The organism is Micromonospora sp. DT178, assembly GCF_049841695.1.
GTDB lineage: Bacteria > Actinomycetota > Actinomycetes > Mycobacteriales > Micromonosporaceae > Micromonospora.
Genome location: NZ_JBNCKV010000004.1, coordinates 1 through 55953 on the forward strand (window position 1 = coordinate 1; position 55953 = coordinate 55953).

The following is a 55953-nucleotide window of genomic DNA, read 5'->3' on the forward strand; positions in this document are numbered from 1 at the left end:
ACGCAGGCTGCGGTCCGCGCCCGAATCAGGCACCTGCTTGACGAGTACGACGATGTTCATCGCGCTTCGACGACCCTTCTCCTAGTTGAAGATCGTTTGAAAGGTGGCATGCACCGTGGTGACCTGCCCGGGGCAGCGTCGCTACCAGAGGGCGGTACCGCAGGATCACCCTTCGCCTCTCGCGGCGTCACGCATGCTCCGGGCGTCCTGGCCGCCGAGGGGATCATTGCCCACCTCGGCGTTGTGCGCGTGGGCCGCGTGGTGCAGCCCGAACACCGAATCCATCCCGTCCCGCAGGCCCATGAGGTCCTCGGCCTGGTTGACCGCCCTCTTGGTCAGCGCGAGACCCAGGCGCGGCATCTGTGCGATCCGTGCGGCGAGCCCCATGACCTCCGCCTCGAGATCGTCCCTGGCGACAACCCGGTTGACCATGCCCAGCTCGGCCGCGCGGGCCGCCGGCATCCGGTCGCCGGTGAAGAGGAACTCCTTGGCGAACCGCGGACCCAGCACCCACGGGTGGGCGAAGTACTCGACCCCGGGGATCCCCATGCGCACGACCGGGTCGGCGAAGAACGCGTCGTCCGAGGCAACGATCAGGTCGCACGCCCAGGCGAGCATGAGGCCACCGGCGACACACGCTCCCTGCACCATGGCGATCATCGGCTTGGGCAGCTCACGCCAGCGGCGGCACATCCCGAGGTACACCTCGGACTCGCGGGCGAACCGGCTGTCCACCCCGGCCTTTCCGACGTGGTCCCACCACAGGCCGGCGCGCCGGTCGAACGACGAGTCGATGTCGCGACCCGGCGTGCCGATGTCGTGGCCGGCCGAGAAGTGCTTGCCCGCACCCGCCAGGACGATGACCTTCACCTCGTCGTCGGCGGCCGCCCGGTAGAACGCGTCGTCGAGGGCGTAGGTCATCGCCGAGTTCTGCGCGTTGCGGTACTCCGGCCGGTTCATCGTCACGACGGCCACCGGCCCCCGCGTCTCGTACCGGACGACCTCCACCGCCGCGCCGCTGGTCTCGCTCATCTGCGTCTCCTTCTCGCCCTGGGTCGGGTGCACGTCGTGCGGGTCATGGGCCGGCCGGCGGGGCACCGTCGAGTGCCTGCGGGGCCAGCGGTCAGGACGCGGGTCGCGCGCCGGTCAGGCCGACACCGAGGTCCTCCAGCAGGGCCGCCCGATGCCAGGCGGAGCTGCCCCACGACGACTCCAGCGCCCACGACCGCTTGAGGAACAGTTGCAGGTCGTACTCGGTCGTGTACCCGATCGCGCCGTGGCACTGCAGAGCGGCCCGCCCCACGACGTGGGCCGCCTCGGACGCCAACGCCTTGGCCGTCGCCAGTGAGCGCAGCCGGCCCGGGACGCCCGCGGCCAGCTCGAACCCGGCCGTCGCCACCACCGGCGCGGCGAACTCCAGTTGCAGCAGCGCCGTGGCGAGGTGGTGCTTGACCGCCTGGAAGCTTCCGATCGGCACCCCGAACTGCTCTCTGGTGCGCACGTGCTCGACCGTGAGGTCGAGCATCCGTCGGGACAGCCCGATGAGCTCGGCCGAGGCCGCCAGCACTCCCCGCTCCCATGCCAGCCTCACCACCTGCGGGTCGTCCACGGTCGCCACGAGCCGCGCGCCCGCGTACCCGGTCAGGTCCAGCGCGAAGTCCACCGACGGCGACGCCGAGGCCGTCGCCTCGGACACGTCGAGAACCTCGATGCGCCCGGTCCCGCCGAAGCCGCCGCTCAGCACCAGGTCGACACCCGAACCGAACGCGACCCGCCCGGTCACCGCAGGGTCGGCACCGACCGTGAGAGACCCCTCGACAAGGCGCGCCAGCAGGTCCGGGGCGCCCGCGACAAGCACCGCCGGAGCGACCGCGAGGGTCGCCGCGAGCGGCAGCGGGGCGGCGGCGTACCCGATCTGCGCGAAGACCGACACGAGATGGCTCTCGTCCAGGCCCAGCCCTCCGTCGTCCTCGGCCACGAGCAGCCCCGCCACGCCGAGGCCGGCCAGGCTCTCGGCCAGCGAGGCCACCCGCGCCGACCCGGCTCCGGCGCGCACCGTCTCCGGCGGGCACCGTTCGGTGAGCACCTGACGGACGACCGCCTCGAGCTCACGCTGCTCGTCACTCGGAGCGAAACGCACGCCTGGTCACCTCCTCGGCAGACCGAGCAGGCGCTCGGCGATGATGTTGCGCTGGATCTCGTTGGTGCCCGCGTAGATCGGGCCCGACAGCGAGAACTGGTAGCCGCGGGTCCAGGGGCCGTCGACGAGCGCGTCCGGACCGAGCAGTTCCAGCGCCGTCTCGTGCAACGCGATGTCCAGCTCGGACCAGAAGACCTTGTTGAGGCTCGACCGGGCACCGGCCGGGCGCCCCTCGACGATGTCGGTGACCTGCGCGAGCGTGAACTGCTGGTAGGCGTGCGCCCGCATCCACGAGCGCGCCACCCGGTCGCGGAGCAGATCGGTCGCCGCCTCGGCCCGCTCGCCCGCGAGCGCCACGAGCGCGTCGGCCGCCTTGAGGAACCGACCCGGTGAGCGCAGCGTCAGTCCCCGCTCCGACCCGGTCGTCGACATCGCGACCGACCAGCCCTGGTGGACGCCGCCGAGAAGCGCCGAGTCCGGTACGAACGCGTCCTCGAAGAACACGTCGGCGAAGCCCTCGTCACCGTCGAGCCGGTCGAAGCCGCGCACCGTCACGCCGGGAATGTCCAGCGGCACGAGGAAGTACGTCAGTCCCCGGTGCCGCGCGGCCTGCGGGTCGGTGCGGAACAACCCGAACAGGTGGGTGCAGAACGCGCCCCGGGTCGACCACGTCTTCTGCCCGCTCAGGCGCCACCCGCCGGCCTGCTCGTCCCGCACCGCCTGGGACCGGATCCCCGCCAGGTCGCTGCCCGCGCCCGGCTCCGACCAGCCCTGGGCCCACAGGTCCTGCGCCGCCGCCATCCGCGGCAACAGCTCGTCCTGCTGCTCCTTCGTGCCGAACTCGAAGATCGTCGGGGCCAGCAGGAAGATGCCGTTCTGCGTCACCCGCTGCGGCGCACCGGCCCGGTAGTACTCCTCCTCGAAGATGAGCCACTGCCATATCGAGGCCTCGCGGCCGCCGTACTCCCTGGGCCACGACACGACCGACCACCGGTCCGCGTGCAGCGTCCGCTCCCACTCCAGGTGCGCGGCGAAGCCCTCCGCGGTGTCCCCGGAGGGCAGCGGCTGCCGTGGCACGTTCGCGGCGAGCCACTCGCGGGCCTCCGCACGGAACTGCTCGTCCTGCGCCGACCAGGTCAGGTCCATCTCAGCCCCGTTCCGTCTCGGCGGCGCCCGTCGGCGCCGTTTCCCGGTAGCGGCGTAGTTGCGTGCGCGCCACCGTGCGCAGGTGCACCTCGTCCGGGCCGTCGGCGATGCCGAGGATCCGGGCGCTGGCCCACATCCGGGCGATCGGGAAGTCGTCGGTGACCCCACCGCCGCCGTGTGCCTGGATCGAACGGTCCAGCACGTTGCGGGCGACCCGCGGCGCGACGATCTTGATCGCGGCGATCTCGGTCGCGGCGCCCCGGGCCCCGACCCGGTCGATGAGCCACGCCGCCTTGAGCACGAGCAGGCGGGCCTGCTCGATCTCCATGCGGGACTCGGCGATCCAGTTGCGCACCACGCCCTGATCGGAGATCGGACCGCCGAACGCCTCGCGGGCCATCGTCCGGCGCACCATGAGCTCGAGGCCCCGCTCGGCCATGCCGAGGCAGCGCATCGCGTGGTGGACGCGGCCCGGGCCGAGGCGGGCCTGGGCGATCGCGAAACCGTCGCCCTCGGCGCCGAGCAGGTTCGTCACCGGCACCCGTACGTCGTCGAACCGGATCTCGCAGTGGCCGTGCTGGTCGTGGTAGCCGAAGATCGGCAGCGAGCGCACGACCGTCACCCCGGGGGTGTCGACCGGCACGAGAACCATGGACTGCTGACGGTGGACGGCCGCCTCCGGGTCCGTCTTGCCCATCAGCACGAGGATGTCGCAGCGCGGGTCCGCCGCGCCGGTCGTCCACCACTTGCGTCCGTTGATGACGTACCCGTCGCCGTCGCGCACGATCGAGGTGGAGATGTTGCGCGCGTCGGAGGAGGCCACGTCCGGCTCGGTCATCGCGAAGCCGGAACGCATCGTGCCCGCGAGCAGCGGGGTGAGCCACCGCTGCTTCTGCTCGGGCGTGCCGAACATGTGCAGCAGCTCCATGTTGCCCGTGTCCGGCGCGGCACAGTTGAGCGCCTCGGGGGCGAGGTAGGGCGAGCGTCCGGTCTCCTCGGCCAGGTAGGCGTACTCGACGTTGGTGAGGCCCGACAGGTCAGGCAGGAAGAGGTTCCACAGGCCCAGCTTGCGCGCCGTGTCCTTCAGCTCTTCGACGACCGGCGGCAGGACGTGCGACACTCCCCCGTTCTCGCGGGCCGCGGCGCCGAGCTCGGCGGCGTACACCTTCTCGGCGGGGTAGACGTGCTCGGCCATGAACGTGCGCAACGTCGCGAGCAGCTCGATCGAGCGCGGGCCGGGGCCGAGGTCCATCTGGGTCAGCTCGGTCGCGTCAGCCACCTTCATTCCTCGCCTGCTTTCATCCGGAGGGCGATCTTGCCGCGGGCGCCACGGTTCAGCACGGTGCCGAGCGCGCGGGCGGCCTCCTCCAGCGGGAGGACCTCGCTGACGTGTGGCCTCAGCCGGCCGGCGGCGATCCACTCGAGCAGCGTCGTCATGTTCGCGGCGTTCGCCTGCGGGTTGCGCCTGGCCCAGGCGCCCCAGAGGACGCCCAGCACCGCGCCCTCGGTGAGCAGCAGACGGTTGAGCTTGACCTGCGGGATGTCGCCGGCCGCGTAGCCGACGGTGAGGAACCGCCCGGCCCACGAGAGGGTGCGCAGCGCGGCGGTGGCGGCGTCGCCGCCGACGGGGTCGTGGACGACGTCGGCACCGGCGCCGCCGGTCAGCTCGCGTACCGTCGCCGTCAGGTCGTCGTAGCTGATGGCGTGGTCGGCCCCGTGCGCCAGGCACAGCTCACGCTTGTCCTCGCTCGAGGCGGCCGCGATCACGGTCGCGCCGAGGGCCTTGCCGATCTGCACGGCGGTGAGGCCGACGCCGCCGGAGGCGCCGAGCACGAGCAGCGTCTCGCCGGCGGCGAGGCCGGCCCGGTCGACGAGCCCGTGGTAGGACGTGCCGTAGACGACGGGAATCGTGCTGGCCTCGACGAGGTCGATGCCCTCGGGCAACGGGTGGACCATGTGGGCGTCGACGAGCACCTGCGTGGCGTAGCCGCCGACGCCGCAGAAGCCGATGACGCGGGTGCCGACGGGCGGGCCGGCCACCCCGTCGCCGAGCGCCGCGACCGTGCCGGCGACCTCGCAGCCGGGCACGAACGGCAGCTCCGGCCTGGTCTGGTAGGTGCCGGCGACGATGAGGCCGTCGGGAAAGTTCACCCCGGCGCCGACGACGTCGACGAGCACCTGCCCAGGGCCGGGCCGCGGCTGCGGTCCGTCCGTGAGCGTGAGCACCTCGGGACCCCCGAGCTCACGGACGACCATCGCACGCACGGCTCAGCCCTCGCTGCCCGGGCGCGCCGCCTTGTCGGTGCCGGCGAACTCGTCGCGGATCCGGTCGGCGACCCCGGTGAGGTTGAGCTCGAAGGTGAAGCCCTGCTCGAAGCGGTAGCTGCGGTTGACGTCCCACAGGTCGATGCCGTTGAGCGAGGCCTTCGCGGCCCGGATGACGGTGGGGTCCTTCCCGGCGATCTGGGTCGCGACGGCGAACGCCGCCTCGCGCAGCTGCTCGCGGGGTACGACGCTGTGGACCGAGCCGTACGCGTGCAGCTCCTGGGCGGTGGCCGTGGCCGAGGTGTAGACCATGGCGCGCATCCGGTGCTGGGGCACCATCCGGGACAGGTGGGTGGCGGCGCCGAGGGCGCCGCGGTCGACCTCGGGCAGGCCGAAGGTGGCGTCGTCGGAGGCGACGATGATGTCGGAGTTGCCGACCAGGCCGATGCCGCCCCCGAGGCAGAAGCCGTTGACGGCGGTGACGACCGGGACGGGGCACTCGTAGACGGCCTTGAACGCGGCGTAGCAGCCGCGGTTGGCGCCGAGCAGCGCGGTGAAGCCGTCGGTGTGCTGCATCTCCTTGATGTCGACGCCGGCGTTGAAGCCGCGGCCCTCGGCGCGCAGCACGACGACCCGCACCGACTCGTCGGCGCCGGCGGCGTCGAGGGCGGAGGCGAGTGCGAACCAGCCGGCCACGGGCAGCGCGTTGACCGGTGGGTTGTCCACGACGACCTCGGCGATCCCGTCGGGGTGCACGGTCGTCGTCACGGACGCGTGGGTCGTGGGGCTCATCCCTGCTCCTCGGTGGTCTCGGGCTGCTCGCTGGCCCCCGGTGTCGGGCCCCCGACGGCGGCGTCGAGGGCGGCCTCGGGCAGCACGAACGTCGCCCACGCGGTGACGGCCGTGTCGCCGGTCTGCCGCCGGCAGGTCAGCTCGACGTCGACGCGGCCCTCAGGACCGTCCGCACCCTCGATCACGTAGGTGCGCAGCGGTGCACCCCCGAGAGTGAGGGTGTCGCCCGGCCACACCTGGGCCAGGAACCGGATGCGGAAGTCACGCACGTTCCGGCCGCCGAGCCAGTCGGTGGCGTAGGTGCCGAGCAGGCTGGCCTGCCACATGCCCACCGAGAAGGGGCTCGGGAACCCGGCGGCCCTGGCGAAGACCTCGTCGTGGTGGATCGGGTTCATGTCACCCGAGGCGCCCTGGTAGCGGACGAAGTCGGTGCGGGTCACCGGGCCGTGGGTACGCGCCGGCGGGGTCGCCGGGACGGGCAGGCTGACCTCGGTCGTGCCGGGCACGGTGGTGGCGGTCGTGTCGCTCATGCGGAAGCTCCGTCCTGCGTCGCGGCCCCGGTGTCCGGCGGGCGGGCCGTCTCGACACCGGTGAGCTTGGCCTGGGCGACGAGACGCCCGGTCTCGTCGCGGAAGTCGGTGTACATCACGGCGAAGGTCATCTCACCGCCGCGGCGCCCCACCTTGGTGTAGATCTCGCCGATGCGCGACTGGCAGGTGAGCCTGGTCCCGGCGCGCGGCGGCTCGCCGAAGAAGGTGTACTGCTGCTCGGCGTGCAGGCCGCGCTGCGGGTCGAGCTCGACCGCGGACCACGGGTTGGCGTCCTCGCCCTGCCAGAAGAAGGTCGTCGTGAGGAACGTCGGCTGTACGACCGGGTCCTCCTCCCGCAGGTAGGCCGCGTCGGCCGCTCCGGTGGCCAGCGCGAACTCGCGGATCTTGCCGCGCTCGACGTCGAGGCGGAAGGGGACGCCGGTGACGCCCTGCGCGTCGGGGTTGGCCACGACGGGCTCCTTTCGTTCATCGGTACGCGCCAGCGCGGGTCGCCGGCACGCCCGGACGGTCACGGGTGCTGGCTCGAGACGGACACGACCTCGCCGGTCATGTACGAGGAGTAGTCGCTGGCGAGGAAGACGATGACGTTGGCGATCTCCCACGGCGTCGCGGCCCGGCCGAAGGCCTCCTGGGCCGAGAGCTGGGCGAGCATCTCGTCACTGGTCACCTTGGCGAGGTGGGCGTGCATCGCGATGCTCGGGGACACCGCGTTGACCCGGATGCCGTGCTCGGCGACGTCGAGGGCCGCGCACCGGGTCAGCGCCATGACGCCGGCCTTGGCCGCGGCGTAGTGCGCCTGCCCCTTCTGCGCGCGCCAGCCGATGACGGAGGCGTTGTTGACGATGACCCCCCTGCCGGCCGGGATCATGTGCCGCAGCACCGACCGGGTCGCCTTGAAGGTCGAGGTCAGCGTCACCGACAGGACGGAGTCCCACTGGTCGTCGGTCATGTCCTGCACCGCCGCGGTGCCGCCGAGGCCGGCGTTGTTGACGAGCACGTCGATGCCGCCGAGCTTGGCGGCGACGGTGTCCATGAGGCGGTCGAGCTGGACCTGGTCGGTGACGTCGCAGGGCACCCCGAGCGGCCGGGTCCCGGTGAGGCGCTCGATCTCGTCGACCGACTCGGCGAGGCGGCGCTCGTGTCGGTCGCTGACGGCGACACGCGCGCCTTCCTCGGCGGCGCGGCGCGCCGTCGCGAAGCCGATGCCGGTGCCGGCCGCGGCGGTGACGAGCACCGCGCGCCCGGAGAGCAGCCCGTGGGCGGGGCCGGCCCAGTCGGCGGCGTTGGTGTGACCGGTGTCAGACACGGGCGGCCATCTCCTTCGCGATCTCCTCGACGCTCCAGCGGGCACCCTTGTCGATGGTCCAGTCGTAGCTCCACGGTGCGAAGCGACGGATCTCGCCACCCTTGGCGTAGTACACCTCGCCCGTCACCGCCGCGTCGGCGGTGAGCAGCCAGGCGACGAGCGGGGAGACGTTGCCCGGGTGGTAGACGTCGAACGCGGCGGGGTCGGCCGGGGCGGCGACCAGCTCGCCGATGCCGGGCAGGTCCTGGGTCATCCGGGTGCGCGCGACCGGGACGATCGCGTTGACGCGTACGCCGTAGCGGCCGATCTCCTCGGCGAGGATGACGGTGAGGGCGGCGATGCCGGCCTTGCCCGCGCCGTAGTTCGTCTGCCCGACGGCGCCGATGAGCCCCGAGGTCGAGGAGACGTTGACGATCGAGGCGACCGGCTGGTTGCCGGCCTTGGACTCGGTGCGCCAGTGGTCGGCGAACACCCGGCTCGGCGCGAACGTCGAGCGCAGCTGGCCGCGGATCACCGCGTCCCAGTCGTCCTCGCTCATGTTCACGAACATCCGGTCCCGCAGGATGCCGGCGTTGTTGACGAGGCCGTCGACGCGCCCGTACGAGTCGCGGGCGAGCGCGAGCAGCTCGCGGGCGCCCTCGGTGGTGGCGACGTCCGCGGTGCTGGCCACGGCCCGCCCGCCGGCGGTCGTGATCTCGGCGGCGACGGCCTCGATGACCGAGGGGTCGCTGCCGGTGCCGTCGGCGCCGGCGCCGGTGTCGGCGACGACGACAGAGGCACCTTCGGCGGCGGCGAGCAGCGCGTGCTCACGGCCGAGGCCGCGGCCGGCGCCGGTGACGACGACGACCCGTCCCTGCAGTGCTCCCATGACTAGTCCTCCTCGTGCAGGGCCGGGGCCGACGCGACCGGCGCGGGCACGCCGAGGCGGTCGAGGGTCCGGGTGGCCTCGTCGATGATGCGGTCGATGAGCTCGGCGACGCTCGGGACGTCGTCGATGAGTCCGACGACCTGGCCGGTGGCCATGACGCCGACGTCGGTCCTGCCCTCGATCAGGGCCGACCGGTAGAGCATCGGAGCGTTGGCCGCCATGACGACCTGGCTCCACGTCAGGGCGTGAGCCTTGCGCATGGCCAGGCCCTCTCGGACCATGTCGCCCCACGGCGTGCGGGACAGCTTCTGGAAGGCGACGGCGTTGCGCACGGCCCGCAGCAGTCGGCCGGGGACGGAGGTGCGCTCCAGCTCCGCTATCGTGCCGGCGCGCAGCACGCGCTGCGGCACGCCGTCGACCTGCAGGGTCAGGACGGTGTCGTTGACCGTCTTGGACAGGTAGACGTCCTTGACCGACGGCTGGACCGGCGAGTCGCTGGTGAGCAGGAAGCGGGTGCCCATGGCGACGCCCTCGGCGCCGTAGGCGAGCGCGGCGACGAGGCCTCGGCCGTCGAAGAAGCCACCGGCGCCGATGACCGGGATGTCGACGGCGTCGACGACCTGGGGCAGCAGCAGGCTGGTGGGCACCCCGCCGGTATGGCCGCCACCCTCACCGCCCTGCACGATGACGGCGTCGGCGCCCCACGCGGCGACCTTCTCGGCGTGGCGGCGCGCGCCGATCGACGGGACGACGACGAGGCCGGCGTCCTTGCACCTGGCGATGAGCTCCTGCTTGGGCGCCAGGGCGAAGGAGGCGACCTTGACGCCGGCCGAGACGAGCAGGTCGATGCGCTTGACGACGTCGGGCTGGTCGGCGCGGATGTTGACGCCGAACGGCGCGTCCGTGCCGGCCTGGATCTGTTCGACGGCCACGACGAGCTCGTCGTAGGACAGCAGGCCGGCCGCGAGGATGCCCAGCCCACCGGCGTTGGCCGTCGCGGTGGTCAGGCGCACGTCGGAGACGTAGCCCATGCCGGTCTGGACGATCGGGTACCGCACCCCGAACAGGTCGGTCGCCCGGGTGCGCAGCCTCGGGTGCGGCCCGGGGGCCCGGCTCATGCGGGGATCTCGCGGTCGCGCAGCGAGCGGGGGTCGATGACCTCGCGGATGAGGCGCAGCTCCTCGGCACTCGGCTCGCGGGTGGCCGGGACCTCGCCCTCGATGTGCAGGTCACAGCCGGTGGCCGCACGGACCTCCTCGAGCGTGACGCCGGGGTGCAGGCTGAGCAGGCGCATCGCGCCGTCGGGACCGCCGAAGTCGAGGACCGCGAGGTTGGAGACGACCCGGCGCAGGTCGTGGTACGCGCTCGCGGCCGGGCCGGCGGCGCGGGCGCTGTCGGTGCCGACGCCGGAGACCATGTCGACGGTCCGGACGAAGCTGCGCGTGGAGTGGTGGGGCACCCAGTAGCTGGTCGGGTGGTAGACGCTGTTGCCGGGGGCGCCGCGCACGCCGAGCAGCTGGACCTTGGGCTTGGCGTAGTCGCCGATGGCCGAGATGTTGGTGTTGCCGTGCCCGTCGATCTGGACCGGGATCATCATGACGTGCCGCTTTCCGTGCCAGACGAGGTCGAAGATCGTGCGGAACGGGCTCCAGCCCTCGACGACGACGCCCTCGGTGGCGTGCGGGTCCGCGCCGATCTGCCAGGTGCCGGAGACGAAGTGGGCCTCACCGTCGGTGAGCAGCAGGTCGGGGGCGACGGTGAGCCGGGCGAGGCGGACGCCGATGGCCGGGATCGTGCCGAAGGCGCTGGCAATGGACTCGCCGTCGCCGGCGAACGCGTCCGCCACGGCGACCGCGCAGTACTCGGCGCGGGTCACCGGCGCGTCGGCAGTGGTGGCGCTACCCGTGGGCTGGTCCGCGGGCTCGGTGACGGTGCTGCTCATGCGACCTCCTCGGCTCGGGCGACGACGGCCGCCTGGTAGTCATCTTCCGTACCGGACAGGTACCGCTTCTCGAACTTGGCCCAGGCCTGTGGGTCGCCGGCGGCCTTGACGTACTCGCGCTGGAAGGCCTCGTCGCGCTCGTAGTCGGGGACGCAGGAGGTGAAGTGCGCCCCGTTCGGGGTCTCGACGACGCCGGCGACGAGCTGACGGTTGATCTTGATGGTCGCCGAGTGCCCGGCGGCGCTGAGCTCGGCCGTGGGCACGATCCGCTCGCAGGACATGAAGGCCTGGTCGGCGGCGAGGCAGTAGAGGTCGTCGAAGTACGGGTCGGGCCCGAGGAACTGGCCGTTGCCCTGGGCGTCGGCGCGGTTCATGTGCACGAGGGCCGCGTCGAGGCGCAGCGGCGGCATGGCCACGAGCTGCTCGGTGCCGTACGGGTCCTGGACGAGCTTGAGGTCGGGATTGTGCTTGAGGACGTCCGACCCGAGCCCGGCGCGGGTCGGCAGGAAGGGCAGGCGGATGCCGGCGGCGTACAGCCCCCACTGGAGCATGCCCTCGTCGTACTCGGCGGTCTCGACGGCGCCCTTCTGCCGCGCGGCGCGGAAGTGCGGGTCGAGGGCGATGCTGTCGAGCGAGACGAAACCGAAGACGACCTTCCTGACCTTGCCCGCGGCGCAGAGCAGGCCGACGTCCGGCCCGCCGTAGCTGACCACGGTCAGGTCCTTGAGGTCGGAGCGCAGGATCTCACGCACGAGGGCCATGGGCTTGCGCCGTGAGCCCCATCCCCCGATGCCGATGGTCATCCCGGATCCGAGCCGCGACACGACGTCGCGGGTTGTCAGAGTCTTGTCGGCCATGTGTCCCTCATCGTTCCGTCTCGGGGCACTGCTCGAGCGCGGTGGCGAGCGGTGCGATAGGCGAGTCGCGTGCCGGCCGTCCGTGGCCGGGCCACCATGTAGCAAGCGCTTGGTTGGTAGACTAACAGCCCTCGGGAGCGGGTCAAGCCCCTGACGCGAAGGAGGTGGGCGATGGACACGGTCGTGTGCGAACGCGTCGACGCGGTGGGTGTCATCAGGATCAACCGGCCGCAGGTGCGTAACGCCCTCGACCCCGAGACCCTCCTGGCGATGACCGACGCCCTGCTCGGGTACGACGCGGACCCGGGCGTGCGCGCCGTCGTGCTGACCGGCACCGGCGAGCTGTCCTTCAGTGCCGGAATGGACCTGCGCGCCGCGGCCGAGGGGCGCCTGGTCGACGTGGCCCGCAGTCCGCTCACGCTACTGCGCGGCGGCTACCGCAAGCCGGTCATCGCCGCGGTCAACGGGCCCGCCGTCGGCGGCGGCTTCGAGCTCGCCCTCGCCTGCGACCTCGTCGTCGCGGCAGAGCACGCCTACTTCGCGCTGCCCGAGGTGGGGCGCGGCATCGCCGCCTCCGAGGGCGGCACCGAGCTGCCCCGCCGCCTGCCGGTCGCCGTCGCCCTCGAACTCGGGCTGACGGCGGCGCCGCTCACGGCGGCCCGGGCCCACGAGCTGGGCCTGGTCAACGCCGTGGTCCCCGCCGACGAGGTCCTCCCGCGCGCGCTCGGGCTCGGCGCCCGGATCGCGACCCACTCTCCGGCCGCGGTGCTGGCGACCAAGCGGCTCATGCACCTGAGCCTGGACACCCGCGAGCGCGACCTCGCCGCGGCCAACCGACTCGCGACCCTCGAGCTGCTCGCCGGGCCGGATGCCGCCGAGGGCGCGGCCGCGTTCGTCGCCAGGCGCGCGCCGCGATGGGCGGACGTGCCCTGAGCGCTCAGGGACGCGCCGCCGCGATCTGCTCGCGCAGCCACGTGATCGAGCGGGTCACCGCCGACTCGGCCCCCTCGGCCTCGATGGCCGGGCCGAGCAGTTCCACGTCGACGATGCCGGTGTAGCCGGCCCGCAGCACGCCCCCCAGCAGGCCGGCCATCGGCAGGTCGGCGTCCCCGGGCACCCAGCGGTTCGGGAACGTCGAGGTGCCGACCCGGAAGTCGGACACCTGCAGGATCTCGATCTGCGCGACCCGCTCGCGGACCAGGGCGGTCAGGCCCCGCTCCTGCCAGCAGCAGTAGAGGTCGAGGCAGACGCCGATGCCGCAGAGGTCGGCCAGGGCGAGGGCGTCCCGCGCGGTGTGCGTGAAGCTGAGGTCGCACCTGACCGGCAGGGTGTTCTCCACGCCGAGGCGCACCCCGTGCTCACGGGCGGTGGCCACGACCGGGGCGATCCGCTCGGCGAACCGCTCGGCCGCCTCCTCCCACGTCAGGTGCGCCGAGGGGCCCGACGTGAGATAGACGAGGTCGGCCCCGAGCGTACGGGCGTCGACGACGCCGGCCCGCAGCGCCGCGACCTGCCGCGTCCAGCCCGACTCGTCGTCCGGCTGGGCGGTGAAGCCGTGCACGAGGTAGCCGAGCCGTACGTCGTGCTCGGCGAGCAGGTCGCCGAGGGCCGGCACGCCGAAGGCGGCGACCTTGCCGCACTGCAGACCGACGAGGTCGGTGCCGGTACGCCGGTACATCGCGATCTCCTCGGGCAGGGCCCAGGACATCGCGGCCATGCCGCTGACGCAGAGCGGGTTGATCGTGGCGGACATCGGGCCCCCTGCCGGTTCGGGGTCGGACGGGTGTCGGACGTCGGGTCAGTCGAGGTATTCGGTGCGCACCCGGCGTACGCCGAGGGGCGCCAGGTGCGGCCGCAGCCGCGTCGTGACGGCCTCGGCGATCCGCTCCGGGGTCCACGCCGCGTGCCGCAGCACGGGGTCGGCCAGCGCCGGGTGGGTCGTCAGCATGAGCTCGGGACCGTTGGAGCGCAGCACCTGGCCGGTCAGCTCGGCGCTGAGGTCAGAGAGCAGGTAGATCAGCAGTGGCACGTTGGCCTCGGGGACGATCCCCGCGTTCTGCCCGCTCGGGGCACCGCGGAACTGCTCGAGCACCTCGGCCATCCGGGTCTGCGCGTTCGGGGAGATCGCGTTGACGCGGATCCCGGCCTCGGCGAGCTCGGCTGCCCACGCGTAGGTGAGCGTGGCGATCGCCGCCTTCGTCGCCCCGTACACGGCCGTCTCGGCACGGCCCATCTGCTCGCCCGAGGTGACGTTGACCAGGACCCCGTGGCCCTGGGTGCGCATCGCCGCGATCGCGGCGTCGCCCCAGGCGATGGCGCCGAGCACGTTGACCTCCAGCATCCGGCGCACCGTGGCCTCGGACTCGGTGCCGGCGTGCGCCATGGCGAAGACGCCAGCGTTGTTGACGAGACCGTCGATCCGGCCGTGCTCGGCGAGGCAGTCGCGCACGAGGTCGTGCGCGGTCGCCCAGTCCGCGACATCGGCGACCCTGATCGAGCCACGGCCACCCGCCGCGGCGAGCTGTCCGCCGAGCCGCTCGAGGCCCTGCTCGTCGACGTCGACGGCGACCACGTGGGCCCCGGCCGCGGCGATGCCGCGCGCGTATGCCGCCCCCAACCCGTTGGCGGCGCCGGTGACGATGACGACGCGGCCGGCGAGCAGGCCGGCCCCCTCGTCGGGCCTGGAGGCGGGTGGATGACCGGGCCCGTGGCCGGGCAGGGCGGTGTGGATCGGGTCGGGCATGCGGGCAGCCCCTTTCGGCGATCGGGGTCGGAGCGCGAACCCCCGCGCAACCGAACGAGCGCTTGGTTGGCTGTACGGTAGGCGACGCCACCTGCCCGGTCAAGGAAGATCCTCACCTATACGTACGCGGGAGGCGTCGAGTGGTATAACAAGCGCTTGACCGACAACGCCCGAGGAACCGGGAGCATCCCAGATGTCGACCACCCAGGACCGCCGCTCGGTCATCCTCGACAACGCTGCGCACCTGTTCGCCGCCAAGGGAATCGGCGCCACGACCGTCCGCGAGATCGCCGACTCGGTCGGCATCCTCTCGGGCAGCCTCTACCACCACTTCAAGTCCAAGGACGAGATGGTCGACGCGATCATCTCGGACTACCTGACCGACCTGACCGACCGCTACGCCAAGGTGCTGGCGTCCGGGGAGAACCCGGCCACCCAGCTACGCGAGCTGGTGACGAGCTCGCTGGCCAACATCGAGGCCCACCCGCACGCGACTGAGATATACCAGAACTCGAGCACCTACCTGCCCACAATCGAGGGCTACGAGCACATCCGCGAGTCGGCCACCTCGATCCAGCGGGCCTGGATCCAGGTGCTCGAGGCCGGCATCGCCAGCGGCGACTTCCGCGACGACATCCCGGTGCGCGTGCTGCACGGCATGCTGCGCGACTCGCTGTGGCTCTCGGTCCGCTGGTTCAAGCCGACCCGGTCGTACTCGATGGCGACCTTCGCCGACGACCTCGTCTCGGTGTACCTCGACGGGATTCTCGCCCGCCACTGAGCGCGGCCGGCCCGCCGCCCGGGGCGCCCACGTCCGGCGTACGACACGACGCACCTAGGCGGCCAAGCGCTTGCTAGGGTCGCATCAACCGCGAGGAGGCGCTCCCATGACGGCAGCAGGTCATGCCCGGACCGGTCCGGCCCCGAGCGGCACCCCCCGACACCCCGGGCTCCCGGCGGGGGTCGACGCCTGGCTCAGCCGCGCGGTGCCCGAGCTGCAGGGGAACCTGCGGCACGAGCTCATCGCCGGGGGACGCTCCAACCTCACCTACCGGACCACCGACGCGGTCGGCCACGTCGTCGTGCTGCGACGCCCACCGCTCGGAGACCACCCGGCCACCGCGCACGACGTGCTGCGCGAGGCGCGGATCCTGCGTGGGCTGCATGGCCACCTCCCGGCGCCGCGAGTGCTCGCCGTCGAGGAGACGGGCGAGGTGGCCGCCGCCCCTCTCGTCGTGCTCGAGCACCTCGACGGCACGATCCTGCGCAGCCCCGCCGACGTCGAGCGGCTCACCACCGAGGCCGACCGCGCGCTCATCGGCCCCGCGATCGTCGACGCCCTCGTGGCCCTGCACGGGCTCGGGCCGGAGGTCATCGGGCTCGGGGGCCTGGCCCACCGCCGTGACTACCTCACCCGCCAGCTCGGGCGCTGGCACGAGAACTGGCGCCGGACCAGAATCCGCGACCTGCCCGATCTGCAGACCGCGTACGAGCATCTCGTGGCCGCGGCTCCCGAGCAGTCCCGCTCGGGGATCGTGCACGGCGACTTCCGCCTCGACAACTGCATGCTCGACTCCCGGTGGCGGGTGCAGGGCGTGCTCGACTGGGAGCTGACCACGGTCGGAGACCCCTTGGCCGACGTCGGCCAGCTGCTCGTCTACTGGGCGCAGGCCGACGACGCGGCCCGTGCGCTGCACGACCCGGCCACGGTCCTGCCCGGCTTCTCGACCCGGGACGAGCTGCTCGCCCGGTACTGCCTCGCCACCGGCACCGACCTGGCCCGGATCGACTACTTCGTCGCCTACAACTGGTGGAAGACCGCGTGCATCGTCGAGGGCGTGCACACCAGGGTCGCGCAGGGCGCGATGAGCGGTGGCGACCGCACCGCGGCCTCGTTCGCCGAGCAGTCGGCCGCCGTCGCCGGCCGGGCTGCGACCCTCGCGGCAGCGCTGCGCCGACACTGACCTGACCCGGCCGCGGACCCACGCACCCCGACACCTCCGACCCGGCACAGGAACCCCCGGTCGCGTTCGCACCGGGGCCCCTGCCGAGGGTCGACGAGGATGCGGGTCGTTGCCGGTGCCGAGGTTGGTTCGGTGCCGGGTGTCGGCGTACGGGCTGCAGCGCAGAGCCGCGTACGCCACCGAGTACACACCGGTCACCGACATCCGCAAGTCAGCAGCAGGCTGACGGCCGAGTCGCCGCCAGCACACAGGAATCACCGACTACCCACGGTGATATTAGCCAAGCCCCGGTGGTGTCCGGAACTGCCGATGTACGGACACGGGTCGCAGGCGACCTGTGTCATCGTCCTTCCATGGCGATCGACTTGCGTGTGGCAGACAACCGGGATGTGTCGTTCCTCGTCCAGGCGGATCTTCACATCGACCGGATGGAGCTCCACAGGGTCATCGAGGTCGGTCGAGTCACCGTTGCCGTGGAAGACACGTCCATCCAGGGATGGCTCAGGTGGGGCCTCTTCTGGGACGAAATCCCCTTCATGAACATGTTGTTCGTTCTCGAGCAGCACCGCGGCAAAGGCCTCGGCACGCGGCTGATCCAGCACTGGGAGAACCAGCAGCGGGCAGCGGGCCATGGCTCGGTGATGACATCAACCCTGGCGAGCGAAGAAGCCCAGCATCTATACCGCCGCCTGGGTTACGTCGACCGCGGATGCCTCCTGCTACCGGGCGAACCACTGGAGATCCTTCTCGCCAAATCTCTAGGAGAGTGACGCACTCATTTGCCACGATCAGGGTGGGGAGCGTGGAGTCAGTGTGCCGTCGGTGCCGGTCTGCGGCGATCCCGCCACCACACCTCGACGAGGATCGGTGGCAGCGCGATCGCGGCACCGGCGAACGCAAGTGCCCGGATGCGCCGTTGCTGGATTTCTTCACGTAGTTCTTCGTAGGTGGCCTGGTGCTCGATGACGTCGCCGCGGGACCGTACGCATTCGTCGCCGGGCCCGATCAGGACATCGTGGTTGGCCGGGTTGGCCTCGAAGCAGGCGATCCTGGTCGGCTTCAGTTCCCAGTTGACGCGGTCCCAGTCGACGTCGATCCACGACTGCGACGTGCACACGTCGCCTGAGCAGGAGGTTCGCATCGGCAACTCCCAGCCGGAACGCAGCATGAGAGCGCCGACGAACAGGCCCAGCAGGACAGAGCTGAGGGAGACGACCGCGCGCATGTCAGGTTGGACCGCCGGCAGTCGTGCCTGGTTCCACCAGCGGCCCTCCAGAATGATCCTTCTCGCGCTCGCCTCGGTGCACTCCACCGAGACGAGCGCGCGATTGCGTATCTACGTCGACTCCCGTGTGGGCCTTCGAACGGGCGTACCTCGCCGAGGACGAGCCGCACCCATCTGCCGCGATGCGTTCGCGTCAGCGGACGACAAAACGAGGTTGGCCATCACGGCTACCGGCCGATGGTCGTGCGACGGCCCGTTGCGTTCAGTCATCTGGTTCCGCAGAGCCTTTGACTCGGCCATCGCGCGGCTGTGGCACCGACCGTGGCCGGATACACCGTCATCGTCTGCGGCGGCTGTGGTGCGGGCAGCGGCGGGGCATCGGGGCCGGGCAGTCGGTGACAGGTTCTCCGTCATCGCCGGTCACAACCCCGTTCCACGGCGCCGCCATGGCCGGGGCTTTGTCGGCGCGAATCGACGGGCATTTTGACGTCACCGACTGGGACCGGACTGCCGGCCGGGACGGCTGGCGGGAGACGCTGCGCTGGTGCCCATGGCGGGACGAGGCCCTCACGCCGGATTGAAGACGCCGGCGCGGAGGGCTGCGGCGGTTGCGGCGGCGGTACGTTGCGCGAACTCCTCGTCGATGGGTTCGTCGACGACGAGCAGCCGCAGGAAGAAGGGTGCGCCTAGGATCTCGATCGCGGCCCGGGCATCGGTGCCCTGAGGCAGTTCGCCCCGGGCGATGGCGTGGTCGACGACGGCCTCGGCGAGGCCGAACCGTTCGGCGAAGAAGCCGCGGACGATCTGCGCGGCGCGCGGGTTGCGGGGCGCGGCTGCGGCCAGGGCCGTGATCAGCTCGCCGGGTTCGCCGGTCATGCCGCGCCGGACCAGCAACGCCAGTTCTTCCAGGTCCGTGTCTAGTTCGCCGGTGTCCGGAATCGGGACGACCTCACTGGCGTACTCGCTGAGCAGGTCGCCGAGGACGCCTTCCAGGTCCGTCCACCGGCGGTACACCGACGTCTTGTTGACGCCGGCCACCTGGGCGATCCGTTCGACGGTCAACTCGGCGTACCCGTCGACGAGGAGACCACGGGCGGCTGTGAGGACCGCGGCCCGGACACGGGCGCTGCGCCCGCCCGGTCGCTGGCCAGCAGACATCGGACACCTCCTTTAACGCACCGGCTGTTGCGTTACCTCCTACCATCATGTCAGACTCAGAAAGCAACACAAGTTGCGATTGGAGGGGTTATGAAGACCACTGTCTGCGTCGTCGGCGGCGGGCCCGCAGGGCTCGTCCTGGGGCTGCTGCTTGCCCGGCAGGGAGTGGAGGTCACCGTGCTGGAGAAGCACGCCGACTTCCTCCGGGACTTCCGCGGCGACACGGTGCATCACTCCACACTGAACATGCTCGACGAGATCGGGCTCGGCGATCGGATGGCGGCGCTACCCGGGCGCAAGGCCGGCGCGTTGCGCACCACCTTCGACGACGGCACCTACACCGTCGCGGACTTCACGCGCCTGCCGACGCCACACAACTACCTGTACTTCGTTCCCCAGTGGGACTTCCTGGAAATGCTCGCGACTGAGGCGGCGAAGTTCCCCGCCTTCACGCTGCTTCGCTCCACCACCGTGACGGGCCTGCTTCGCGACACGTCCGGCGCCGTCACCGGCGTGCGCGCCGTAGGCCCGGAGGGCGAACTGGAGATCGAGGCATCGCTCACCGTCGCCTGCGACGGCCGCGATTCGGTAATACGCCGCGAGCTCGACCTGCAGCCGGTCGACTACGGCGCTCCCATGGACGTGCTGTGGTTCCGGATCTCGCGTCGCGCAGGCGACGGCGACGGCCTGGAGATCCGAATCGGCGCCGGCGGGCTGATGCTCGCCATCGACCGCGGCGACTACTACCAGTGCGCGTACGTCATCGCCAAGGGGGGCTACGACGAGATCCGCGCAGCCGGGCTGGAGGCGCTGCGGGAGCAGGTGACGCGCCGGCACCCGGTCCTCGCCGACCGGGTCGGTGAGCTCGCCACCTGGGACGACGTCAAACTGCTGACGGTGAAGGTCAACCGACTGGAGCGGTGGCACGCGCCCGGCGCGCTGCTCATCGGCGACGCCGCACACGCCATGTCCCCGATCGGCGGCGTCGGCATCAACCTAGCAGTGCAGGACGCCGCGGCCACCGCCCGGATGCTGGGCCCGAACCTCGCCGCCGGGCAGCCGGTCACCGAAGCGAACTTCGCCGCGGTGCAGAAGCGCCGGCACTTGCCGACGGTGGTGACGCAGAACATCCAACGCGCCGCGCAGCGGCGCGTCGTCGACCCGCTGCTGCACGCCACCGGCCGCATCGAAGCCCCGGCACCGATCCGCCTGCTGCAGCGGTTCCCGGCGCTTCAAGCCCTCCCCGCCAGGCTCGTCGGCATCGGCGTACGCCCCGAACACCTGCGCTGACCGATGGTCCCGGCAGCCGGACGGAGACGTGATCCGCTGTGACGGGGACGGATTCCAGTTCTGCCCGTTGCGCCCGCCGCCCCAGGTGACGGACTCACTCGGCATCCGGATCTGTCACGATCCGGGCGCCAGCGGGTGCCAGCTCACGTCCACCGACTACTCATCGTGAGTAGCGGACGTGGGTCGTTGGGGGTCGGCCGCCGTCGTAGCGTCCCGGCTGCTTCGCGCCCCACTCCGCACGTCTGGTACCCGACTCCGCACCGGAACCCGTACGCCGACACCGGGTCAGGCGCGCTGTCGAGCTGCCCCTACGGACGGGGCAGGGGTTTGGCGCCGGTTGATCGCATGCGTGGGGCAGCTCGACACCGTCGTTCCGGCCCCACGGACGCTGGTCCCGTCACCCGCAGCGGACCGACGACCTGGGCATCCTGCCGCCTGACCCGGCAGCCGGATACTGCTCGGCGGACAACTGCCGGCGAGGCGGTCCTCCCCGTATCCGCTGCAAGGCCGGCAGCCGGCGGTCGGGGAGTGGGCTCGCGCCGGTCCGGGTTGACATCGACCGGACCGGAAATGGTTTGCCGGTCAAACGATTGACCGGGCGCTGGTCAGGGCCCCTGTGCCCGATGGGCGCGGAGCCCTAGGAGAGCCGTTCGACGACCATCGCCATGCCCTGGCCACCGGCCGTGCACATCGTCTCGAGACCGAGCTGGCCGTCGCGGGCCCGCAGCCCGTTGATGAGCGTCGTCGTCATCCGCGCTCCGGTCTGGCCGAACGGGTGGCCCAGGGCGATCGCGCCGCCGTGGACGTTGACCCGCTCGGGAGCGACCTTGAGGTCCCAGATCGAGGGGACGACCTGCGCGGCGAACGCCTCGTTGAGCTCGACGAGATCGATGTCGGCCATCGAGAGCCCGGCCAGCGCGAGGGCCCGCTTCGAGGCCTCGACCGGGCCGAGACCCATGATCTCCGGCGAGATCGCCGAGACGCCCGTGGACAGGATCCGGGCCAGCGGCGTGATGCCGAGTTCGGCGGCCCTGCGGGCGGACATGACGACGAGGGCGGCCGCGCCGTCGCTGAGCGGGCAGCAGTTGCCCGCGGTCACCGTGCCGTCGGGCCGGAAGACCGGCTTGAGGCCGGAGAGCGACTCGACGGTCACCCCGGCGCGGGGGCCGTCGTCGGTCGCTACGACGGTGCCGTCGGCGAGGGTCACCGGCGTGATGTCGGTGGCGAAGAAGCCCGACTCGATCGCGGCCTGGGCCCGCTGCTGGCTCGTGGCGGCCCACTCGTCCTGCTCGGCGCGGCTCACACCGCGGTGGCTCGCGACGTTCTCGGCGGTCTCGCCCATCGCGATGTAGACGTCGGGCAGCTCACCCGCGTCGCGCGGGTCGGTCCACGGGCCGGCGCCACCCTGGGCGCGGGCGGCGGTGCGCTCCCCCGCCGCGGCGAAGATCGGGTTCTTCGTGTCCGGCATGCCGTCGGACTTGCCGGCCGCGAAGTGCGAGACGACCTCGACCCCGGCGGAGACGAGCACGTCCGCCTCGCCGGCGCGGATCGCGTGCAGCGCCATCCGGGTCGTCTGCAGACTCGAGGCGCAGTAGCGCTGCACCGTCGTCCCGGGGACCCGGTCGAGCCCGAGCTCGACGGCGACGACGCGCCCGAGGCCCCAGCCCTGCTCGCCTGCCGGCTGCGCGCAGCCGAGCATGAGGTCGTCGATCCGGGACGGGTCGAGCGACGGCACCTGGGCCAGGGCCGCCCGGACCATCTGGGTGGCCAGGTCGTCGGCCCGCATCGAGGCCAACGACCCCTTGAAGGCCCGGCCGATCGGCGAGCGCGCCGCGGCGACGATGACTACGTCCTGCATGGTGTCCTCCGATTTTCGGGCTGGTGCCCGTGACGGCGGTGCCGTCGGTGTCAGGTCTGGTCGGGGTGTCGGGTCTGCGGGCCGCAGGAGGCCGGTCCGGTGCGCCCGCACAAGCGCCTCGGGGGCCAGCACCTCGGCGGCGGGGACCCGCTCACCCGGTGAGCTTGAACTTCTGGATCTTTCCGCTCGGGGTTCGTGGCAGGGCCGGGACGATGCTGAAGCTGCGGGGGCGCTTGAAGTTGGCCAGCCGGTCCTGGCACCACGCCTCGAGCTCGTCGACGAGCACCGACTCGTCGCCACTCCAGCCGGGAACGGTCTGCACGAAGGCGCTGCCGACCTCGCCCATCCGCGCGTCGGGCACCCCGACCACGGCAGCGTCGGAGACCGCGGGGTGCTCGCACAGGACGCGCTCGACCTCGGCGGGGTAGACGTTGAAGCCCCCGACCATGTAGACGTCCTTGATCCGGTCGGTGATGCGCAGGTAGCCGTCCTCGTCGACCCAGCCGACGTCACCGGTGTGCAACCAGCCGTCCTCGTCGATGGCTTGGGCGGTGGCGACCGGGTCCTCGAAGTAGCCCAGCATCACGTTGTAGCCACGCACGAGGACCTCGCCGGACTCACCGGCCGGCAGTGCCTGTCCGTCGAGACCGGCGATCCGCAGCTCGGTGCCCGGGATCGCCCGTCCGCAACTGGTCGAGATCCGCTCGATATCGGCGTCGGGCGGACACACGGTCGCGGTGCCGCACGTCTCGGTCAGGCCGTAGGCGGTGATGACGTCGCGGAAGCCGAGTTCCTCGCGCATCCGGCGCAGCAGCGGCACCGGCACGATCGTGGCCCCGGTGACGGCCAGGCGCACCGAGCTGACGTCGTAGGCGCCGAAGTCGGGGTGCTCGAGCAGTGAGGTGTAGACGGTGGGCGCGCCGGGGAAGACGGTGACGCGTTCCCGCTCGACGAGACGCAGCACGGTCTCGACGTCGAACACGGCGACCGGGATGATCGTGGCGCGCATGAGCAGGCAGGCCAGGATGCCGGCCCGGTAGCCGAAGCTGTGGAAGAACGGGTTGACCATGAGGTAGCGGTCGCCGCGCCGCAGCCCGACGAGCCGGGCCCACGCCAGGTCGACGCGCAGGTTCGAGGCGTGCGAGACCATCGCGCCCTTGGGGTAGCCGGTGGTGCCCGAGGTGAACAGGATGTCGGCCACGCCCTCGGCGTCGAGGGCGGCGATCCGTCCGTCGACGACGGCGGGGTCGACCTGGTCGGCCAGCGCGGTGAAGCCGGCCAGGGACCACACGCCGTCACCGGCCTGCTCGCGGCCGGCGACGGACAGGTCGACGACGGTACGCACCGAGGGCAGCAGCGGCACGGGGCGCCCGACGGCCGGTGGTGGCCCGTCGCCGCGCAGCGCGGCCAGGTAGTTGGCGCTCAGGAAGGTGTCGTCGAGGATGACCATCGTGGCCCGGACCTTGGCGATGGCGTACCGCGCCTCCGCTCCGCGGAAGCGCGTGTTGACGGGGCAGAGCACGCCCCCGGCGGCCAGCACGCCGAGGGCGCTGACGACCCAGTCGGCGCTGTTCGGGGCCCAGACGGCGACGCGGTCCCCCGGCTCGAGACCGTGCGCGACCGCGGCCCGGGCGAACCGGGTGACGGCCGCGTCGAGCTCGGCGAAGGTCATCCGTACGTCGCCGTCGACGAGGGCCTCAAGTTCGGCGGCGTCCTGCGCGGCCTGCCGCAGCAGGGCGGGGATCGTGGTCAACACGTCACTCACGCACATCTCCTCACGCGGAGCCGGTCACTTGTCTGGCGCGGGCCACAGACTACCAACCAAGCGCTTGCTAGACTAGCAGTGGCGACGCCGGCCACGCCGTCAGCGAGCCACGCAGACTCAACCGATCCGACGTCCGGCACCGACCGGCGAGGCATCCGCAGGAAGGGAACCCGGTGGCAGAGGCATACATCGTGGACGCCGTCCGCACCCCCGTCACGCGACGCGGTGGCGCGCTCGCGGGCATCCACTCCGCTGACCTGGGCGCCGCCGCGCTCACCAGCCTCATGAGCTCCTCGGGGGTCGACCCCGACGCCGTCGAGGACGTCGTGTTCGGCTGCGTCGACACCATCGGTCCGCAGGCCGGCGACATCGCCCGCACCGCCTGGCTCGCCGGCGGCCTTCCACAGCACGTACCCGGGGTCACCGTGGACCGGCAGTGCGGCTCGAGCCAGCAGGCGGTGCACTTCGCGGCCCAGGCCGTCATGGCCGGAGTCAACGACGTCGTCGTCGCCGGGGGCGTGCAGAACATGAGCGCCATCCCCATCTCGGCCGCGATGCTCACCGGCCGGCAGTACGGCTTCGACGACCCCTTCTCCGGGTCCACCGGCTGGCGCGAGCGCTACGGCGACGAGGAGATCTCGCAGTTCCGCTCGGCCGAGATGATCGCCGAGAAGTGGGACATCAGCCGGGAGGAGATGGAGCGCTTCGCCCTGCGCAGCCACGAGCGGGCCCTGCGGGCCATCGCCGAGGGCCGCTTCGCCCGCGAGATCCGCGCCGTCGGCGACGTCGACACGGACACCTGTCCGCGCGCCGACACGAGCCTGGAGAAGATGGCCGGTCTCAAGCCGCTCACCCCGGGCGGCCGGGTCACCGCCGCCGCCGCGAGCCAGATCTGCGACGGCGCGGCCGCCCTGCTCGTGATGAGCGAGCGGGCCGTGGCCGAGCACGGGGTGACCCCGCGCGCCCGGATCCACCACCTGTCGGTGCGCGCCGACGACCCGGTGTGGATGCTCACCGCCCCGATCCCGGCCACCGCCCACGCGCTCGGGCGCACCGGGCTGTCGATCGGGGACATCGACCTGTTCGAGGTCAACGAGGCGTTCGCCTCGGTCGTGCTCGCCTGGATCAGGGAGACGGGGGCCGACCCGGAGCGGGTCAACGTCAACGGCGGCGCGATCGCCCTGGGCCACCCCCTCGGCGCCACCGGCGCCCGGCTCATGACCACCCTGCTGCACGAGCTCGAGCGCACCGGCGGCCGCTACGGCCTGCAGGTGATGTGTGAGGGCGGCGGTCAGGCCAACGTGACGATCATCGAGAGGCTCTGATGCCCCAGTCCCCCGCCACGCCCGAGGGCGTCGACCTGACCGGCCAGGTCGCCATCGTCACCGGAGGCACCCGTGGCATCGGCGCCGAGATCACCCGCACCTTCCTCAAGGCCGGGGCGCGGGTGCTCGTGTGCGGCCGCAGCGAGCCCGAGCAACTGCCCGAGGTCGACGGACACACGCCCGTCTTCGTCCAGTCGGACGTGCGGGACCCGGAGCAGGCCAAGGCCCTCGTCGCGGCGGCGGTCGACCGGTTCGGCCGGCTCGACATCCTGGTCAACAACGCCGGTGGCGCGCCGAGCGCCGACACCGCGACGGTCTCCCCCCGCTTCGTCTCGGCGATCGTCACGCTCAACCTGCTCGCTCCGTTCTACGTCGCCCAGCAGGCCAACGAGGTCATGCAGCGTCAGGGCGGCGGGACGATCATCAACATCGGCTCGGTCGCCGGGACCAACCCGGCCCCGGACACCGCCGCGTACGCCGCGGCCAAGGCGGGCCTGACGATGCTGACCCGGTGCCTCGGGCTCGACTTCGCGCCGGCCGTACGGGTCAACCAGGTGACGGTGGGTCTCGTGCAGACCGAACTGTCGCACCTCTACTACGGCGACGAGGCGGGACAGGACCGCGTGGCCCGGACGATCCCCATGCGGCGGATGGCCACCCCGGCCGACATCGCCGCAGCCTGCCTGATGCTCACCTCGCCGCTGGCCGGCTACGTCACCGGCACGGAGATCGTCGTCGCCGGTGGCGGTGAGATCCCGTCGCGGCACCTGGCCGCCCAGTCCCCCGGCACCGGTCCGCTCGGCTGAGCCCCGCGCGACAGCGCACGACAGAGGGGAGGCGGACGCCCTCTGTCGTGCGCTGTCACCTGCCGCGGCTGTCGGCAGCCGGCTCAGAGACCGGCGAGCGCTGCCACCTCGGCGCGGACCGTCGCCGGGGAACCGGCCAGCAGCTGGGCCGACTTGCCGCGCTTGAAGAACAGGTGTGCGTCGTGCTCAAAGGTGAACCCGATGCCGCCGTGCAGCTGGATCGCCTCGGCGGCGACGGTCATCAGCGTGTCGGTGCACACGAGCTTGGCCAGTGCCGCATCGTGCGAGCGGGTGACGGCCCCGGTGCGCAGCGTCGTGACGAGGTGGTCGGCCGTGGCCCGCGCTCCGGCGACCGCGACGGCGAGGTCGGCGCAGCGGTGCTTGAGGGCCTGGAACGACCCGATCGGGCGGCCGAACTGCTCGCGGACCTTGAGGTATTCGACGGTGCGGTCGAGGCAGGCGCGGGCGGCGGCAGCCGACTCCAGCGCGAGCATGGCGCGCACGTGGTCGAGCAGCACCCGGGCCCCCTCGCCGCCGGGGGCGTCGACCCGGGTGGCGGCGGCCTCGCGGAGCTGCACCGTGCTCAGCCGCCGGGTCTGGTCGAGCGTCATGTGCGTCCGCACGTCCACCCCGTCGGCGGCCAGGTCCACGGCGTAGACGCCGAGTTCACCGCCGGTGTCCCGGGCGGTGACGAGGACGACCCGGGCGGCTTCGACTCCGGCGACGAGGGTCTTGGTCCCGGTCAGCGCCCACTCGTCCCCGGTGCCGGTGGCCCGGGTGGCGGTCTGCTCGAGGTCCCAGCCCGCACCGTCCTCGGCGAGGGCACTGGCCAGGGTCAGCTGCTCGTCCACGACGCGCGCCAGCAGGGGCTCGGCGCTCGGGCCGAGGGCACGGGCGGCGAGGATCGCGGTGAGGCTCGTCGCGAGCGCGCCGGGCACGAGCCGGGCCCCGAGCTCCTCGATGACGGCGGTCGCGGCGGACACGTCGAGGCCGAGCCCGCCGAGGTGCTCCGGCACGACGAGACCGAGCAGACCCAGCTCGGCCGTGAGCAGCTCGTGCAGCCGCGGGTCGTGGCCCTGCGCCCCGACCATGAGCTCGTGGGTCCGGCGCAGGTCGGCCTGCTCGTCGAGCACCTCGACGACGGAGGCGCGGATCTGGGCCAGCTCCTCGGCCGCCTCGGGACGCAACGCCTCGGCCACCGGCCGGGGGTCGGCGCTCGCTTCGGTCATCGTCCTCACCTCATCGGGGCAGACCGAGCAGGCGCTCGGCGATGATGTTGCGTTGGATCTCGTTGGAGCCGCCGTAGATCGTGTTGGCGCGGCTGAAGAGGAAGTGGGTCTGGGCGTCGTCCAGCTCGTACCCGGGCCCGGTGAGCAGCGCCCCGGCCCCCTCGACGTCGACCGCGAGCTCGCCGAGCGAGCGGTTCCACGTGGCCCACTGCAGCTTGGAGATCGACGCCTCCAGGCCGGAGAGACCGTCAGCGGCGGACGCGAGCATCCGCACCGCCGAGTGCCGCATCACCTCGAGCCCGATGTAGGCCTCGACGAGGCGGTCACGCAGCGCCGGCTCCTGCCAGGCGCCGTTCTCGTGGGCCCGGGCGATGACGGCGTCGAGGCGCCGGCGGAAGCCGATCTGCTGGCCGAGGGTGGACACGCCGCGCTCGAAGCCCAACGTGCCCATGGCGACCTTCCAGCCCTCGCCCTCGGCGCCGACGCGGTGCTCGACGGCGGCGACGGCCCCGTCGAAGAAGACTTCGTTGAACTCACTCGTGCCGGTCAGCTGGGTGATCGGGCGCACCGTGACGCCGGGCTGGTCCATCGGCACGAGCAGGTAGGACAGGCCCGCGTGACGAGTCGATCCGGGGTCGGTGCGGCACAGCACGAAGCACCAGTCGGCCAGGTGCGCGAGCGAGGTCCACACCTTCTGCCCGGTGATGACGTAGCTGTCGCCCCGGCGCTCGGCGCGGGTACGCACCCCGGCGAGGTCCGAGCCGGCGTCGGGTTCGGAGTAGCCCTGGCACCAGATGTCCTCGCCGCTGGTGATGCCGGGCAGGAACCGCGCCTTCTGCTCCGGCGTGCCGAATGCGAGCAGGGTCGGGCCGAGCAGTTGCTCCGACATGTGCCCGAGCCGGCCGGGGGCGCCGGCGCGGGCGTACTCCTCGTGGTAGATGACCTGCTGGGCCAGGGTCGCGGGGCGACCGCCGTACTCGCTGGGCCAGGAGAGGCCGATCCAGCCGGCCCGGCCCAGGTGGCGCTCCCACTCGCGGCGCAGCTCGTGCGCCTCGTGCTCGCGTCCCTCGCCGCCGGTGCCGACGGCCTCGGCGAACGGCCCGGTGAGGGCCTCGTGGAGCCAGCCGCGGATCTCGGCCCGGAACTGCTCGTCGCTCACCGGCGCGCCGGTGGCCTGCGCCGCGTCCGTACCCATGTCAGGAACCGTAGACGGGGGTCGGCGGCTCGGAGCGGGCGATGAGGTCGGCGATCGCGTCGGTGAGTTCCTCCGGCTTCCACCGCTCGCCCCTGGTGGCGGCCGGCCCGTGGCGCCAGCCGTCGGCGAGCGAGACCTCGCCGCCGGCGACCTCGAAGACGGCTCCGGTGACGCCCTGTGCGGCGTCGGATCCGAGCCAGACCACGAGGGGGGACACGTTGGCCGGGTCCATCGCGTCGAAGCCCGTCTCGGGGGCGGCCATCGCCTCGGCGAAGACGGCCTCGGTCATCGGGGTACGGGCCGAGGGGGCGATCGCGTTGACGACGACGCCGTAGCGGGCCCACTCGACGGCCGCGATCCGGGTCAGGGCGGCGATCCCGGCCTTGGCGGCGCCGTAGTTGCCCTGCCCGACGCTGCCCATGAGCCCCGCGCCGGAGGACGTGTTGACGACGCGCGCGGCGACCTGTCGGCCGGCCTTGGCCTCGTCCCGCCAGTAGGCGGCGGCGTGGCGCATCGGGACGAAGTGGCCCTTGAGGTCGACCCGCAGGACGAGGTCCCACTCCTGCTCGCTCATGTTGACCAGCATCCGGTCGCGGTTGATGCCGGCGTTGTTGACGAGGGTGTGCAGCCCGCCGAAGGTCTCGACGGTATCGCGCACGAGGCGCTCACCGTAGGCCCAGTCGCTGACGTCGCCGGTGCTGACGACCGCGCGACCGCCCGCTGCGCGGATCTCGTCGACGACAGCCTGGGCGGCCTCCCGGCTGCTCTCGACGTCGTTGACGACGACGTCGGCGCCCTGCCGGGCGTACTCGATCGCGTGCGCCCGGCCCAGCCCCTGTCCCGCACCGGTCACGATCACCGTTCGTCCTACGCAGAAGCCGCTCACGACACGCCCCTTCACTCGTGGTGCGGCCAGAAAACCACATCCGACGCTAGCGATGCAAGCAAGCGCTTGGTAGGGTGCCGGAAATGACAAGAGGACGGCGGACGACGTGACGATGTTCTCGGCCCTGCGATTCCGAGACTTCCGCTTCGTGCTCCTGACGCTGGTGCTGTCCCAGGGGGGCTACTGGGGCTGCAACATCGCCTTCCAGTCGGTGCTCACCGAGGTCGACGGCACCCCGGCGACGATGGGCGCGCTCTTCTTCTGCCTGCTCGTGCCGTTCACGCTCTTCTCGATCCCGGCCGGGGTGCTGGCCGACGCCTTCGACCGGCGGCGGCTGCAGATCGGCGTACTCCTGGCGACCAGCGCCCTGGCCGGGGTCTGCGCGGCGACGGTCGCGGCCAGGATCGTCGACCTGCCCGTGCTGCTCGTGCTCGCCTTCCTCGCCGGCACCGGGATCAGCTTCCTGTCCCCGGTGACCCAGGCCCTCGTGGCCAACACCGTCCCGGCCGAGGCGCTCGGCAACGCCGTCCCGATCCAGGCCGCCGGGCTCAACCTCGCCCGCTCCATCGGCCCCGCGGTCGCCGGGCTGATCCTCGTGGCCTGGGGACCGCTGGGCACGTTCGTGATGTACGCGACGCTCAGCCTCGCCGCGGTCGCCGCCGCGGTCGCGGTCCGCACCCGTCGCGTCCCGCCGGTCACCCCGGTGGTCCGCGAGGGCCTGGCCGCGCAGGTCCGCGCCGGCATCCGGCACGCCCGGGGGCGGCCCCCGGCCGCGCTCTGCCTGGTCATCGTGGGGGTCAACGCGTTCTTCGGGTGCACCTTCACGACCCAGCTCGCCGTCCGGGCAGCCTCGACCTCGGACCATCCGGAGACGGTCTTCCCCGTCCTCGTGGCCCTGACCGGGCTGGGCTCGTTCCTCGGGGTCCTCGTCGTGGCCCGGCTCTCCGGGCGCGTCGCCACCGTGTGGCACGCCGCGGCGACCCTCGGCCTGCTCGCCGTGAGCACCGCGCTGCTCGGGATGGCGGCGACAGTTTCTGTGCTCGCGGTGGCCGCGCTGCTGTGCGGCTCGTTCAGCATCGGCGCCATGGTGATCCTGCAGACGGTCATCCAGCGGGTCGTCGACGACGCGCAGCGGGGCCGGGCGATGAGCCTCTACTTCCTCGGCTGGGGCGGCATGCCGTTCGGTGCCCTCCTGCTCGGCGGGCTGAGCACGTGGTTCGGCTCCACGACCGCCTTCCTGCTGTACGCCGCCGCGTGCCTCGCGACGGCGATCACGGTGATCGTGTGGTTGCGGCGCGGGGGCACCGCCCCCCTGCCCGCGACGTGACCGCCCGGGCCCGCCCCGCCTCCTCCTGCCCCCCACCGGCCGCTCCCGTTGTCCACCGCCCCCCTCCAGGAGTTTCGTCGTGACCGATCAGTCTCCCCCGACCACACCCGCGGCGGCGCTGCCCGTGCCCGCCGACTTCGCCCACCGCACCGGTGTCGCGCTCGTCACCGGCGGCAGCGGCGGCATCGGCCGGGTCGTCGCCCGCGAGCTGGCCCGCCGGGGCTCGGCGGTGGCGATCACCTACCGCGGCAACGCCGAGGCGGCCCGGCAGGTGCTCGACGCACTGCCGCCCGTCGCGTCCGGCACGCACTCGGCGCACCGCCTCGACCTCACCGACGCCGAGGCCACCGCCGCGCTCGTGACCGCGCTCACCGGAAGCCACGGTCCGCTGCACACGATCGTGCACGCGGCCGGGCCACACGTGCCCATGCGGCACCTGTCGACGGTGAGCCCCGGGCAGTTCGCCACGCAGGTGGCCAACGACACGACCGCCTTCTTCACCCTGGTCTCGGCCTGCCTGCCGGCCCTGCGGGAGAGCCGCGGCAACGTCGTGGCGATCACGACCGCGGCGACGGCGCGCTACCCCGTCCGGGACGGCCTCTCCTGCGCACCGAAGGCGGCGGTCGAGGCGCTCGTACGGGCCTTCGCCAACGAGGAGGGCCGCTTCGGCATCCGGTTCAACTGCGTCGGGCCGGGCATGCTGACCGACGGGATGGCCGAGCGGCTCATCGCCTCGGGAGACCTCGACGAACGCGCCCTGGCCGTCGCCCGGTCCTCGACCCCGCTGCGGCGTTTCGGTGACGCCCTCGACATCGCCGAGGCCGCCTGCTTCCTGGCCAGCGACCGGGCCGACTTCGTCACCGGGCAGAAGCTCGACGTCGATGGCGGCTTCGGTGTCTGAACAACCCCGGTCCTTCCCGTCCGGCCCGGTCGGGCTGGACGTGCTGCTCGCCGAGCGGGCCATCGAGCAGGCCCTGCTGCGCTACGCGCGCGGCGTCGACCGGATGGACCGGGAGCTCGCCGCGAGCGCCTTCCACCCGGACGCCCGGATCACCCTCGGCGGCACCGTGGCCGACCGGGACACGACGCTGGACGTGGTCTTCGCGCTCGTGGCGCGGCGCACCATGACGATGCACTACCTGACGAACGTCCTGGTCGAGCTCGACCCGGTCGACCCGGACCGGGCCCGGGCCGAGACGTACGGCATCGCGTTCCAGCGCAGCACGTCCGAGCCGCCGCGCGGCAACATCGTCAGCGGGTTCCGCTACGTCGACCTCGTCACCCGGCGCGCGGGTGAGTGGCGCGTGCGGGAACGTCTCACCGTCTCGGAGTGGCAGCGGGTCGACGACCTCGCCGGGCAGTGGCCGATCCCCGAGGCCTCGCTGCGCGGAGCCCGCGACGGGTCCGACCCGGTCAGCCGCCCGTGGCCGCCCGACGGCCCGGGTGCCTAGCCACCGGACCGGGCCCTCAGTCCGGGCCGGGGGTCGACCCGCCGAGCATCGCGTGCATCCCGCCGTGGTTGCCCGCGACGAGGGCGGCCCGGTCCGGGCCGGAGCGCCGCGCGGCGACCTCGGCCTGCTGGCGCACGACGTGTACCGGGCCGGCACCCAGGGCTGCCAGCCCCTGGGCGGCGACGTCGGCCGGGTCGGCCGCGCCGGTCAGGTCGAGGCCGGCCCGCTCCATGGCGGGGGTGGCCGTGAGCCCGAGCACGAGGTGCAGGACATCGACGCCGACCTGCCCGAGTTCGAGCCACAGCCCCTCGGTGAAGATCCGGGCGAAGGCCTTGGCCGCGGCGTAGACACCGATGTCGGCGTGGCCGAGGTAGCCGGCCGAGGAGCCGACGACGAGGATGCCGCCGCGGCCGCGTGCGGCGAGCCGGGCACCGAGCTCGCGGCAGAGCTCGAGCGGGCGGGTGACGTTGAGATCGATGACGGCCTGGACCCGGGCGAGGTCCGCCTCGACGAAGCGACTGCGGTAGGTGTTCGCCCCGGCGTTGAGGACGAGCAGGCCGAGGTCGAGGTCGGCGACGGCCTCGACGATCCGGGCGGCCGCGTCCGCGTCGAGCAGGTCCAGTGCGAGCACGCGGCACGGGGCCCCGTGGGCCCGGACCCGGCCGGCGACCACCTCGAGGGCCTCGGGCTTGCGGGCGACGAGCACGATGCCGAGTCCGGCCCGGGCCAGCTGCTCGGCGAACGCGGCGCCGACCCCCTCGGAACCGCCGACGACCAGGGCCCAGGGCCCGTAGCGCTCGCGCAGGCCGGTCACGCCGGTGGCCTCGCTCATGCCGCGGCCCCGCTGCCCGTCGCGGCGGCGGCGGGCTCGTCGAACCAGTCCCACTCCCAGGGGGTGATGGTGGCCAGGGGCCCGGTGAGCAGCGGCGTGGCCGTGCCGGCGAGGGCTGCGGGCGGGGCCGGCAGCGGGTCCGCGGCCAGGGCCCGCGCGAACTCGACCGGGTCGGCCTCGAGGTAGGTGAGACGGATCCGCGCGACCGGTCCGTCGGGGTCGCTGCGGCTCGGGGCGCTGCGGAAGGTCCACACGCCTGCAACGCCGTCGCGCGCGAGCAGGTCGGGCACCTGGGTCTCGTGCTCGAACCGGGACAGGTCGGCCACCTCGGGGCGCAGGGAGGCCTCGACGCGGCTCACCTCGACGTGCACCCCGCGGTGGGGCCGGAACGGCAGCGCGGCGAGGGTGACGAGGGCCCGGCGGGCCACGTAGCCCTGGACGGGGCGGAACATCCGGGTCATCGGCCGTTCGGTCCAGGCCAGCTCCGGACGCCGACCCTGATGGATCGCCCGGTCGCCGAGGTCCTTCCACTCCCCGATCGAGTCCGCGGCCGGCTCGGCGAACCAGTACATCGCCAGGTACTGGCTGCCGGCGAGGGCGAGGTCGGGGTAGCTGCCGAGCCGCTCGCACGCGGGGGTACGCACCCAGCGGTCGCCGTGGACGACGCCGGGCAGGGCGAGGTTCTCGGGGCGGTGGTCGAGCTGGTGCCACGCGTTGTAGTCGCGATGGCGGGCGGGGTCGGTCACCTTCGGGAACGAGAAGAAGGCACGGGTGGCGGTCTCTGGGGTGCTCGGGATCATCTCGGCCCTCTCCACGGGCGGGGCGCTGACCCTTGACCCTAGGGGCGCGCCACCATTACGGTCAAGCAAGCGCTTGGTTGACAACGTTGTCCGCGAAGGAGTCCCATGACCGCCAACGACGCGGACTTCCGCGCCCGGCTCGACGCCCTGATCGGTCTCACCGACCCGCCACGCCGGGCCAAGGACGCGGTCACCGAGGCAGCCATCCGCATCTGGTGCGACGCCGTCGGCGACGAGAACCCCGCCTACCAGGACGCGCAGTGGGCCGCCCGCTCCGCCTGGGGCGGCATCGTGGCCCCGGCGACCTCGCTGAACATGTGGACCCTGCCGGGCAACCGGCGTAGCCACCGCCACGCCGAGAGCCTCGACCGGGTCAACGAGGTCCTCGCCGAGCGCGGCTTCACCTCGGTGGCCGCGGTGCAGACCGAGCACACCTACGTACGCCCGCTGCGTCCCGGCGACCACCTCGCGCAGTTCCCCTCCATCGGCGCGGTCTCCCCGGAGAAGTCCACCCGCCTCGGCCGGGGCCACTTCGTCGACCTCGTCAGCGAATACCGCACCCTCGACGGCGAACCGGTCGGACGCGTCGTCCTGCGGATGCTCCGCTGGAACCCGGCGACCCGGGCCAAGGTCCCGGCGACACCCGGGGACCGCCTCGCCCGGCCGGTGCGCCCGGTCGGTGCCGCCCCGGCCGACCTGCCGCCCGCCGGCACCACCGGCACCCTGACCGCGCACCTGCAACCCGGCTACGCCGCCGACCCCCTCGACGAGCGCCCCTACCTCGTCGGCACCGCCGAGCTCGCCGACGGGACCCGCCTCAGCGGCGACGTCGTCGACCTGCGCCCCGACCTCGTGTACGACGGCATGCCGGTCGTCGTGACCCACCGACGCACCCGCGACGGCCAGATCCTGCCGGTACTCACCGCCCCGCGGCCCGAACGCCGCACGAGCACCCGCACCGGGGCCGAGGTGAGCGCCGGGCAGCGCCTCGCCCCCTGGCCGGTCCCCGTCACCCAGCTGTCCATCGCGGCGCTGGCGACCGCGACCTTCGACTTCAACGACGTGCACCTCGACCGCGACGCGGCCCTCGAACGGGGCGCCCGCGACGTCTACATGAACATCCTCGGCTCGAGCGCGCTGGTCAACTGCTACCTCACCGACTGGGCCGGACCGGAGGCCCGCGTCGTCGACTTCCGCGCCCGCCTCGCCGCGCAGAACCACCCCGGCGACACCTTCACCCTCGATGGTGTCGTCACCGGCCTGGAGTCGGCGCCCGGGGCCACCGGGGGAACGCACGTCACCGTCGACGTCCGCGGCACCAACAGCCTCGGCGACCACGTCATCGCCTCCGCCACCCTCGCCCTGCCCTGAGAGGAACCCCGTGCTCGCCAGCTACGTCGTCGACTCCGGCTCCCCCGACAGCCTGCGTCTCGGCCAGCTCGAGGCCCCGACGCCCGGCCCCGGTCAGGTGCTCGTACGGGTCCAGGCGGCGAGCCTGGACCGGGTCGACACCTACATCCGGCGCGGCACCCACGCGATGGCGGTCACCGGGCCGGCGATCCTCGGCCGGGACGTCGCCGGCACCGTCGTGCGGACCGGTCCCGGCGTCACCGGCTTCACTCCCGGCGACGCGGTCGTCGGGCTGACCACCGGCACCCACGCCGAGCTCGCCGTCGTCCCGGCCACCCACTGCCTCCCGCGGCCGGCCGCGCTCGACGCCGTCCACGCCGCGGCGGTGCCCACCGCCGGACGCACCGCCTACGACGCGGTCGTCAACCTTGCCGGGGTGCGCCCCGGCGACCGGGTCCTCGTCGTCGCTGCCGCAGGCGCCGTCGGCACCTTCGCCGTCCAGTACGCCCACCACCTGGGCGCGCGCGTCGTCGGCACCAGCGCCCCGGCGAAGGCCGACGCCGTACGCGCCCTCGGCGCCCTCGACGTCGTGGACCACTACCGACCCGACGTCGTCGAGTCCCTGCGTGCCGCCCTGCCCGGCGGCGAGGCCGACGTCGTCGTCGAGTCGGTCGGCGGCACCCTGTGGTCCGACGTGCTCAAGGTCCTCGCCCCCGGCGGGCGGCTGGTCACCTGCGGCGTCACCGCCGACAGCCACGCCCACCTGCACCTGGGTCGGCTCATGGTCAAGGGTTGGACGCTGCGCGGCATCGGCCGGCCCGGGCCCGAGGCGGTGGCCCGCCAGCTGCGCGAGGCCCTCACCCTCTCGGCCGTCGCCGCCGCCCCCGCGGTCGCCGCCACGTACCCGCTCGAGCGGGCCGCAGCCGCGCACGACCGGCTGGAGGCCTCCGACTTCGTCGGGCGGATCGTCCTCACCACCGGCTGAGCGGGCCGCGACGACCGGAGCTCCTAGGTGAGCGACTCCCCCGACACGGCGGACAGGACGACGAGCGGGATCTGCCGCCCGAAGCCCGCAGCCCGGTCGGCGTAGCGCCCCACGTTCGGCTTGCGCGCCACGACGTGCGCGAACAGCTCCGGGTCGCGCTCCCCGTCGGTCACCCGCGCCCGCACCGCGATCGTCCTGCGCCGCAGGACGATCCAGCAGAGTTCGTGGTGCCGCGCGTTGACCACCCAGGCCGGGTCCGTGGGGCCGCCCCCCTTGGAGCCGACGACCACCAGGTCCGGCCCGTGCGGCACGTACGGCAACGCCGCCTCGCGCAGCTGCCCGGAGCGACGGCCCACCGTCGTCAGCAGCAGCGTGGGGTGGTACGGGAACCTGCCCGCCAACGCGTACTGCAACGACACGAGCGAGAACCCGGTCCGCCGCACCAGGAACCGGTCGAACGCCATCCCGCGCGGCCCACGGATGACGATCAGCCACGACCGGCCGTACGAGGCGAACGACCTCGTCTGCGCACCGATCCTGTCCCCCCGGCTCATCGCGCGCCGGCCAGCAACGGTGACAGCGTCTCGGCGACGTCGGCGACGTACTCTATGCCCCGGACCACCTCGACGAGCTGCTCCTGCGTGCCCGCGTCGAGGATCCCGTCGCAGAACGTGGCCAGCTTGCCGACCACGAAGTCCCAGTCCGCCCGCGTCGCGGCGTCCCACGGGTCGCCCTGGGCGAAGTCCGACTCGACGACGTACTCCCGGCCGCCGGCCCGGATTGTCAGCGCGCCCCGCGTCCGGCGGATCTGACCACCCGGGTGCTCCCTGAGGTCGGCCTCCCACTCGGCGTCGAGCACCGGGTCGGGCGCCGTCGTGATCCGCCGCGCCAGGTCCCACACCTCGGGGTCGGCCAGCCGCTGCGGGTCGTACCACTGCGGCCCCGGGGCGTGCCCGAGCAGCGCCAGCGCCGCGGCGTACGGCATGTTGAAGGCACCGTCCAGCGGCGCGACGAGCGTGTCCGGGATCTGCGGGGCCGGCTCCCGGAACTGCAACGTCCGGTAGGCCGCCGGGCTCAGCCGGATCTCCATGGACTCGATCTGCGACACCGGCACCCCGTGGATGCCCGGGAACGCGCGGATCGCGTCGAGCGCGGCGTGGGTGAAGCGGCACGTCGGGTACGGCTTGAGCGACGTCTCGCTGATCCACCACGTCGACCCCAGGCCGGCGACCATCTCGTGCCGCTCGCCGCCGAGGAAGCCCATCGCCTCGATGAAGCCCGGGGTGCGGTCCAGCACGTCCAGGTCGCCGGTGTAGCCCTCCTCGGCGAGCGCCGCGCCGAGCATCCCGGCGTGCGCGATCGCGCCGTACGGGCCGTACTTGAACGCGTTGAACGAGCGCCGCTCGGCCATGTAGGAGTTCTTCGCCGGCGGGGCCAGCCAGGCGACCAGGCCGAGCGCGTGGGTCAGGCGCTCCGGCTCCCAGCCGCCGACGACGGCGCACGCCGCGGCCGTGCCCATCGAGGCGTACCCGTGCGACGACAGCGGCGACCAGCGGAACTGCCCGTCGGCGAAGGCCATCAGCGAGGTCGACAGGTTCAGCCGCGCGTTGATCTCGAAGGCCAGGATGCTCGCGCGCAACAGGCTCGCCCCGTCGGCGTGCAGCCGTTCGGCCTCGGCCAGTCCGGCCGCGACCCCGAACACCGCGAAGTGCGCCGAGTTGAAGAAGGTGTCGTCCGCGTCCAACGCGTTCATCATGTCCGCGTTGGCGTGCGCGGCGTTGATCGCCGCGACCCGCTGCCCCAGCCCGAACACCGTCGCCTCGGCCGGGCCGCCGAACCGGGCGGCGACCCGCTGGACCATGCGGCTGCGCCGCAACCGCACCGCCGCCAGACCACAGACGAGCGAGTCGAGCACGACGAGCTTGCCGTAGTCGCGCACCGACTCGGGGACGTCCTCGTCGCGGGTCGTCGTCGCGAACCGCGCGAGCAGTTGCGTCCGGGTCGGTCCCGTCGCGTCAGTCACCGTTCAGCCCACCTTTCCCGGCGCGACGAGCCGGTTGCCCTGCGTGTCGCGCGGCAGCGGCACGGGGATCGCCGCGAGCAGCTTCTGCGTGTACTCGTGCCGCGGGTTGGCGAAGATCTGCTCCGTGGTGTCGGTCTCCACGACCTCACCGGAGGCCATCACCATGACCCGGTCGGCGATGACCTCGACGAGAGCCAGGTCGTGGCAGACGAACAGGTACGCCAGGCCCAGCTCCTCCTGCAGGTCCCGAAGCAGGTTGAGCACCTGCGCCCGCACCGACACGTCCAGCGCCGCGACCGGCTCGTCGCACACGATGAGGCTCGGCTTCATCGTCAGCGCCCGGGCGATCGCGACCCGCTGCAACTGCCCGCCGGACAGCTCGGCCGGGTAGCGCTCCAGGTAGCGCGAGCCGATGCCGACCCTGTCGAGCAGCTCGACGGCCTCCCGCTCACGCGTGGCCCGGTCCTTGTCGGTGTGCACGAGGATCGGCTCGGCGACCGCGTCCTTGATCGTCATCCGCGGGTCGAGCGAGCTGTACGGGTCCTGGAAGATCATCTGCATCCGCTGGCGCAGCTCGCGCATCCGCTTCGTGGCCAGCACGTCGATCCCGTCGAAGGTCACCGACCCGGAGTCCGGCTCGATGAGGCGCAGCACCATGCGCCCGACCGTGGACTTGCCCGCGCCGGACTCACCGACGACCGCGAGGCACTCACCGCGCTCCAGGGTGAAGCTCACCCCCTTGACCGCGTGCGACCACTTCGTACGCCGGCCGAGCCAGTCCCGACCGGAGCTGAACGACTTCGTGAGGCCGTCGACCTCGAGCAGGCTCATCAGACCGTCACTCCATCCAGGGAGAGCTCCGCGACGCGTACGCACCGCGCGTCGTGCCCGGCGGCGCCGTCGACCCGGACCAGGCCGGGGTGGGTCACGTCGCACCGGCCCGGCTGGGCGAACTCGCACCGGCTGCTGAACCGGCACCCGTGCGGCCACGCGCCCGGGGCCGGGATGCCACCGGGAATCGAGCGCAGCCGCCGGCCGGTGCTCAGGCCCGGCCTCGGGATCGACCCGATCAGGCCGGAGGTGTAGGGGTGCCGCGGGTTGAAGAAGATCTGCTCCGAGGGCGCGTTCTCGGCCACCTCGCCGGCGTACATGACCACGACCTGCTGGCACAGCTCGGCCACCACCGCGAGGTCGTGGCTGACGAACAGCAGTGCCACACCGGTCTGCTCCTGCAGGTCGCGCAGGAGCTCGAGGATCCGCTCCTGCACCGTCACGTCGAGCGCCGTCGTCGGCTCGTCGGCGATGAGCAGGCGCGGGTTGCACGCCATGACCATCGCGATCATGACGCGCTGGCACATGCCGCCGGAGAACGCGTGCGGGTACTCGTCGACCCGCTGCGCCGCCCGCGGGATCTGCACCAGCTCCAGCATCTCGACGGCGCGGGCCCGGGCCTGCTTGCGGTTCATGCCCAGGTGCCTGCGCACCGACTCCGCGATCTGGTCCCCGACGGTGTAGGCCGGGTTCAGGCTGCGGATCGGCTGCTGGAAGATCATGCCCATGCCGGGGCCACGCAGGTTCCGCCACTGCTTCTGGCTGCCCGCGGTGAGGTCCGTGCCGTCGAAGACGATCCGGCCCGAGGCGATCCGCCCGCCGGTCGCCTCGGTCAGACCCATCACCGCGACCGAGGTCACCGTCTTGCCCGACCCGGACTCGCCGACGAGAGCCACCGACGCTCCCGGCCTGAGGGAGAACGAGACGTCCTGGACGGTCGTCTGCCACCCACCGGAGGGTGCGGGGAACTCGACGGTGAGGTTCTCCACGCGCAGCAGGTCCGCCGCCGGGACGGTGGCGGCGTCGGTCCTGGTGCCGGCGATCACGCCGGGTGCCGTTTCACGTGCCATGTCAGCTCCTGGTGGAGGCCGGGCCGGTCAGTTGCCCGACCGGGTGCGCACGAGGGCGCGACGGACACCGTCACCGACGTAGGTGAAGGCGAGGACGGCGAGGAAGATCATCACGCCGGGCGGCCAGACGAGGTACGGCGCGAGACGCATGTTCGACGAGGCCGTCGAGAGCATCGAGCCCCAACTGGCCGTGGGGGCCGTGACGCCCAGCCCGAGGAAGCTCAGGCTCGCCTCGGCCGCGACGGCGCTGCCCAACGACACCGAGATGACGAGGATGATCGGCGGCAGCACGTTGGGCAGCACGTGCCGCACCGCGGTGCGCAGGGTGCTGCAGCCCAGGGCGATCGAGGCCTCGATGTAGGTCTCGTGCCGCACGTCCATCGTGCCGGCGCGGGCCACCCGGAAGAAGCGCGGGGCCATGACCAGGCCGATGGCGAGCATCGCGTTGGTGATGCCGGAGCCGAGGACCGCGACGATGGTGATGGCCAGCACGAGCGACGGAGCGCTCATGAGCGCGTCCATGACGCGGGTGAGGACCGTGTCGACCCAGCCGCCGCGGTAGCCCGCGATCATGCCGAGGGGCAGGCCGAGCACGAGCGCGACGGCCGCGGCCTGCAGCGCCGCCCAGAGCGAGACCCGCGCCCCGAAGATGAGCCGGCTCAGCACGTCCCGGCCGTAGTCGTCGGTCCCCAGCCAGTGCTCGGCACTCGGCGGCCTGAGCCGCTGCAACAGGTCCTGCACGTCGGGGTCGTACGGCGCCAGGGCCGGGGCGAAGATCGCGATGAGGGTCAGCACGAGCAGGAAGGCGCCGGCCACGATCGTCGTGGGGCGACGCACGATGCTCTTGAGGATGCCGGGGGCGGCGACCGGCTCCGGGGCACCCGTACCGATGGCCGCCGTGGGCACCTCGGTGAGGACGGTCTCGGTGAGGCCGTCGCCGGGCACGCCGACGTCGGGTGATTCGCTCCCCGGCACCGGGGACGCGGGGGGCCGGTTCGTGCTCATGACCGCACCTTCGGGTTGAAGTAGCCGTAGGAGATGTCGACGACGAGGTTGACGAGCACGACGATCGTGGTGCTGAACAGGACGAAGCCGAGCAGCACCGGCACGTCGCGCCCCTGCACGGCCTCGACGGCGGTGCGCCCGAGGCCCGGCATGTTGTAGATCATCTCGATGGTCACCGACCCGGCGAGGACCTCCGCGACGCGGAAGCCGAGGACGGTGATGACGGGGATGCACGCGTTCTTCAGGGAGTGCTTGAACACGACGCTGGCGCGCGACAGCCCCTTGGCCTCGGCGTTGAGGATGTAGTCGGTCTTCATGACCTGCCCGAGCGCCGAGCGCAGCTGCAGGGTCACCTCGGCGGCGGGGAGCAGACCGAGAGCGATGCCCGGCAGGATGAGGTGCGAGAGCCACGGCCAGAACCCGACGGACAGCGGTTGGTAGCCGAACGCCGGAAACATCTGCAGTCCGACCGCGAAGACCGAGGCGAGCACCAGGCCGAACCAGAAGCCCGGGATGGCGATCGAGATCGAGGCGAACCAGTTGACGACCCGGTCGACGATGCCGCCGGAGCGCAGCGTGGCCACGAGCGCCAGGGTGGCCCCGAGCACGATGGCGAAGATCATCGCGACGAGCACCAGCGACATCGTCGTGGCCATCCGGCGCGTCAGCAGTTCGGTCACGGTCTGGTCCGAGAGGAAGGACGTGCCGAGGTCGCCGCGGACGACGTCGCCGATCCACATGAGGTAGCGCAGGAGGACCGGATCGTTGAGGTTGAGTTCCTCGCGGATCGCCTCGACGCGTTCCGGGGTCGGTTCGTCACCGGCGAGGACGGCGGCCGGGTCCCCCGGGGCGAACTCGATCAGGACGAACACGAGCAGCGGGACGACGAACAGCAGGGGTATTGCCGCGAGTAGTCGCCTGCCGGCGTAGCGGAGCATGTCCTACCTCGACTCTGGGCGTGGTGCCTGGGACTGGCCGGTCGCACGGTTCGGTGCCGGGCGGGGCCGGTGAGGTGTCGCCGCCGGCCCCGCCGCAGCGGGTGGGTCCGGCGGCGACACCACCGGGTGGTCAGGAACGGACGGTCACTTCTTGACCGCGATGTTGCGCAGGTCCCAGATGCCGATGTTCGACATCGGGATGTTGTCGAAGCCGACGACGTTCGCCTTCGCGACGGTCGCGTTGGTCTGGTTGCACAGCGGCACGTACCAGGCCTGCTCGAGGGTCGTCTTCCAGATGTCGTGGTACAGCGGGGCGCGCTTGTCCATCGACAACGCGGGGTTGCCGGCCTCGGCTGCCTTGGCCGCCACGAGCGAGGGGTCCGCGGCGAGCTTGTAGGTGTTCAGCAGGTAGGTGTTCACCGTCGCCGCCGGGTCGGCCTTCGGGCTCCACGACGTGGCGACCATCAGCTCGAAGTCACCGGCGATGAAGCGCGGCTCGTTCTCGGTGTTGGGCACGGGGTTGAGCGTCGCGTCGATGCCGATGGCCTTCAGCGACGCCTGCACCACGTTCGCGGGCTGCTCGGCGTTCGTGCCCGCGGCGAAGGTGATGGACACCTTGGCGCCGCCGGCCTGCTGCACCAGGGCCTTGGCCTTGTCGACGCTGAACTCGTACGGGTAGGTGTAGTTCGGGATGCGGCTCGGGTCCGTCTCGCCGACGAGCTGGCGCGTCGGCGTGCAGTAGCCGCTGAAGAGCGCGCTGATCGCCGCCGGGTCGACCGCGTGGGCGATCGCCTGGCGGACCTCGGGCTTGGCGACGTCGCCCTTCGTGGCACGCATGTAGACGCCGACGAGGTTCTTGAACTTGACCTGGTGCTGCTGCAGGCCGCTGCCCGGGGTGACGATCTTCTCGACCGTGGCGATCTCACCGGCCGAGCTGAGCGGGGCCAGGTCGACCTGGCCGCTCTGCAGGCCGTTGAGGCGGGCCGCGGCGTCGGGCACGCGCTGCAGCTCGATGCCGCCGAGGCGTCCGACGTTCGGGTCCCAGTAGCTGTCGGCCCGCTTGAGGACGAGCTTCTCCTGGGGCACGAGCTCGGTGGCGATGTACGGGCCGGAGCCGGCGGTGCCGGGCTTGTTCTTGATGTCGACGCCGTCGGCGATGGCCTTCGGGCTGACCATCATGCCGGCCGTGCCGGTGAAGGACGCGGGGAGCTGGACGCCCTTGCCCTTGACCAGCTTGAGGCGCACGGTCGTCTTGTCGACGACCTCGACCGACTCGATGTCGGCGAGTTCGCTCTTGAGGGTCGAGGCCGCGAGGGTCTTGCCGCGCTCGATGTTGACCTTGACGGCCTCGGCGTCGAACGGCGTGCCGTCGTGGAACTTCACGTCGTCACGCAGCTTGAGCTCGAGGACGCTGCCGTCCTCGACGAAGTTCCACTCCTTGGCCAGGCCCGGGACGATCTTGTCGTCCTTGTCGAGCATGGTCAGCCGGTCCCAGACGAGGAACAGGTAGCCCCAGGCGCCGTAGCTCGTCTGGACGGCCGGGTCGAGGTCGCGCAGCGGACCCGCCGACGCGAACTTGAGCACGGCCGTGGTGTCGATCTCGCCCTGGCCAGCGCCGTTGGTGCCGGAGCTCTCCGGTGAGCTGCAGCCGGCCACGGCGAGGGCCCCGACGGCGATCAGCGCGACCAGGCGTCGCCTGGCCCTGTTCTTGACGCCCATTCTCATCCTTCCAAACACGAGCCGAATCGCTCCGGCCGATCGAGAGGTGGTGTTGTCCCCCGACGGCTGCCCGGCGGGATCGGTGGGATTGGTGGGTCGATGCGATGGCCTTCAGGGTGTGTGGCGGCGGGTCAGCCCTCCGCGGAGAGGATCAGTGCGCTGGTCGGGACCCCGACGCCCGCCGTCACGAGGACGTTGCGTACGCCGTCGGGCTGGTTGGTCGAGGTCCCTCGGACGAGGCGGACGCCCTCCGCGACGCCGTTCGTGCCGTGCAGGTAGGCCTCACCGATCTGGCCACCGTGGGTGTTGGTCGGCAGCGAGCCGGTGACCTCGAGGTTGCCGTCGGCGATGAAGTCCTTGGCCTCACCGCGACCGCAGAAGCCGTACTCCTCGAGCTGGTTGAGCACGTACGGGGTGAAGTGGTCGTAGAGGATCGCCGCGTCCATGTCGGCGGGTCCGAGGCCCGACTGGGCCCACAGCTGCCGCGCGCAGAGCTCGACCTCGGGGATCCGGGTCAGGTCCTCGCGGTAGTAGCTGACCATCTGGTACTGGTCCGGTCCCAGGCCCTGGGCCGCCCCGACGATGTAGGCCGGGGTGGCGGGCAGGTCCTTGGCGCGCTCGGCGCTGACGACGACCATCGCCTGGCCGCCGTCGGTCTCCTGGCAGCAGTCGAACAGGTGCAGTGGCTCGGCGATCCAGCGGGAGGCCTGGTGCTCCTCGAGGGTGAGCGGCTTGCCGTGGAACCACGCCCTGGGGTTGTTCGCGGCGTGCTTGCGGGCGAGCACGGCGACGCGGCCGTAGTCCTCGCTGGTCGCGCCGTACTCGTGCATGTAGCGACGGGCGAACATCGCGGTGTGCTGGGCCGGGGTGAGCAGGCCGTACGGGTTGACCCAGGAGCGGTACTCGTTGTCCGAGGTGGCCTGGGTCTTCGCCGGCGGCGGCCCCAGCCCGAAGCGGACGCCGGAGCGCTCGTTGAAGGCGCGGTAGGCCACGACGACGTCGGCGACGCCGCTCGCGACGGCCATGGCGGCCTGCTGGACGGGGGCGCAGGCGCCGCCACCGCCGTAGGGGATCCGGGAGAAGAACTTCAGTTCGGGGATGCCCAGGCTGCGGGCGACCATGTTCTCCGGGTTGGTCTCCATGGTGAAGGTCGTCATGCCGTCGACGTCGGCGGGGCTCAGGCCCGCGTCAGCCAGGGCGGCCGAGACGGCCTCGCCGGCCAACTGCAGCTCGCTGCGGCCGGAGTCCTTGGAGAACTCCGTCGCGCCGATGCCGACGATCGCGGTGCGCCCCGACAGGAAGTTGGACGTCACGTCACTGCTCCGTTCCGCGGGGCAGGCGCACGGTCACCTCGGAGACGGCGTGCGCGCCCTTGCTGTTCGTGCCACGCACCGCGACGCGCACGGTGTCCTCCTCGACGCCGACGACCTCTCCGGTCAGCCGCATCGCGTCACCCGGGAAGTTCGGCACCCCGAGGCGGGTGCTCAGGCGCACCATGCGCGCGGCGGGGCCGGCCCAGTCGGTGACGTAGCGGCCGACGAGCCCGTTGGTGTTGTTGATGCTCATGTAGGTGTCGGGGGTGCCGCGACGCTCGGCCTGGGCCGGGTCGTGGTGCACGTCCTCGTAGTCGCGGGTCGCGAGGGCGCCGGCGACGATGAGGGTCCGGGTCAGCGGGATCTCGAGCTCCGGCAGCGTGTCGCCGACGCTCACCTGCTCGATGGTGATCTGCGTGCCGCTCACAGCTGCTCCCCCGCGTCGACGAGGTCCGCGAGCTGCTGCAGGTGCCAGGCTCCCGAGCCGGCGGTGTTGGCCAGCTGGGTGGTCCAGAGCATGTAGCGGTGGATCGGGTAGGTGACGTCGGCACCGATGCCGCCGTGCACGTGCTGCACGGTGCGCGCGACGCGGTCGCCCGCCTCGGCAGCCCAGTACTTCGCGACGTGTACGGCCGCGCGGGCTGGCCGGGCGGTCGTCTCGCGCCAGAGCGCGTTGAGGTAGGTGACCTCCATCGCCTCGGTGTCGATGTGGCAGTTGGCGATCTGGTGGGCGACGGCCTGGAAGGTCGCGATCGGCACACCGAACTGCTCGCGCCCGGAGGTGTAGTCGGCGGCCTGTCGCACGGCGGCCTGGCTGATGCCGCTCTGGAGGGCGGCCACGGCGATCCAGACCTGGCGCAGCAGCCAGTCGATCCGGTCCTCCCCCGGGCCCTCGGCGAGCAGCTCCGCGGCGGCGCCGTCGAGGTGCACGTCGGAGGCGAGCCCCCGGTCGGTGCGCTCGAAGGTGTCGCGGCGCACCCCCGCGCCGGCGGTCGGCACGAGGTAGAGCCCGACGGTGCCCTCCTCGTCGGTGGCCGGGACGACGATCGCGTCGGCGAGGTGCGCCGAGCGGACGCCGACGGCGGTGCCGCTCAGGGTGATCCCCCCACCGCCGGGCCCGGTGCCGGACCGCGCGCGGACGCGGGCGCCGTACGGCCGGGCGTCGGCCAGGTCGTCGACGGCCACGGTGAGGACCGTGTCCCCGGCGGCGACGCGGGGCAGCCACTCGGCCTGCTGCTTGGCGTCGCCGTAGCGCACCAGCGGCAGGACGCCGCCGACGAGGGTCTCCCACAGCGGTACGGTGCCCAGCGTGCGGCCCTGCTCGACGAAGACCCCGGCGACCTCCCACAGGCCCAGCCCGGCGCCGCCGTGTTCCTCGGGCACGAGCAGCCCGAGGACGCCGGACTCGGCCAGGTCGCGGTGCAGGACGCGGTCGAAGCGGTCCTGCCCGGCCTCGATGTCGAAGAGGCGCTGCGGGTCGCCGTTGCGCGAGAAGACGTCGCGCGCCAGGTCGTTGACCGTGACCTGGTCCTCGGCGAGCTGGAAGTCCATCAGTTCTCCTCCTCTTCGGCGGGCTCCGATGCGGAGGTCGCGGCCCGGAAACGCGGCAGGGTGAGGTTCTCGTCGTAGTCGAGCCAGTCGACCCGCACTGGCATGCCGATCTCGACCTCGTCGGCGGCCCCGACGAAGTCGGCGACGAGGCGCGTGCCCTCCTCGAGGTCGACGAGCACGACGGTGAGCGGGTAGTCGTACCCGGGAGCCTTCGGGTGGTGGCTGACGACGTAGCTGTGCACCGTGCCCCGTCCGCTCGCCTCGACCTCGTGCCACGCGTACGAGTGGCAGGAAGGGCAGGTCGGGCCGGGCGGGTGGCGCAGCGTGCCGCAGTCGGTGCAGGCCTGGATGACGAGGCGACGCTGTGCGGCGGCCTCGAACCAGAAGGCGTTGTCGCGCAGGATGAACGGCTTGTGCCGCAGCGCCGGGTCGGTGGCGGCCGGAGCGGCGGGCTTGGCGCCGGACGGGTCGAAGCGCAGGATGCGGAAGCGCTGGCGAGCCACGACCTCGTCGTCCTGGTCGGTGTAGGTGCGCAGCGTCGTGATGAAGTGGCCGGTGCCCAGGCCCGTGGTCTTGCGCGGGGAGACGTCCTCGATGACCGTCGTCATCTTGATCTCGTCGCCCAGGCGCAGCTCGCGCACGTACTCGTGCTCGTCGTTGGTCGCGACGACCCCGACGAAGCCGGCCTCGGCGAGGATCGCGAGCAGCCGGGCCATGGGGGTGTCCGGCGCGGCGCCCGCGGCGGCGGCCCGGTGGGCCTTGTAGCCGGCCATGAGCCAGGTGGACAGCATCGGCGGCGGGGCGACGACACCCTCGCGGCCGGTGGCACGGGCGGCCTGCTCGTCGACGTAGACGGGGTTCTCGTCGCCCATCGCCTCGACGAAGTGGCGGATCATCGCCTGGTTGACGGCGTCCTGCGCGTAGCGGGTGGGCGTGGCCTCGAGGCCGACGAACTCGCGCAGGCGGGCGAGGAAGGCATCCTCGTCGGTGGTCCCGGGGGCCGGGGTCCGCGTCGTGGTGCTCATGCGGACCGCCCCTTCCTCGGCATGCCGAGGCCGGCGACCGCGATCATGTCGCGCAGCACCTCGTTGGTGCCGCCGCCGAAGGTGTTGATGTAGGAGCCGCGGGTGTAGGCCTCGAGCTGTCCGCCGAGGACGGCGTCCGGGGCGCCGGGTCGCCGGGTCGCGCGGGGCCCGACGACGGAGACGAGGTTGCGGCAGACCCGGTCGTGGGTCTCCGTGCCGTAGACCTTGGCGACCGACGCGGCGGCGGGGGCCGGGTTCTGGCCCTCCGCAACGACGGCGATCTTCCAGTTGAGCAGGCGCATCGCGGTCAGCTCGGCGTAGTCGCGGGCCAGCTCCGTGCGCACCCACGGCTTGTCGAGTACGCGGATCCCGTCGGCGTCGGGCTCGGCGGCCCACGCGGCGACGTCGGTCCACAGTTGCTCGGTGCGCCCACCCATGGCGGCCAGGCCCACCCGCTCGTGACCGAGCTGGCCGGTGATGAGGCGCCAGCCGCCGTTGACCTCGCCAACGAGGGCCTCGGGGCCGACGCGCACGTCCTCGTAGTAGGAGGCGTTGGTGTGGGTGATGCCGCTGGTGGCGATCGGCGTGCAGCTGAAGCCGGGGTCCGACGTCGGCACGATGAGGATGGTGATGCCCTTGTGCTTCGGGGCGGTGGGGTCGGTGCGCACGGCCATCCAGACGAAGTCGGCCTGGCTGACGCCGCTGGTGAAGACCTTCTGGCCGTTGACGACCCAGCCGCCCTCGGGCGTGGCCTCGGCCTTGGCTTTCAGCGAGGCGAGGTCGGTGCCGGAGCCCGGCTCGCTGTAGCCGATGGCGAAGATGACGTCGCCGGTGAGCATGCCCGGCAGGTAGGTGCGCTTCTGCTCCTCGGTGCCGTAGCGCATGAGCATCGGGCCGATGTTGTTGATGGTGACGAACGGGAACGGCGCCTGGGCGCGGTTGATCTCGTCGAAGAGGATGTACTGGTCGATCGCCGAGCGGCCCTGGCCGCCGAACTCCTTGGGCCAACCGAGCCCGAGCAGGCCGTCCTTGCCGATCTGACGGATGATTTCGCGGTAGGCCGGGCGGTCCTCGTTGGTGCCGCCGAGCGCCTCGCGGACCTCGGGCGTGAGCAGGCGCGCGAAGTAGGCGCGCAGCTCCCGGCTCAGCTCTCGATGCTCCGGGGTGTACTCCAGGTACATGGATGTCCTCTTCTCGGGGCGTGGGGCACCCGTCGGTGTGCCGGGCGGGCCGGCGGGTCAGGCGGCCGGCAGGAGCGCGGTGCGCCCGTTGTCGGCGAACTGTTTCTCGAGTTCCTGGACGTCCGCCGCCGTGAGCGGGCGGTACGCGGTGGACGCGCCGTCCCGGACGTAGACGGGGTCGGTCGTGACCCAGGCGGCACGGCGCAGGACCTGCTTGGCGACCTTGCTGTTGCCCGTGGTGGGGACCTCGGTGACGATCCGCACGAAGCGGGGCCGCCACTTGGTGCCGAGGTCGGCCTGCTCGTCGAGGAAGGCGGTGAACGCCTCGGGGTCGAAGCTGGCGCCGCCACGCAGTTGGAGCGCGCACATGACCTGGTCGCCGGTGCGCGGGTCGGGCACGGCGAAGACGGGGGCGACCGCCACCCGGTCCCAGCGCTCGATGATCCGTTCGGCGGGTCCGGCGGCGAAGTTCTCGCTGTCGACGCGGATCCAGTCCGAGGAGCGGCCGGCGAAGTAGAAGTAGCCGTCGGCGTCGCGGTAGGCCAGGTCCCCGGACCAGAAGTCCTCGCCGCGGACCCGCTCGGCGGCGGCCTCGGGGTTCTTGTAGTAGCCCTCGAACCGGGCAGCCATGCCGACTCCGACGAGCTGGCCGATGGCCTCCTCGGCGTTGACGAGCCGTCCGGTCCCGTCGAGCCTGGCCGGCGGGCACTCCAGCCCGGTGGCCTCGTTCATGACCTTGATCTCGGCGCCGGCGACGGCCACGCCGAGCGCCTCGTCGGGCGTCTCGGGGGTGCGGTTGATCCGCATGACGCCCTCGCTGGAGCCGTAGCCCTCGGAGATGACGGCGCCGAAGCGCTGGGTGAAGCGGGCGATGTCGGCGGCCGAGGCCTCGGTGCCGACGGCGCGACGCAGCGTGCTCGTCGCGTCGCGCGGGTCGACCGGCTGGGCCAGCACGTAGGCGAGGGCCCGGCCGACGTAGTTGAAGTAGGTGACGCCGTGCTCGTGCACGTCGCGCACGAAGCCGGACGCGGAGAACCTGCGGACCATGCAGATCGTCGCGCCGCAGACCATGGCGGGCCCGAGGTTGAGCATCACGGCGTTGCCGTGGAACAGCGGCATCGACAGGTAGCTGACCGAGTCGCGGGTCAGCTCGGTGCGGGCCAGCAGCGCCTCGGAGACCGCGGCGAGACGCCCGTGCGAGCAGATGACCGCCTTGGGGGCCCCGGTCGAGCCCGAGGAGAACAGGAGCAGCAGGTTGGCGCCGGGGTCGACCTCGTCGGTGGGCACCGGCGCGCCGGCGTGCCGGGCCAGCCAGGCGGCGTACTCCGGGGAGTCGATGTTGCGCACCTGCCCGGCGGGGATGCCCAGGTCGAGCCCGTCGACGAGGCCGGCGAGGCGGTCCTCGGTGATGAGCAGGTCGCAGTCGGTGTGCCGCACATCGTGGGCCAGCTCGGCGCCGCGCCGGGTCGGGTTGATCCCGACGACGGTGGCGCCGGACAGCGCGGCCGCGCAGATCCAGTACACGTGGTCGGGGGTGTTCTCCAGGAGCACCCCCAGGTGCAGCGGCCTGCCCTCGGGCCGGGGCACGTCGGCCAGGGCGGCGGCCCGGTCGGCGGCTTCCTGCACGACCTGGCCCCACGAGATGGTGCGGCCCTCGAAGAGGAGGCCCGGATGATCGTCACCCGTGCGCCCGCGTACGACGTCGCCGAAGACGGCGGGTCCCGAGGTTCGGGCTACCGAAGTCTGAGTCGTCATTGACGTCGCTCCGTCTCGTTCGTCGTCGAATCCGGATCAGCGATAACAAGCAAGCGCTTGGTCGAGATCGTAGGGTGGGGTGTGATGCAGGTCAAGGCCTTGACAAGGCTTCCCACGGGTTGCGCCCGGCGAGCGCCGAGCGCACCCGGTCGGTGTCCTCACCACGGCGCCGCGGGGCCCGCGGGGTCGCGGCGGGCGTCCGCGAGAAGCGGGGCACCGGGGCCGGCTGGGCGACCCCCTCGACCTCGACGACGGCGCGGCGGGCACGCACCTGCGGGTGCCCGGCCGACTCGGCGACGTCCAGCACCGGATGCACGCACGCGTCGACGCTCTCGAAGACGCTCGTCCACTCCTGCCGGGTGCGTCCGGCGAAGACCGGGGCGATCCGCTCGGCCCAGCCGGCCCACCCCGACTCGTCGAACTGCCCCGGCCCGTCCTCCGGCTCGATGCCGAGGGTGAGCAGGAACGTGCGGTAGAACTTCGCCTCGATGGCCGCGACGGACATGAACCTGTCGTCGGCGGTGCGGTACACCCGGTAGAAGTGCGCCCCGCCGTCGAGGTAGTTCGTCCCGCGGGTGAGGTTCCAGGCGCCCCGCGCGAGCATCGAGTGGATGACGACGGTGAGCAGCCCGCTGCCCTCGAGCATCGAGGAGTCCACGACCTGCCCACGCCCGGAGGAGACGCGCTCGTGCAGGGCGGCCAGGACGCCGAAGGCCAGCACCATGCCGCCGCCGGCGAAGTCGGCCAGGTACATCGGCGGCACGACGGGGCCGTGCCCGGGCAGGCCGATCGTGTCGAGCACCCCGGAGACGGCGATGTAGTTGAGATCGTGCCCGGCGGCGGTGGCGAGGGGACCGTCCTGGCCCCAGCCGGTCATCCGCGCCACGACGAGGCGCGGGTACCGCTCGGTGAGTTCGGCCGGGTCCAGGCCGAGACGTTCGAGCACCCCCGGACGGAACGGGTCGAGCAGCACGTCCGCGTCGGCGAGCAGCCGGTGCACGAGCGGCCGGTCGGCCTCCGACTTCAGGTCGAGCGTGACGGTCGTACGGCCGCGGTCGATCGCGTTGACCTGCGCGCGTTCCCGTCGGTCGGGCTCGCCGGGCGGGTCGACCCGCACGACCTGGGCACCGAGGTCGGCGAGCATCATCGTCGCGAACGGCACCGGCCCCTGCCCACCGAGTTCGAGGATGCGCAGGCCGGCCAGCGGCCCCTCGGAGCGCTGGCCGGCGACCGGGCCGGGGGCGTCGCTCACGCCTGCTCCCCGGCGCGGGCCGGGACCGGGGTGCTTGTCACGGCGCGGGGGTCCGTGCTCCACGTCTGCGGGGTCACGCCCTCCTCGCGCAGGACCCGCTTGAGGATCCGCCCGACGGCGTTCTTGGGCAGCTCGGCGCGGACCTCGATGTGGGAGGGGACGGCGTACCGCGGAATCCGCGGGTGCAACCACTCGAAGAGCTCCGCGGGGTCGATCCGCGCGCCGGGCGCGGGCACGACGGTCACCTTGAGGTCGTCCTCGGCCAGCGGGGAGGGGACCGCGTGGACGGCGACCTCGCCGACGGCCGGGTGGGCCGCGACGATGCCCTCGATCTCGAAGCTGGAGATGTTCTCGCCGCCACGGCGGAGGTAGTCCTTGCCGCGGTCGACGAAGTAGAGGTAGCCGTCCTCGTCGAGACGGCCGTAGTCACCGCAGTGGAACCACAGGCCCCGGAAGACCTCCAGGGTCTTCTCCGGCTGGCGCCAGTAGCCGTTGAACATGATCGCCGGGCGGGTGGGGCGGGCGACGATCTCGCCGACCGCGCCGACGGGCAGCGGGTTGTCGTGCTCGTCGACGATGCGTACCTCGAAGGATTCGTTGATCTTGCCGGCGGCCCCGGCGCGGTAACCCCCCGGCGGGGTGAGCGTGATCAGGCTGGCCTCGGTCAGGCCGTAGGCGCCCGAGCCGACCCGTTCGACGCCGAACCGCTCGGTCCAGCGGGCAGCGAGGTCGGCGGTGACCGGCGAGCCGGACACGACGCGCAGCTGGCCGAAGGCCTTGCGGGCGGCCTCGGAGTCGGGGGCGCCGACGATCATCGGCAGCATCGAGCCCATGAGCGCGGCCATCGTCGCGCGGGAGCGCAGGATCTCGTCCCAGAAGCCACTGACCGAGAAGCGCCGTGCGACGTCCATGGCCGAGCCGAGCTGGAGCGAGCCCATGACGTGCCCGACGGCGGCCATGTGGAACAGCGGCATCGCCGACCACAGGACGTCACCGGAGCGGCGCTCGAGGTTCTCGTGCATCTGACGGGCCATGTTCGCCACGTAGCCGTGGCTGACCATGCACGCCTTGGACGGGCCGGTCGTGCCGGCCGTGTAGATGAGGTGGCTGGTGGCGTACGCGTCGAGGTCCGGGGTGGTCGTCACCACCGAGCCCCCGGCGACGGCGGCGTCGAAGTCGACGACCTCGGTGGCCCAGGCGGGCACCGGGCCCGTGGCGGGCCGGCCGCCCACGGGAGCGCCGACGAGGACCGGCGCCCGTAGCCCCGTGCCGACGAGGGCGTCGTCCAGGACGGACACGAACTCGTCCTCGACGATCATCGCGACCGGGTCGGCGTCGAGCACCTGGTGGGCCAGTACGGGGCCGCGGTTGCTCGTGTTGAGCGGAACGACGAAACCGCCGCAGAGCGTCGTCGCCCACCAGGCGATCAGGGCCAGGCGGCCGTTGCGGGCGAGGATGACGACGCGGTCGCCGGGAGCGACGCGGTCGGCGAGGAACCCGGCGAGGCGACGCGACGCGGCATCGAGCTCAGCCACGGTGAACGGGGTGCCGGCGAGGGTGAGGGCGAGGTCCGGCTGCTCGTCGAGCACGCGGGACAGGGTGGGCAGGAGGGGGGTGGCTGCGGTGGGACGGGTCACTGGCTCTGGCTGCCTTTCTTCGGGCCTGCCGGTCGGGGTGGGCGACCGGTCGGCCGACGGGTGGGGACCTGGCGCTCAGCCCTTCGTCATCGCGACGGTGCGCAGATCGAACAGGCCGAGGTTGGTCCACGGCAGCTGCTCGGCGCCGACGACCTTCGGGGAGGCGACGGTGGCGCTGGTGAGGTTGCAGATCGGGATGAACCACGCCTCGGTGAACAGCCGCTCCCACAGCTGGTGGTACTGCTTGGCGCGCTCCCCGACGCTGGAGCGGGGATCGGCGGCCCGCGCCGCGATCGGGGCGATCGCCCCGGGGTCGGCGGCGAGCTTGTAGGTGCCGGTGAAGTAGTTGTCCACCGTGCCCGCCGGGTCGAGGCGTGGGTTGAAGGTGTTGGACACCTCGAGCTCGAAGTCGCCGGCGATGAAGCGGGCCTCGGTCTCGGAGTTCGGCGTCGGGTTGAGCTTCGCGTCGATGCCGGCCTGGGACATGGCGGCCTGGATGGCGGTGGCGGGCTGCTCGGTGTTGGTGCCGGCGGAGAAGCTGATCGACACCTTGGCCCCGCCGACCTCGGCGATCAGCGCCTTGGCCCTGGCCAGATCGAACTCGTACGGGTAGGTCGCCGCCGGGTCCGCCCAAGGGCTGCCCGGGTAGATGCTGCGGGTGGGCGTGCAGGTGTCGGCGAAGAGGGCACGGATGGCGGCCGGATCGACCGAACGCGCGATGGCCTCACGGACCCGCTTGTCCTTGAGGTCGCCCATGTCGGCGCGCAGCAGGATGCCGAGGACGTTGCGGAACGGGCGGGTGGTGACCTTGAGCTGGCCGGCCTCGCCGAGCTGGCGGGCCTGGACGACCTCGTTGGCCGAGGAGACGAAGCTGAGGTCGGTCTGACCGCTGATGACGCCGTTGAGGCGGGTGGCGCCCTCGGGGACGCGGGTGATCTCCATCCCGGCGAGGCGCCCGGCGTTCGGGTCCCAGTAGGTGCCTTCGGCGCGCTTGACGACGTACTTCTCGTTGGGCACGAACTCGGTGGCGACGTACGGGCCCGAGCCGGCGTTGCCGGGGGCGCGCTTGAGGTCGACGCCGTCGGCGATCGCCTTGGGCGAGACCATCATGCCGGCGGCGGTGGCCAGGGCCGAGGGGAGCACCGCGCCGGTGCCCGGCGTGAGGTTGAGGCGCACGGTGTGCGCGTTCACGACGGTGACGCCGGTGATGGCGGCGAGGTCCTGCTTGATGGTGCTCGTCGGCAGCGTCTGGCCGCGCTCGATGTTGACCTTGACGGCGGTGGCGTCGAAGGGCGTCCCGTCGTGGAAGGTGACGTCGTCGCGCAGGGCGAGTTCGAGGTAGGAGCCGTCCTTGGCGTAGGCCCACGAGAGCGCCAGGCCGGGGACGATCTCGTCCCTGGAGTCGACCATGGTGAGCCGGTCGTAGATCAGCGTGAGGTAGGGGTAACCGCCGGGGGCCGGCTGGGCCGGGTCGAGGTTCTGGAAAGGGGACGAGGCCGTGACCCGCAGGACGGCGTCGGGGTCGATCTCCCCCGTGCCGGCGCCGGTGGCGCCGGGGTCGCTCGTCGGGGTGCCGGAGCAGGCTCCGACGGCGAGGGTGGCAAGCAGGCTGACGGCGACGGCGAGGCGTCGTCGGTACGGGAGGCGAGACACGGTGCTCCTTTTCTGACCGCGGTCCGAGCCGGGAGCGGATCCGGGATCCGGGTGCCTGGGGCGGCTGGGGTGCCGGCGGGTCGTTCGGCAGTGGCCGTGAGGGCGCGGCGGTCACGGTGGGTGGTGGAGGGCGTCGGCGGCGTGGTGCGCGCCTGGAGCTGATCGGCGCACGGCGTTCCCGAGGCTGTCGGCGTACGGCGCCCCGCAACACCAACCAAGCGCTCGCTTGGGACGGTAAGGGCAGGGCGCGGGCGCGTCAATGGGCGAACGCCGCTGCGCCCCGCGGGGAATGCCACCGCGACCCCCGGGCGGATGTCACCGCCGACCCACGGGCGGACGCCACCTCCAACCGATGGGGCGGACGCCACCTCCAACCTGCGGGCGGACACCACCGCACCCACGGGGACGGCGCCGGGGAGCAACCGTTGCCAGCGCGCCGCCGGGTCGCTAAGGTGCGATCAAGCAAGCGCTTGGTTGCCCTGATCGGCCAGAGGAGTCCGCCCGGTGGAAGCCACCCTCGCCACGGCACAGCCCCGCGACACGGGCATCGACGCCGTCGCCTCAGCCACCCGGCGGCTCGTCGACGCGATCACCCGCGCGGGCGCGGCCATCGACGCTGACGCCGACCGGATCGTGGCCGACCTCGACGTGCTCACCGCCCGGATCGACGCCCACGCCCCGGACCTTCCCGAGCGGATCGCGACGATGTGGCGCCAGCCCGGCCCGGGCCGTTTCGACCCCGCCGGCGGCACCGAGAACCCGCTGTCGCCGCCGGTGAGTCTCTGGGTCGAGCCTGACGGCTCACTGCGCGGCGAGGTCACCCTGGGGCTGGCCTTCCAGGGACCCCCGGGGCACGTGCACGGCGGCACCTCGGCGATGCTCATGGACCACGCCCTCGGCATCGCCAACGCCCGCGCCGGGTATGCCGCGGTGACCGTCGGGCT

The 55953-nt window shown here is 72.4% G+C and carries 52 protein-coding genes and 1 pseudogene (1 of these 53 only partly in view); 13 read left to right on the forward strand and 40 right to left on the reverse strand.

The features are described from left to right. Positions 1–165 precede the first annotated feature (165 nt). From ACLQ22_RS08810 to ACLQ22_RS08870, 13 genes and pseudogenes are all read right to left on the reverse strand, one after another. Positions 166–1032 carry an enoyl-CoA hydratase gene (locus tag ACLQ22_RS08810; RefSeq protein WP_425691808.1) on the reverse strand — a complete coding sequence of 289 codons (867 nt, stop codon included), beginning with the start codon at positions 1030–1032 and terminating at the stop codon, positions 166–168. 91 nt (positions 1033–1123) lie between these two features. Further along, positions 1124–2140, reverse strand: a complete 1017-nt coding sequence (locus ACLQ22_RS08815) for an acyl-CoA dehydrogenase family protein (protein WP_425691809.1) — start codon at positions 2138–2140, stop codon at positions 1124–1126. Positions 2141–2146: 6 nt separating this feature from the next. Continuing rightward, the gene (locus ACLQ22_RS08820; RefSeq protein WP_425691810.1) at positions 2147–3286 is read right to left on the reverse strand and encodes an acyl-CoA dehydrogenase family protein; all 1140 of its coding nucleotides are present in this window, start codon (positions 3284–3286) and stop codon (positions 2147–2149) included. A gap of 1 nt (position 3287) precedes the next feature. After that, complete coding sequence (locus ACLQ22_RS08825; RefSeq protein WP_425692137.1) at positions 3288–4538, reverse strand: acyl-CoA dehydrogenase family protein; 1251 nt, start codon at positions 4536–4538, stop codon at positions 3288–3290. Between the two features lie 29 nt (positions 4539–4567). Then, a complete protein-coding gene (locus ACLQ22_RS08830) occupies positions 4568–5512 on the reverse strand; it encodes an NADPH:quinone oxidoreductase family protein (RefSeq protein WP_425691811.1) in 945 nt (314 codons plus the stop codon). A 42-nt stretch (positions 5513–5554) separates the two neighbouring features. Next, positions 5555–6343 (reverse strand): enoyl-CoA hydratase family protein, encoded by a 789-nt coding sequence (locus tag ACLQ22_RS08835; protein WP_425691812.1) that lies wholly within the window; start codon positions 6341–6343, stop codon positions 5555–5557. Beyond that, on the reverse strand, positions 6340–6873 hold the full coding sequence (locus ACLQ22_RS08840) for a MaoC/PaaZ C-terminal domain-containing protein (protein ID WP_425691813.1): 534 nt from the start codon (positions 6871–6873) through the stop codon (positions 6340–6342). Before ACLQ22_RS08840 ends, ACLQ22_RS08835 begins: the two co-directional genes overlap by 4 nt. Further along, entirely contained in the window at positions 6870–7343 is a 474-nt protein-coding gene (locus ACLQ22_RS08845; protein ID WP_425691814.1) for an FAS1-like dehydratase domain-containing protein, read from the reverse strand. The genes ACLQ22_RS08840 and ACLQ22_RS08845 overlap by 4 nt, the downstream gene beginning before the upstream one ends. Before the next feature lie 59 nt (positions 7344–7402). Beyond that, a pseudogene (locus tag ACLQ22_RS08850) lies at positions 7403–8196 on the reverse strand (SDR family oxidoreductase). Further along, complete coding sequence (locus ACLQ22_RS08855; protein WP_425691815.1) at positions 8193–9068, reverse strand: SDR family NAD(P)-dependent oxidoreductase; 876 nt, start codon at positions 9066–9068, stop codon at positions 8193–8195. The pseudogene ACLQ22_RS08850 and the gene ACLQ22_RS08855 overlap by 4 nt, the downstream one beginning before the upstream one ends. Positions 9069–9070: 2 nt before the next feature. Beyond that, a complete protein-coding gene (locus ACLQ22_RS08860) occupies positions 9071–10186 on the reverse strand; it encodes an NAD(P)H-dependent flavin oxidoreductase (protein WP_425691816.1) in 1116 nt (371 codons plus the stop codon). Beyond that, on the reverse strand, positions 10183–11010 hold the full coding sequence (locus ACLQ22_RS08865; protein WP_425691817.1) for a CoA-transferase subunit beta: 828 nt from the start codon (positions 11008–11010) through the stop codon (positions 10183–10185). The genes ACLQ22_RS08860 and ACLQ22_RS08865 overlap by 4 nt, the downstream gene beginning before the upstream one ends. Next, complete coding sequence (locus ACLQ22_RS08870; RefSeq protein WP_121401265.1) at positions 11007–11867, reverse strand: CoA transferase subunit A; 861 nt, start codon at positions 11865–11867, stop codon at positions 11007–11009. Before ACLQ22_RS08870 ends, ACLQ22_RS08865 begins: the two co-directional genes overlap by 4 nt. Before the next feature lie 171 nt (positions 11868–12038). Between ACLQ22_RS08870 and ACLQ22_RS08875 the strand changes: the two genes are divergently transcribed. Next, positions 12039–12800 (forward strand): enoyl-CoA hydratase/isomerase family protein, encoded by a 762-nt coding sequence (locus tag ACLQ22_RS08875; RefSeq protein ID WP_425691818.1) that lies wholly within the window; start codon positions 12039–12041, stop codon positions 12798–12800. A 4-nt stretch (positions 12801–12804) separates the two neighbouring features. On the opposite strand, the gene ACLQ22_RS08880 is transcribed toward ACLQ22_RS08875, so the two are convergent. Both ACLQ22_RS08880 and ACLQ22_RS08885 read right to left on the reverse strand, forming a co-directional pair. Next, on the reverse strand, positions 12805–13620 hold the full coding sequence (locus ACLQ22_RS08880; protein ID WP_425691819.1) for a sugar phosphate isomerase/epimerase family protein: 816 nt from the start codon (positions 13618–13620) through the stop codon (positions 12805–12807). A gap of 45 nt (positions 13621–13665) precedes the next feature. Beyond that, a complete protein-coding gene (locus tag ACLQ22_RS08885) occupies positions 13666–14610 on the reverse strand; it encodes an SDR family NAD(P)-dependent oxidoreductase (RefSeq protein ID WP_425691820.1) in 945 nt (314 codons plus the stop codon). 193 nt (positions 14611–14803) lie between these two features. On the opposite strand from ACLQ22_RS08885, the gene ACLQ22_RS08890 reads away from it, so the two are divergent. The 3 genes from ACLQ22_RS08890 to ACLQ22_RS08900 all read left to right on the forward strand — a co-directional run bounded on the left by ACLQ22_RS08890 (position 14804) and on the right by ACLQ22_RS08900 (position 17344). Further along, the gene (locus ACLQ22_RS08890; RefSeq protein ID WP_425691821.1) at positions 14804–15391 is read left to right on the forward strand and encodes a TetR/AcrR family transcriptional regulator; all 588 of its coding nucleotides are present in this window, start codon (positions 14804–14806) and stop codon (positions 15389–15391) included. A 106-nt stretch (positions 15392–15497) separates the two neighbouring features. After that, positions 15498–16574, forward strand: a complete 1077-nt coding sequence (locus tag ACLQ22_RS08895; RefSeq protein WP_425691822.1) for a phosphotransferase family protein — start codon at positions 15498–15500, stop codon at positions 16572–16574. A 353-nt stretch (positions 16575–16927) separates the two neighbouring features. Next, positions 16928–17344 carry a GNAT family N-acetyltransferase gene (locus ACLQ22_RS08900; RefSeq protein ID WP_425691823.1) on the forward strand — a complete coding sequence of 139 codons (417 nt, stop codon included), beginning with the start codon at positions 16928–16930 and terminating at the stop codon, positions 17342–17344. A 38-nt stretch (positions 17345–17382) separates the two neighbouring features. On the opposite strand, the gene ACLQ22_RS08905 is transcribed toward ACLQ22_RS08900, so the two are convergent. Continuing rightward, on the reverse strand, positions 17383–17886 hold the full coding sequence (locus ACLQ22_RS08905) for a hypothetical protein (RefSeq protein WP_425691824.1): 504 nt from the start codon (positions 17884–17886) through the stop codon (positions 17383–17385). Between the two features lie 480 nt (positions 17887–18366). Next, positions 18367–18957, reverse strand: coding sequence for a TetR/AcrR family transcriptional regulator C-terminal ligand-binding domain-containing protein (locus ACLQ22_RS08910; RefSeq protein WP_425691825.1), 591 nt, complete (start codon positions 18955–18957; stop codon positions 18367–18369). Between the two features lie 90 nt (positions 18958–19047). Between ACLQ22_RS08910 and ACLQ22_RS08915 the strand changes: the two genes are divergently transcribed. Then, entirely contained in the window at positions 19048–20247 is a 1200-nt protein-coding gene (locus ACLQ22_RS08915) for an FAD-dependent oxidoreductase (protein WP_425692138.1), read from the forward strand. Positions 20248–20884: 637 nt separating this feature from the next. Here ACLQ22_RS08915 and ACLQ22_RS08920 read toward each other — a convergent pair. Further along, positions 20885–22105, reverse strand: a complete 1221-nt coding sequence (locus ACLQ22_RS08920) for an acetyl-CoA C-acetyltransferase (protein ID WP_425691826.1) — start codon at positions 22103–22105, stop codon at positions 20885–20887. Positions 22106–22256: 151 nt separating this feature from the next. Further along, on the reverse strand, positions 22257–23861 hold the full coding sequence (locus ACLQ22_RS08925; protein ID WP_425692139.1) for a FadD3 family acyl-CoA ligase: 1605 nt from the start codon (positions 23859–23861) through the stop codon (positions 22257–22259). 182 nt (positions 23862–24043) lie between these two features. Between ACLQ22_RS08925 and ACLQ22_RS08930 the strand changes: the two genes are divergently transcribed. Continuing rightward, on the forward strand, positions 24044–25195 hold the full coding sequence (locus tag ACLQ22_RS08930) for an acetyl-CoA C-acetyltransferase (protein WP_425691827.1): 1152 nt from the start codon (positions 24044–24046) through the stop codon (positions 25193–25195). Next, entirely contained in the window at positions 25195–26001 is an 807-nt protein-coding gene (locus tag ACLQ22_RS08935; protein WP_425691828.1) for an SDR family oxidoreductase, read from the forward strand. The genes ACLQ22_RS08930 and ACLQ22_RS08935 overlap by 1 nt, the downstream gene beginning before the upstream one ends. 83 nt (positions 26002–26084) lie before the next feature. Here the strand turns inward: ACLQ22_RS08935 and ACLQ22_RS08940 are convergent, their stop codons facing one another. The 3 genes from ACLQ22_RS08940 to ACLQ22_RS08950 are packed head-to-tail and all read right to left on the reverse strand — an operon-like array spanning position 26085 to position 29326. Further along, on the reverse strand, positions 26085–27230 hold the full coding sequence (locus tag ACLQ22_RS08940; RefSeq protein WP_425691829.1) for an acyl-CoA dehydrogenase family protein: 1146 nt from the start codon (positions 27228–27230) through the stop codon (positions 26085–26087). Between the two features lie 10 nt (positions 27231–27240). Beyond that, the gene (locus ACLQ22_RS08945) at positions 27241–28389 is read right to left on the reverse strand and encodes an acyl-CoA dehydrogenase family protein (RefSeq protein WP_425692140.1); all 1149 of its coding nucleotides are present in this window, start codon (positions 28387–28389) and stop codon (positions 27241–27243) included. Between the two features lie 37 nt (positions 28390–28426). Next, complete coding sequence (locus ACLQ22_RS08950) at positions 28427–29326, reverse strand: SDR family oxidoreductase (RefSeq protein ID WP_425691830.1); 900 nt, start codon at positions 29324–29326, stop codon at positions 28427–28429. Positions 29327–29423: 97 nt separating this feature from the next. Here ACLQ22_RS08950 and ACLQ22_RS08955 point away from each other — a divergent pair, with 97 nt between their 5' ends. From ACLQ22_RS08955 to ACLQ22_RS08965, 3 genes are all read left to right on the forward strand, one after another. Beyond that, a complete protein-coding gene (locus ACLQ22_RS08955; protein ID WP_425692141.1) occupies positions 29424–30638 on the forward strand; it encodes an MFS transporter in 1215 nt (404 codons plus the stop codon). 79 nt (positions 30639–30717) lie between these two features. Then, on the forward strand, positions 30718–31539 hold the full coding sequence (locus tag ACLQ22_RS08960; protein WP_425691831.1) for an SDR family NAD(P)-dependent oxidoreductase: 822 nt from the start codon (positions 30718–30720) through the stop codon (positions 31537–31539). Beyond that, entirely contained in the window at positions 31532–32089 is a 558-nt protein-coding gene (locus tag ACLQ22_RS08965) for a nuclear transport factor 2 family protein (RefSeq protein WP_425691832.1), read from the forward strand. The genes ACLQ22_RS08960 and ACLQ22_RS08965 overlap by 8 nt, the downstream gene beginning before the upstream one ends. A gap of 16 nt (positions 32090–32105) precedes the next feature. On the opposite strand, the gene ACLQ22_RS08970 is transcribed toward ACLQ22_RS08965, so the two are convergent. Together ACLQ22_RS08970 and ACLQ22_RS08975 are read right to left on the reverse strand one after the other, a co-directional pair. Next, the gene (locus tag ACLQ22_RS08970) at positions 32106–32921 is read right to left on the reverse strand and encodes an SDR family NAD(P)-dependent oxidoreductase (protein ID WP_425691833.1); all 816 of its coding nucleotides are present in this window, start codon (positions 32919–32921) and stop codon (positions 32106–32108) included. Beyond that, positions 32918–33721, reverse strand: coding sequence for a hypothetical protein (locus ACLQ22_RS08975; RefSeq protein WP_425691834.1), 804 nt, complete (start codon positions 33719–33721; stop codon positions 32918–32920). The genes ACLQ22_RS08970 and ACLQ22_RS08975 overlap by 4 nt, the downstream gene beginning before the upstream one ends. Before the next feature lie 105 nt (positions 33722–33826). On the opposite strand from ACLQ22_RS08975, the gene ACLQ22_RS08980 reads away from it, so the two are divergent. After that, positions 33827–35092 carry an FAS1-like dehydratase domain-containing protein gene (locus tag ACLQ22_RS08980; protein ID WP_425691835.1) on the forward strand — a complete coding sequence of 422 codons (1266 nt, stop codon included), beginning with the start codon at positions 33827–33829 and terminating at the stop codon, positions 35090–35092. 10 nt (positions 35093–35102) lie between these two features. Beyond that, the gene (locus ACLQ22_RS08985; protein ID WP_425691836.1) at positions 35103–36056 is read left to right on the forward strand and encodes a quinone oxidoreductase family protein; all 954 of its coding nucleotides are present in this window, start codon (positions 35103–35105) and stop codon (positions 36054–36056) included. 23 nt (positions 36057–36079) lie between these two features. Here the strand turns inward: ACLQ22_RS08985 and ACLQ22_RS08990 are convergent, their stop codons facing one another. From ACLQ22_RS08990 to ACLQ22_RS09065, 16 genes are all read right to left on the reverse strand, one after another. After that, positions 36080–36610, reverse strand: a complete 531-nt coding sequence (locus ACLQ22_RS08990; protein WP_425691837.1) for a nitroreductase/quinone reductase family protein — start codon at positions 36608–36610, stop codon at positions 36080–36082. Continuing rightward, positions 36607–38079 carry an MmgE/PrpD family protein gene (locus ACLQ22_RS08995; protein WP_425691838.1) on the reverse strand — a complete coding sequence of 491 codons (1473 nt, stop codon included), beginning with the start codon at positions 38077–38079 and terminating at the stop codon, positions 36607–36609. The genes ACLQ22_RS08990 and ACLQ22_RS08995 overlap by 4 nt, the downstream gene beginning before the upstream one ends. A gap of 3 nt (positions 38080–38082) precedes the next feature. After that, a complete protein-coding gene (locus ACLQ22_RS09000; RefSeq protein ID WP_425691839.1) occupies positions 38083–38910 on the reverse strand; it encodes an ATP-binding cassette domain-containing protein in 828 nt (275 codons plus the stop codon). Beyond that, a complete protein-coding gene (locus ACLQ22_RS09005; protein ID WP_425691840.1) occupies positions 38910–39980 on the reverse strand; it encodes an ABC transporter ATP-binding protein in 1071 nt (356 codons plus the stop codon). The genes ACLQ22_RS09000 and ACLQ22_RS09005 overlap by 1 nt, the downstream gene beginning before the upstream one ends. A 27-nt stretch (positions 39981–40007) precedes the next feature. After that, a complete protein-coding gene (locus ACLQ22_RS09010) occupies positions 40008–40985 on the reverse strand; it encodes an ABC transporter permease (RefSeq protein WP_425691841.1) in 978 nt (325 codons plus the stop codon). Next, the gene (locus ACLQ22_RS09015) at positions 40982–41923 is read right to left on the reverse strand and encodes an ABC transporter permease (protein WP_425691842.1); all 942 of its coding nucleotides are present in this window, start codon (positions 41921–41923) and stop codon (positions 40982–40984) included. The genes ACLQ22_RS09010 and ACLQ22_RS09015 overlap by 4 nt, the downstream gene beginning before the upstream one ends. Before the next feature lie 144 nt (positions 41924–42067). Beyond that, positions 42068–43642 carry an ABC transporter substrate-binding protein gene (locus ACLQ22_RS09020; RefSeq protein ID WP_425691843.1) on the reverse strand — a complete coding sequence of 525 codons (1575 nt, stop codon included), beginning with the start codon at positions 43640–43642 and terminating at the stop codon, positions 42068–42070. 131 nt (positions 43643–43773) lie between these two features. Continuing rightward, the gene (locus ACLQ22_RS09025; RefSeq protein WP_425691844.1) at positions 43774–44955 is read right to left on the reverse strand and encodes a lipid-transfer protein; all 1182 of its coding nucleotides are present in this window, start codon (positions 44953–44955) and stop codon (positions 43774–43776) included. Between the two features lies 1 nt (position 44956). Then, on the reverse strand, positions 44957–45382 hold the full coding sequence (locus ACLQ22_RS09030; protein WP_425691845.1) for a MaoC/PaaZ C-terminal domain-containing protein: 426 nt from the start codon (positions 45380–45382) through the stop codon (positions 44957–44959). Further along, positions 45379–46506: an acyl-CoA dehydrogenase family protein gene (locus ACLQ22_RS09035; protein ID WP_425691846.1), complete on the reverse strand. Its 1128-nt coding sequence runs from the start codon at positions 46504–46506 to the stop codon at positions 45379–45381. Before ACLQ22_RS09035 ends, ACLQ22_RS09030 begins: the two co-directional genes overlap by 4 nt. After that, positions 46506–47531 carry a bifunctional MaoC family dehydratase N-terminal/OB-fold nucleic acid binding domain-containing protein gene (locus tag ACLQ22_RS09040; protein ID WP_425691847.1) on the reverse strand — a complete coding sequence of 342 codons (1026 nt, stop codon included), beginning with the start codon at positions 47529–47531 and terminating at the stop codon, positions 46506–46508. The genes ACLQ22_RS09035 and ACLQ22_RS09040 overlap by 1 nt, the downstream gene beginning before the upstream one ends. Continuing rightward, entirely contained in the window at positions 47528–48712 is a 1185-nt protein-coding gene (locus ACLQ22_RS09045) for an acyl-CoA dehydrogenase family protein (protein WP_425691848.1), read from the reverse strand. Before ACLQ22_RS09045 ends, ACLQ22_RS09040 begins: the two co-directional genes overlap by 4 nt. A gap of 57 nt (positions 48713–48769) precedes the next feature. Beyond that, complete coding sequence (locus ACLQ22_RS09050) at positions 48770–50467, reverse strand: AMP-binding protein (RefSeq protein ID WP_425691849.1); 1698 nt, start codon at positions 50465–50467, stop codon at positions 48770–48772. Between the two features lie 91 nt (positions 50468–50558). Further along, complete coding sequence (locus ACLQ22_RS09055) at positions 50559–51719, reverse strand: CaiB/BaiF CoA transferase family protein (RefSeq protein ID WP_425691850.1); 1161 nt, start codon at positions 51717–51719, stop codon at positions 50559–50561. Beyond that, positions 51716–53308: an AMP-binding protein gene (locus tag ACLQ22_RS09060; protein WP_425691851.1), complete on the reverse strand. Its 1593-nt coding sequence runs from the start codon at positions 53306–53308 to the stop codon at positions 51716–51718. Before ACLQ22_RS09060 ends, ACLQ22_RS09055 begins: the two co-directional genes overlap by 4 nt. A 123-nt stretch (positions 53309–53431) precedes the next feature. Further along, positions 53432–55009 (reverse strand): ABC transporter substrate-binding protein, encoded by a 1578-nt coding sequence (locus tag ACLQ22_RS09065; protein WP_425691852.1) that lies wholly within the window; start codon positions 55007–55009, stop codon positions 53432–53434. Between the two features lie 504 nt (positions 55010–55513). Between ACLQ22_RS09065 and ACLQ22_RS09070 the strand changes: the two genes are divergently transcribed. Then, positions 55514–55953, forward strand: the 5' portion of a protein-coding gene (locus tag ACLQ22_RS09070; RefSeq protein WP_425691853.1) for a PaaI family thioesterase. The gene runs 208 nt beyond the window's last position; 440 of the gene's 648 nt are visible here — the first part of the coding sequence; its start codon is at positions 55514–55516; its stop codon lies beyond the right edge, outside the window.

Excerpts from the sequence above, each read along its gene's own strand:
- ACLQ22_RS08810 (WP_425691808.1), bottom strand. The coding sequence starts at position 1,032 with ATGAGCGAGACCAGCGGCGCGGCGGTGGAGGTCGTCCGGTACGAGACG.
- ACLQ22_RS08820 (WP_425691810.1), bottom strand. The coding sequence starts at position 3,286 with ATGGACCTGACCTGGTCGGCGCAGGACGAGCAGTTCCGTGCGGAGGCC.
- ACLQ22_RS08825 (WP_425692137.1), bottom strand. The coding sequence starts at position 4,538 with ATGGACCTCGGCCCCGGCCCGCGCTCGATCGAGCTGCTCGCGACGTTG.
- ACLQ22_RS08835 (WP_425691812.1), bottom strand. The coding sequence starts at position 6,343 with ATGAGCCCCACGACCCACGCGTCCGTGACGACGACCGTGCACCCCGAC.
- ACLQ22_RS08840 (WP_425691813.1), bottom strand. The coding sequence starts at position 6,873 with ATGAGCGACACGACCGCCACCACCGTGCCCGGCACGACCGAGGTCAGC.
- ACLQ22_RS08855 (WP_425691815.1), bottom strand. The coding sequence starts at position 9,068 with ATGGGAGCACTGCAGGGACGGGTCGTCGTCGTCACCGGCGCCGGCCGC.
- ACLQ22_RS08860 (WP_425691816.1), bottom strand. The coding sequence starts at position 10,186 with ATGAGCCGGGCCCCCGGGCCGCACCCGAGGCTGCGCACCCGGGCGACC.
- ACLQ22_RS08865 (WP_425691817.1), bottom strand. The coding sequence starts at position 11,010 with ATGAGCAGCACCGTCACCGAGCCCGCGGACCAGCCCACGGGTAGCGCC.
- ACLQ22_RS08870 (WP_121401265.1), bottom strand. The coding sequence starts at position 11,867 with ATGGCCGACAAGACTCTGACAACCCGCGACGTCGTGTCGCGGCTCGGA.
- ACLQ22_RS08875 (WP_425691818.1), top strand. The coding sequence starts at position 12,039 with ATGGACACGGTCGTGTGCGAACGCGTCGACGCGGTGGGTGTCATCAGG.
- ACLQ22_RS08880 (WP_425691819.1), bottom strand. The coding sequence starts at position 13,620 with ATGTCCGCCACGATCAACCCGCTCTGCGTCAGCGGCATGGCCGCGATG.
- ACLQ22_RS08885 (WP_425691820.1), bottom strand. The coding sequence starts at position 14,610 with ATGCCCGACCCGATCCACACCGCCCTGCCCGGCCACGGGCCCGGTCAT.
- ACLQ22_RS08890 (WP_425691821.1), top strand. The coding sequence starts at position 14,804 with ATGTCGACCACCCAGGACCGCCGCTCGGTCATCCTCGACAACGCTGCG.
- ACLQ22_RS08895 (WP_425691822.1), top strand. The coding sequence starts at position 15,498 with ATGACGGCAGCAGGTCATGCCCGGACCGGTCCGGCCCCGAGCGGCACC.
- ACLQ22_RS08900 (WP_425691823.1), top strand. The coding sequence starts at position 16,928 with ATGGCGATCGACTTGCGTGTGGCAGACAACCGGGATGTGTCGTTCCTC.
- ACLQ22_RS08910 (WP_425691825.1), bottom strand. The coding sequence starts at position 18,957 with ATGTCTGCTGGCCAGCGACCGGGCGGGCGCAGCGCCCGTGTCCGGGCC.
- ACLQ22_RS08915 (WP_425692138.1), top strand. The coding sequence starts at position 19,048 with ATGAAGACCACTGTCTGCGTCGTCGGCGGCGGGCCCGCAGGGCTCGTC.
- ACLQ22_RS08920 (WP_425691826.1), bottom strand. The coding sequence starts at position 22,105 with ATGCAGGACGTAGTCATCGTCGCCGCGGCGCGCTCGCCGATCGGCCGG.
- ACLQ22_RS08935 (WP_425691828.1), top strand. The coding sequence starts at position 25,195 with ATGCCCCAGTCCCCCGCCACGCCCGAGGGCGTCGACCTGACCGGCCAG.
- ACLQ22_RS08940 (WP_425691829.1), bottom strand. The coding sequence starts at position 27,230 with ATGACCGAAGCGAGCGCCGACCCCCGGCCGGTGGCCGAGGCGTTGCGT.
- ACLQ22_RS08955 (WP_425692141.1), top strand. The coding sequence starts at position 29,424 with ATGTTCTCGGCCCTGCGATTCCGAGACTTCCGCTTCGTGCTCCTGACG.
- ACLQ22_RS08970 (WP_425691833.1), bottom strand. The coding sequence starts at position 32,921 with ATGAGCGAGGCCACCGGCGTGACCGGCCTGCGCGAGCGCTACGGGCCC.
- ACLQ22_RS08975 (WP_425691834.1), bottom strand. The coding sequence starts at position 33,721 with ATGATCCCGAGCACCCCAGAGACCGCCACCCGTGCCTTCTTCTCGTTC.
- ACLQ22_RS08980 (WP_425691835.1), top strand. The coding sequence starts at position 33,827 with ATGACCGCCAACGACGCGGACTTCCGCGCCCGGCTCGACGCCCTGATC.
- ACLQ22_RS08990 (WP_425691837.1), bottom strand. The coding sequence starts at position 36,610 with ATGAGCCGGGGGGACAGGATCGGTGCGCAGACGAGGTCGTTCGCCTCG.
- ACLQ22_RS09000 (WP_425691839.1), bottom strand. The coding sequence starts at position 38,910 with ATGAGCCTGCTCGAGGTCGACGGCCTCACGAAGTCGTTCAGCTCCGGT.
- ACLQ22_RS09005 (WP_425691840.1), bottom strand. The coding sequence starts at position 39,980 with ATGGCACGTGAAACGGCACCCGGCGTGATCGCCGGCACCAGGACCGAC.
- ACLQ22_RS09010 (WP_425691841.1), bottom strand. The coding sequence starts at position 40,985 with ATGAGCACGAACCGGCCCCCCGCGTCCCCGGTGCCGGGGAGCGAATCA.
- ACLQ22_RS09015 (WP_425691842.1), bottom strand. The coding sequence starts at position 41,923 with ATGCTCCGCTACGCCGGCAGGCGACTACTCGCGGCAATACCCCTGCTG.
- ACLQ22_RS09020 (WP_425691843.1), bottom strand. The coding sequence starts at position 43,642 with ATGGGCGTCAAGAACAGGGCCAGGCGACGCCTGGTCGCGCTGATCGCC.
- ACLQ22_RS09035 (WP_425691846.1), bottom strand. The coding sequence starts at position 46,506 with ATGGACTTCCAGCTCGCCGAGGACCAGGTCACGGTCAACGACCTGGCG.
- ACLQ22_RS09040 (WP_425691847.1), bottom strand. The coding sequence starts at position 47,531 with ATGAGCACCACGACGCGGACCCCGGCCCCCGGGACCACCGACGAGGAT.
- ACLQ22_RS09045 (WP_425691848.1), bottom strand. The coding sequence starts at position 48,712 with ATGTACCTGGAGTACACCCCGGAGCATCGAGAGCTGAGCCGGGAGCTG.
- ACLQ22_RS09050 (WP_425691849.1), bottom strand. The coding sequence starts at position 50,467 with ATGACGACTCAGACTTCGGTAGCCCGAACCTCGGGACCCGCCGTCTTC.